The sequence below is a fragment of the Neptunomonas qingdaonensis genome (assembly GCF_900113275.1).
Classification (GTDB): Bacteria; Pseudomonadota; Gammaproteobacteria; order Pseudomonadales; family Balneatricaceae; genus Neptunomonas; species Neptunomonas qingdaonensis.
In genome coordinates this window covers 115,344-163,841 of sequence record NZ_FOOU01000010.1, presented here as the reverse complement: position 1 = coordinate 163,841, position 48,498 = coordinate 115,344, and the positions used below count along the sequence as shown (strand labels likewise).

The window sequence follows — 48,498 nt, the reverse complement described above, 5'->3', positions numbered from 1 at the left end:
GACTGCCAACGCAGAAGAACAATGTCATTGGTGAATTGCTACCGCACAACTGGACGTCGGCGGTTATTAGCAAGGTGTGATAACCGGCCGCTTACACTATATGTAGAGCTACTTACACGCGTAACAACTCAGCGGTTAGAGGTCAGGGATGGAGATGAATACGCCGCGTTAGATAGCGTGCATCAGATGTTTCCATTAACCAGAGACATATTAAAAGAGAACGGCCGCCATTGTCTTGAATTCACAAAGATAGCAGCTGTTGTGCTAAATCAAATCATACGTCCATTTACATCTAAATGGCACCCTGTTGCTAAGCGTAATGACTTCGATAATGATTCACTGTGCTGCCTTGAATTCCGAGAAGAACTTCACTCATTACAAGATAAGCTAACAATTTATACTCGTATGCTATCAGACATGGCAGGCGTAGAAGATTTAACGGAGCTAGAGTCAACAAATGAGCCATAAAGACGTTTTCATCTGCCACGCATCCGAAGACAAGGATAGCTATATAAAGCCGCTCACGGAGCTTCTAAAAGATAACGGAATAACATTTTGGATTGATTCACAAGATCTTAGACTGGGCGAACACCTTGATCAAAGTATTCCTCAAGCCCTGAATAACGCCCGATTCGGACTGGTTATCTTTTCGAAAGCCTTTCTCTCAAAAGAATGGACTAACCGAGAACTACAGCTTATTAGGGATAAAGAGGAAGCCGAAAACGAAATTATCCTTTTGCCTATACTGGAAGATATTTCTCAAGAGCTAATACTTACAAAATATGGTTTTTTACGTGATCGGAAATTTTTAAAATGGACAGAATTAAATAAGTTGATTGATGACCTTAAGCATTATCTGCAAGGAACTGCTGTCCCCAATAATAATCTACTCTTTAGTGACGCTCTCTCTCACATGAGCAGATTCAATGCGGTGATGCACTGGACCGCACGCCCAGTCCCACAAAAAGAAACAAAGCAGTTTTTTACTGCACTCCAGCGCTTTTTCATCGGATACAACATATTCTTAGAAGGTGTAAGTGACTCGCTCACTTCTGCAGTGGATAATCTCTGTAGAGTTCTTTGTACAGCCGATAATTTTGATGGTTATAGTGAAGGGAAACTAGCAATAAGTATTGGCCATTGCAGTACCTTTCTATCTGGTTCTCCAGACCAAGATATGGATCTTCCAGCGATTATTTACTATTGCGACAGGGCTATCGATTCAAGCTCCAACCTTTCAAAAAAAAACCGCTCAGTACTTACGATCTATCTGATATTATTAAGATATCTTCAATCTTATTCAGATAAACGTGGCTATCATCTCCTGCATCATGACGTAGGCAATCAACTGCATTCGCTATTCTCAAACACATTGCCTTTCGCTATGGCGGCTGCACTTCCAACTATACATGATGAATATGAATGGGATAGGATCTATGAGCATACAAAAAAAGATTGGTTAAAATTAAGCTCCGACGGTTAGACTTCAATTAATCCGACATGACATAAGAAAAATAAAAAGTATCCAAAACAATACAGCGTTTACCGTGTGATTATTAAATTCGTTAATATTTCACAGCAGGACTTAACAGACCGATGTGCCTGCTTACCTCCAGTCCTTATCTCAAGGTGTTTCTCGGTAAAATACACAACAAAGAATAAACAGTATTAGCGAGCTAGAAAAAGCGTAATACACAGAGATACTGATTATTGTTTCTTTATTGGGTCTTGATCATATTTTTTATGGGTATAGTGCACAGCAAGACCAATAGAGCAAATAATGATCGCAAATACAGCCAGGGCTGTAACTGGAAACCAAGGAAACGGCATACATCTAACCTCTTCACATTTTTAATAGCTAATGCTGACAAGGGAATTGACGTCTACTTAACGTTCTGCCAATCCCCTTACCAGACAGTATCAATACCATTCTGCCTTTCGGCAGGATTTTATAGACCGATGTGGTTGCTTTCTTCCAGTCCTATTTTCAACTGCCTACCCGGCAGGATACTCAGCGGTGGCTAAAGCCACGATTTACCCCCACTTTTCAGCTGCCTACACGGCAGGGCATTCTTTTTCTTTAAACCAACGCGCTCCGCAGTTCTTTTCAGCTGCCTATTCGGCAGGGAAAACATCAAAATCTAATCTATCCCTTGTTGATCAAAATTACAGTTTAATTCATAAATAAATCGACCTGCTAAATTCTTGATTTTGTTATATATTCACTTAACTCAGGAACCATTCCTCTAATACTAATATTCGTTGCAAATCCATAATTATTAAACTCCGTATCAACCTCATCTTCAAGCGGTCTATTAACGTTCTCTTTTTGGATATGGAGGATAAAATCTTCCCCATTGCTTTTGCTACCAGCCTTGAGGCGATGAAAGTGCCCAACTTCACGTTTATCATTTGATACTACCGGCTCAAAAACATCGCCGCGTTCTTCTGCTCGTCGCTTTGCTCTCGCCAATCGACGCCTTGTTTCTCCCGCAAATAACTTAGCTATGGATTGATTACGAACAAACCGTACTTCTTGCAAATTATCAGGCACCTGCATAACCTCTGTTATTGCAAAAAAACCTTCATCAGACATCATCTTAAAATACGATTGGGCTCGTAATGCGCGCAAGTGTTCTAAATCATCGCTAACAAAAGCAATAGACAACCCTAGTGATTCGTAGCTCCACTGAGGAAAACTAACACCAATACTACTGATTAAGTGCTTGATCATGTAGCCATGCAAAACAGAGATACACCGCCCAGCTAACAACTGCGGGTCTGATCCATCCAAAAGATACTTCACACAAAAAAAGTAGCGTTTCATCCAGATTTCCCTTTCTGAAACATGCCTGCTTTTACAAGAACTGACATCACATAATGGATATCATCAGGTATGGAACTCCCTTTCTTAAAGTCTGCCAATAACGTTATATATTCTTCACAATGTCTAATAAGAGAGTAAAAATCATTGCCTTTGTCTGGACGACGTTGAGCGATAATAAAGCGGCGATCAGCCCCATATTCGTGGACTCGTAGCTTTTTTTCAGCGCCTTCTACCCACCAATCATCAATACTCTGAATTGCAGCGCCTACCTTCTCCGCATTAAAGCTCGCGGCGTTTCTTCCATCAGGTAACTCAACCTTCGCATATTGGCGCGACGCTTCACCTCTGGCCAAATGGTCGGTAAAGCATTGGCTGGGGATGATCTCTTGGCAAAACGTGGTCTTTATCTTGGCGGTAATATCCGCGAACCAAAAAACGCTTGGGTCTGTTAAAGCAGACTCCATACCAGCAGCTAGCGCTTTAAGAACGCCGCTTTCTTTTTTTGGCCAATTGTCCCAGGTTAATTGAGTCGCATCTTCAATCACAAAAGACTGATCATCAGACGTTAGTATTTCTATCTGCATAGATTTTGCGTGTTGGTTTCGCCATAACCAGCCACCCAACAATATGTTCTTACAATAGCGCTCAGCAAGCTGCAGGTATCCTCCTGCAGCTTTGTACTTAAGCGCCAACTCACTCAGAAGAAGATGTACTGACTCATCGCTGCAAACTAACGGATGAAGCGAGTTGGCTTCGACCCTGAGAGAAAAGCGACAGTACAGCTCATTGACGGTGGGGGGTACATAACAGGTTTCTATTGCGACAGGATTGCTATAAGCCAAATCTTGGGGTTGTATATTTTTAGGCTGGTTTCCCGACTGGTAAGCTTCTGAGTGGGAACATTTCTGACCTTGGATATGATTAATTTCGACCTGCAGAGGTTCAAACTCACTCACATCAGTCTTATAAAAAAAGACTGCTTTACTAGGGCTCAGCGATCGCTGATAACTAAGATGTTTGCAGAGCTCCATAACGCCCACCTTATGCTTTTTTTATAAGAATACATCTTTTCTCTGTATAGATATTCCAAAATGAGTCGTTGAAAAACGCCTTCTCCCCTTTCAAACGTACCTCAATGGCTGATTTACAATTGACCATACCAATAAGCGGCTCAGCAAAAGCATGAGGTTGTTCGATGCTTCCATAACGCTCACCAGGCTCTTCCAGTAACGCGTATCCCACCATCGCTGGTTTTTCAAAACTATCCCGACTGCAGCTTTCAAATATATCGTCAAAGCCCTTTAGCTTCGTTTTTGACGGGCATACCCAGCATCCATTTCTTGGTAACCGCACTAATGTAGAAAATAATAACTGCCGATCTGAGTAAACTTTACACCAGTCCTTACTCTCATATAAAGATGGGGGTTGTAAGCACCCACCGGCGAAAGCAGAAGGCAGCGCCGCCTGTAAAAACTGCACATCGGCACTGGTGAGTAGTACCTCTTCGTCATTCCGTTCAAGCTCAAGAACAACATCCATGACTAAATCGCAGTATCTCGATGTAATCACACCAGGGCGTTTTATGGATTGATCATCTCTTTTCAGAACAGAAAACTCAGGTAACTTTGACGTTGGCTTTGCTGAATAACCACGTATAAACCAACCTACGCCTTTTACTCGAAGGTTACGGCTCATCAACTTATTCATTCGTCTTTGAAAATTATGCGCAAAGCCCCATAAGGCGGTCAGTGAAGGAACGCCGGTAAGATAGGGGTTTGCTAATGAGTTGGCATCAAACACCCGCGATCCTTGAAGATACAAATACTGTGACGAAGATGAGGGGACTTCAGGTGGTGTTGCTACCTTTCCAAAGCTTCTCAAAAGCCATAAGAGCTGACTTTTCAGGGGTGTTAGTAGCTGTGGATGATAAGCGTATTTTGACGTTGTGTTACCCCTTTGTAATTGCTGGTGTAAACGCTGGTTTAATAAAGAGATCAATGTTGGGTATTGGTCATAGTCGACTTCTAATAACTGACGTTCTAATACACCAATTCCGCAATCATCAATGCTGTAAGCATTTTCCAGGCATACCTCCCGCCACTCAATAAGTGGGGCAATCCACTCTGCCAGTTTCTTTCTAATAAATCGTAAGCTAACAACACGACTCTTCTTTCTTAGTTGTCGTGTTTGCTGCCTGTTACTTGACGCCAATGCGTCCAAGGCCTGTAGAAAAGCTTTATTACGGATAGCTCCGATTTCAAAAACTTCTTTTCCCGCCAAGACTCTGGCCAGCCTTGAATGATGCAGGTTGCTTGTATTTGAAGGCCAAACAGGTGGTGGGTAATTCAATACAGAAATATGCCCTCCAAGCGATGAACTCAAATCCCCCACGCTCGCAGGGTGAGCATGACTAACATCAGCAAAATGCCCTACGTGTTGAGATCTATGCTGCTGAAGTGATGCTTGTACCGCATGAGACACCACTGGCGTAATGGAAATATAATCACCTTCATAGGGGAAACGTAACTGAGGTGAAAAATCACTCACCTCTGACGGTATCTGATTTTCGTTTATCGCCTGCAGTACCTGCTCTCTTAGTTCATACACCTGACGCTTTGTCATTCCTAACGCTTGAAATGCTTTTTGCCACTCAAGTTCTTTTTCAACAAGTAAATTCGCTAGGTTACAAACCCGTTGCTTCCATAAAAAAGATGATCCAAACAACTTCGCTTTATTCACCGCACTCGCATTGTGAGACCAACCAAGCATCAGTGGAAATAGTGACGAAGAAATAACGCCTTCGGTCATTGGTTGAGCTTCTACGATCAAACGCTGCCCAGATACTCTGGTATCGGGATATTTTAGATTATGGCTATGCAACCAACGTACTTCTGATACACAAGTATCCAGGTGCTTCTGATTTTTCAATGTAGCTTTGGCAAGTTTTTCATCTAACAGGTATTTAACAGTATCCCGCTTTAACGTCAGATTCAGCAAAACCACCAGGGCTAAAATTTCATTTCCCGTTACATCTAACAACGGCGTGTAAGGCGCGAAGGCTTTGCGTATCTGTAGAGATTGCTCATCTTGATCGTTAAGGTTAAGTAACTGGAGAAAGTCCATATTCATTACCACCCTGAAAGATAGGCGTTCTGGGCTTGTGGTGATGGCTGACCATGCGCAGCACGAAACTCAAAGACCTGGCGTAGATAAAATGCAGGCGTATGGCTACCAAGTTTAGTCTTACTCGGCAGCCGCAACGAAAGCTCCAGAAAACCCTCCTGGTATAACCGATAAACTTGCTCATGAGATGTTGCAAGAACAACGGCAACCTCTGCCACAGATAGCAATACATCAGCTATATTAGCTCGCTTTGTTTTTGGGTTGTCTAAGACTAGAGCCTCAAGGAATGACAATACCTCATCCAGTATAAAGTTCTGACTCACATGCTCGCTCGGAAAATGACTGGCAGATAAGACCATGTTTCCAAAAACATGTTGAAATGACGTTTTGTTGAAGCCTGCTATTAAACGCTGCTCTGCTGTATCACCACAGCCTTGTAGCTCATTTTTTAGCGACTCAGGCCAACGACTGAAATACTCAAGCGCGCCCTTCAGGCCTGCAGGTTCAATCTTTTTATCCGTCTCCAATCCTTTGTTTCTTCTCAAGTAATACCACAACAACGCGCCGTACCTGATTGAGAGCGATGGTTCACTAGATAAAGCGCTTTCTGTGTTAGAGATGTGACCTACTACAATTTGGCTCAGTGTTAGTGCGTCGCAATCAGCACTTTCAACGCTGGCACTCTTCAACTCGAAACCGCAGGTACATGTTCCAATTTGCTCATGGTCTAAATAATTCAGCGTCGCTTTACAAGCAGGGCAGCGCTCCAGCAATACGCATTCGTGTTCAACGCAGGCGGAATAATGTAAAAAGTGCCAATGCTGGCGTATATAAGAGGACTCGGCTAAGCAATGAGGACAAACAGGTATACCGTCACTGCGCAAAAAACAGCGAGGTGTAAAAACGCCATTACGGACAACGGCACTCAAGCCATTGCCGTATTTATCAGAAGAGTTAAGAATCGCTAATTTAAGTAACGGCAACCGTTCTAAACCAGTCAGAGACTCAACTAAGCGGATCGCACGTATACGAAAACTACTACTTTGTTTGGCGTGGTAAATATTAATTTGGGATAAAGCGAGAGGAAATGCGCTGGCAGCATCGCGGTCATTTTCCCATAACCATTCCCGAATAGATCCGCTGAGTAACGGGTAGGATTCAAGAAAATTAGCCGATGAGAGCCGAAGCAAGTAGCTCTCTAACGATTCATCTTCATAAGGTTCTGGCCTGACAAGTAGCTGCATACGACCTCGTATTCACTATTCGTTATCCATCTACAGCCCATCTAGAAACTATTAACGCCCCAGCAGCCCCCCTTACCTCAGCTTTTCTAACAACTCTGCCTTCTCTGATTCTTTTAGCTTAGCGATGACGCAAATCAATTCTGCCAACATATCATCATCACAATAGAGGTATGCAACAGGTACACCTAACTCATCCGCCATACGCTTGGCAGTTTGATAATCAGGAGCATGCTTACCCTTCTCATATTGATTCATTCTAGCGCTTGCCGTGTTGGGATCCATACCAAGCCGAATACCGAGTTGTTGCTGTGTAAGATTGGCAGCCTGTCGAGCAGACCTCAATCTGTGTGCCAATGGACTATTCATTTATCTTAACTATCAGTGGAATGAAGCTAAGATTTTCTTAGTATTACAGGCAATTTGATACTAAGCAATACTTAGTATTCTTTCATGAGGAAATCAATGGGACTTTTAATATTTATCCTATAGAAAAAGAAGATGTCTGATCTAATCAAGTATGAAGATAAAAACCAGCCGAAAGATCATGGCATATGTTACTACAGAGCGGTCATGATGCATTTATACAGGGAAAGGCAAAACGCAAGACCTACCGCTCTACTCCCGATACAGCTTCAAATGAGCTATGATGTGTTTGTGCGAACATACATTTAAAAGAGCGGAGCAAACCATGGGTAATCATAACGTAAAAAATAATATTGCCGTGCTAGGAATCTATTTAGCTAAACAAAGTTTCCAGCTTCACATTGTGTGATAATAATGGCCTGACAGTACTTAAAAAGAAGTTAGCCCGAAAAAATCTATGTGGTTTCATCGCTCAACTTCCAGCGTGTATCATTGGTATCGAAGCTTGTGGTGGGTAACATCACTGGACGCGCATTTATGAGAAGCTTGGCCACACGGTACATATGATTGCCCCACAATTTGTAAAATCCAATAAAATGATGCCGCTGATGCCGAAGCGATCTGTGAAGCCTTACAGCGCCCCTCTATGCGTTTTGTTCCCTCAAAGAGTGTGGCACAACAAGATATTCAAAGCCTACACAGAATCCGCAGCCAGGCTGTTGCTATAGGAACGGCGCATGCTAATCAAATTCGTGGGTTGCTGATGGAAAATGGCCTGATTATTCCGCAAGGGATTTCATCTATTAGAAAGTCGATACCTTTGGTGTTGGAGGATGCCGGCAACAAATTGACCTCGATGTTTCGAGAGCTTTTAAACAACCTCTATGAAGAGATGGTACATCTAGATGCACGCATTAAAACGCAGGAAAATACACTTGAATCACTTTGTGCACAAAATGAAGACTGCCAACGTCTTCTTAGTATTCCCGGCTTAGGCATCTTAGCGCAACAGCACTGGTGGCCTCCATTGGTGATATCAGTGCATTTAAAAATGGCCGTAAATCGCCTCATTAGAGATCTCATCAAAAATAATTCGGTTAACGACTGATTCTATATTGTTATAGTTTCCTTGATAACCACCAATTACGCTAATACAAGCCAGCACTGGATCAATTTTTTCCAGTGTGCTTTTAATACTTCAGTTTCTTGAAAGTTAAACATTATTTTTCTTGTTACTAGTTAATTTAGAAAATTTTTAGAGCCGTATAACGCCTACTGTAAAGTATTTTTTTTGGATCAGTATTGAAGTGTAATCAACACTATTTTTCGAGATACTTCTGAAACTACTTTGGTTTTACATTTGCATCCCACATAGTAAAAGGGACTGCAAAGTATTAGCTCATATTTGCCCACTTTTGCACTAAACATATTTCAACACTCAAAGGATGAGGGCGTTCTGAGCCAGGATTGTTCACAGAAGAAGTAAAGCTGCAACAAGCAGTGAAAATAACCCATGGGAATCACCTGCATATTCTGGCTCAACATGAACACCCATTCTCGCCATTTTTCAAGGATGTTGTCGCATTTTGTTGCTAAGCAACGTCTTTGCTTTCAGGATTTAATGACACTTCATCTATAAAGTCCCAATTACGAATATTATTTCGCCATCTAGTCGGGTTTGCTTGCTGCGCTTTTAAATATGTTTCTTTTCTATTGAGCAACAATTGGCTATCCAAGCCATTATGTCGTTGCTCTGGCGTGACATATTTAATACCGCTGTGTTTATGTATTTTGTTGTACCAACTTACGAAGTTTGTGACCCAGCCTCTCGCTTCTGATAAATTTTTGAAACCATCTTTAGGCCACGAATGATGGTATTTTGTTGTTCTAAAGAGTGATTCAGAATAAGGATTATCGTTACTGACCCTGGGCCTTGAGTAAGAGCTAGCAACACCTAGATCACGCATTTTAGCCTGCATAGTAAAACTTCTCATTGGCGCGCCATTATCAGAATGTAAAACAGTGCCTTTATTCACACACTTTTCACTCCAAATGGTACGCTGAAGAAAATCAGCAGCGAGCTCTCCCAACTCTCGGTCATACACGTCTGCACCGACAATTTTGCGACTAAATATATCCACAATTAGATAGAGATAATAATGTTGCCCTCTTGTTTGAGTGGCTAAATATGAGATATCCCAACTCCATAACTCATTGGGCTTGGTTGCTATTTGCGCCTCTGGCTTAGTGTGTTTCTTATTCGATTTAGTCAACGAACGGTCAGCGAGCTGACCGGCCTTCTTAAGCACCCTATAAAATGTTGATTCAGAACCAATATAACGGTTGTCGTCAGCTAAGGTAGGCACGATATAGCCAGGTGGGTAGCTGGCAAATTCTTCTTCGTTGCAGGTCTTAAGGATAAGTGCTGTTTCTTTTAGTGATAGTTTGTTTGTGGGTGCTGGCCTAATGGCGTTAGGCCTCGCATCTTCAAATAATTGTCCACTTTTCTCATGATACCACCGCTGAATAGTGCGTATTGATAACCCAAGTGTTTTGCATGCTATCGCTTTTCTAGCGCCATTTAAGGTAGCTACATTAATCATTTTAATGATTTTGTGCCGCTCAGGGAGAGGGGTTAATCTTCCTCGCTGTTGTCCCAAAGGGCATTGTACTTTTCCCGCAACACCAACAATGCAGCCGTTTCTGCAAGTGCTTTATCTTTTCTAAGCAACTCTTTTTCAAGTGCCTTGATCTTCTTCTTATCCGCTCGTCGGACAGTATCTAACTTGTACTGGCTATCTTGAGACGGTTGGTGAGCCGCGATGGATAAAGCCTTCCAAGACTTAACGTGTTCAACAAACAAACCGTGCTCACGGCAATAACTCGCTAATTCATGCTCTGACATCGTGGCTGTTGCAATAACAGCTGCAAACTTCTGGTCGGCTGAATAATCACTACTATCTTGTTGATCACTTTCAAACCCATGCCCATTATCAACCAATTCCTGCCTCCACTTATGTATAGTGCCTACACTTACACCCAGCTCACCAGCTATCTGCCTATGTGAATATGAGTAAGGTGGTAACAACCACGTTTGAGCTTGTTGTTTGGTTTCTAAGTCTACTGCATGTGCCGGCATTATTGTCTCCTTGGATTAAAATATGAGGCGACAACAAGCCTGACACAGCGGGAGAATCACCGTTCAACTTCACCAGAATACGCATCACCTGAGCATCCAGCTTAAAACGACTTATACACTCAATTTATCTTAGGATCTTCGAACGACTGTACTTCAGGTACGGGAAGCAGTTCACGCCGGTAATAAACTTTCTGGTTAAATTTGCCATCTTGCCCCCCAGTCATGATCAACAGGGAAGACTTCACACAACTCGAACATCTTCGCTAACGCCTCTGAAGAATTGGAGATGCACAAAGAAAGCTAAAGAGCAATACATACCTCTCTTTGAGCGTTTGCTATGCAGTGATTGCGCTTACGATACCTGGCCGTTCAACTGAACAGGGAATCCGAAGCATGGTCATCCACGGATGAGACGGCGACCCTTTCCCACTTTGGGATAATAAGGCTTGATTATTGTCGCTAAACGCTACTAGGGAACTAACCTCTCCATGCGACCAATAAACTTTTCTTTACGCGCGAGGCTTATAACTGAATTCATTGTCGGCAAAGGTAAGCTGGTTATCCATCGATGTACCCCTGAAAAACTATGACTTGTATTGCACTAATAGCGGTGGGCTTAATCGCATGTTCCTTAACTGATTCTAGTTTTTGCAAACTGTGAGTAGTAAGTACGAGGGAAGGTACGAACAAGTTGCCCCAATCCATCTGTAAGCCCCATTATAGCTAATGTATTCACCTGAATTCGTAGCCTCCGTAGTACCGTCATGAGAATGAGTAATAATTTTAATAGGTTGATTATCATGCACATTAACGTAGCACTTATTAGATGAAATCCCGCTATTCTGTAGTTAAAAACTTTTTATATTATTGAGGCGTGGGTTAATAATAACCCGTATGCGGATATAACAACCCACTCGATGTTAAGTATTTGTATTGATTATAAAAACTTTATATAAATTTGTAATAGATAACAGATTGATAGTTTTTTTTGGGTTATTTTTGCCCCTGATTTTTATTTGTAGAGTAGTAACTTACTAATAATTAAGTACTTATTTATTGGCATTAATCTTGTATGTATTTCTATAAAACATTGTCATTGTGGTTTTATTGAGTGGGAAATACTCGATAGCTGCTAAGGAAGGTGCAGACAAGTTAAGTTCGGCGACCTTAAAGCAAAATGGTACATGATGTGTTCAATTTAACTTGTGACTTGTTAGCAGGTTTTTGAGCAATCAACCTACGTTTGGTAGGTGCTGTTAAGCTGACATTAATTAACACTACTTAAGGGATAATTATATAGTAGATTAAAAATTAATATATCTACCTAAATCGTTTAATTTTATAAGATTAAAACGATGGTTTTTTGTTTTAAAAATTAAACAATAATTGAAATATGGAGCACTTAAATGGTTACTAAAAAAAGTGATGGGAAACCTATCGAAGTAACAGAAGAAGATCTAGAGAATTTCAGCGGAGCTTTTGACTTAGAGACAGGACCTGACACACCTTGGAGCAGGATTGTGGAGAGTGTCGATGATGAAACTAAAGCTGAATGGAGGAAAAATCTCGGTGATAAATATATCCCTGATTTATGTGACGAAGAGCTTAATAATTTAAAGGATGCGCTTTTTGACGATAGTCTTTCAACTCCTTGGTCGGTCATAGTAGATGCGGCACCAGAAGAGTGGAAAGAAAAATGGAGGAATGAGCTGAAGAAAAAATATGATAAAAAATAGTTAATAATAAAGTTCTTAAAAATATTGAGACTATAACCACCCAGATATGGTGGTGTCATACATATATTAATATTATTGACTTGTGTACAAATACTGAGGATAAGCAGTACTCCCTAAGTGCAGCATTGGAGTATTTTACTCTAAAGAAATATTATCAAAGAGGCTAAAAACCGATACTCAGTAATTTTTCTACATTCATGTTAGAAATAACATTTATCGAAAAGTAGGAGGCTATGAAATATTATTCCAATACACTACTCTAACAGTAAGGCTAGCACGATGAGAAAATACAAGTTCTTACGATCACGCCACAAGATCGAGATAGATATAACGTGGCAGTGTAATTTAAAATGTTTTGATTGCAATCGGTGTTGCGGGACGTCTCCAACAGGTGAAAGAATGTCTGTCGATCAGATTGAACGATTCATTGCCGAAAGTAATCTAAACTCCTATAAATGGAAAATAATTCGACTAGTTGGTGGAGAACCAACACTCCATCCTGATTTTCCAACAATTGTACGACTCCTACTAACATATAGAGATTCTTTTTACGAAAAAGATAAACCAAAAATAATAGTCTGCACGAATGGATATAGTAATAAAACTAAAAAAATACTATCCGAATTGCCATGCGAAATTATAATAGATAACTCAAATAAAAGTTCAGAAAATGTTGCTCACATTGGTCATTTCAATATGGCGCCAATAGATATTAGAGACACATCAAAAGATGACTTTACTTTGGCATGCACAAATACTACATATTGTGGAATGGGATTAACACCAAATGGGTATTATCACTGTCCAGTTGCAGGCAGCATTGACAGAATATTTGGTAAAAATTTAGGCTATAAGAAGCTACCTGAACAAGTTGATGAAATGGACAATTTAAAACAAGAGTTTTGTAAGTTATGTGGTTTTTATGATATGGATGACACTAAAGTCGTCCCAAGCATCGATAACATTAAGCTCCTTGATTCGCAACCAACTATTTCTAGCTCCTGGAAACAAGCACTCAGAGATATAAAGATACAAGGTCGTCATAAACTAACGAGGTATTAGCAACATGACGATTCAAAAAGACCTAATGCAAGCGATTATAAGCTCCTTCAAATTAGATTTAGATGGACTTCATGGAATAAATCATTGGGCTAGAGTTTATATAAATGGAAAAATAATAACTGACCTACACGGAATTAATGGTGAAGTCGTTGAATTATTTTCAATATTTCATGATTCAATGAGGCTATCTGAAAGTATTGATAAATGCCATGGATATCGTGGAGCAGAGTTTGCAAAATCACTTCGCGGCAAATACTTTGAGCTATCTGATAGAGACTTTGACCTTCTTTATAAAGCGTGTAAATTCCATACTTATCCAATAAAAATAGACAATATTGTCATTCAATCTTGTTGGGATGCTGATCGACTAGATTTAGGGCGTTATGGATTGCCATTAAACAAAAATTTCATTGCCCCATCTACCGTTGAAAACCTAAAAATAATTAATGAAGCATACACAAATGGACTTAACCATTATGAACCACCAATCACCAAAATTTGGAGTAGAAGAAAAGCAACCCAAAAAACATCAGCTTTTTACTAACGACAGAATTCAAGCTGAAGGGATTGTCCTTGTTCATATGCCTAGAGCGTTACCAAAAGAAGATACGCTAATCCCAAACATATGCTATTTGAAAGAGCGCCACTCCCTCTTAAAAGTACCACGAGTTATCATTGAATTCTGCATCAATGGCACTATCACTGGCGATAAAAACTTCGACCACTTCTCCTGCTTAGTTCTAATTCCATATGCTAATATCAATGATTGTACAAAATCTAATATTGTTAACGTATGGCCTACAGGCTTTTCGTTTTTGGGCTCTGTCAAGATTCCAAAAAATTCCATAATTTATAAAGGAGCAGAGGGTAAAAAAAGCGATAAAAATAGAGTTTTGAATAAATTGATTTCAGATCTTGGCAAAGAGCATATGCAGATCGTATCCCACCACAATGGTTTACAACGCACTTCTTGGAGGTCATGCCATAATAATCGTGATCTCCTCGCTAAAGAAAATATAATAAACACAAATAAAATGATGAAAGAATTTGCTTCAGAACAAAATATCACAGGTTGTGGGTCAAATTATAACTACAAGGTAGGCAGATATATACACCGGTTGTGTGCATTTTATATGGGATTCAGAATGATGGGGGTTGATACTTTCTGGATGTCATATTCATTGAAGAATGCCAAGCGAGCGTGCCAACGCTACCAAATAGCCTTAGAAGAATCACGCGCTTCGCTTACCTTGTCTCAAATTTCAAGCTCTGCTTGGGAAATTGTAGAATGGTATTCAAAAGTTAGCAATTATATCATGGATATCCACATATTAATTATCGATTCTGGCAATTTTTATTTGGATTTTCTTCCAGCAGAGAAAATTACTGGGCTCAACAAAGAACTAGAAAAGAACTTCTTTTTTTCTCCCGATTCTAACGACAGTTTTATAGATAAGGAGACAGTAATAAAAAGAGCGCAATCTTATCATTATTATAGAGATAAATTCAAACGAACAGACCGAATAAAACCTAATCATAAATTAGTAAATTTTCTAAGTGATTTTGCACACTCAAACCTTGATATAGAAAAAACTGATATTGATACCATTGATGATTTTCTTGGTCTTTGGCTAAAAATAATAGATAAAAAGTACCCTACGTTTGACCAAGAAATAAGAAAACTTATAAAGCTAATATAAACAAATTAATTACTGGGAATCAAGATGTTTACTATTAAAGAATTTGAAGACTTTCCAATTATATTGGTTAATGATTTTTTGCCTGACAATATGATAGATAATCTATACGTTGTTTTAAAAGAATATGAGGAAAAATTCAATATTCCAAATTGGAACTCTAAAGACAAATCAAACAGTAAAAAGATGTCTCTTTGTATGGGAAAAGATATTTGGTTTCCTTTTATATGTAAAGAGGAAAATGAAAATATTACCCATAAAGTACCAAGTGCAATTTATGACTTTATCGAAAATTACTTATTCCACCAAGGTTTAATTGAATTTTTTAAATATTCAAGCCATGACATTTTTAGGGTCATCCCTAGCCAAGGACCAGATGGTAGGTTTCATATTGTTTCATATGGTAACGGTGATTATTATAATTGGCACAAGGATACATCGCTTGCAGAGGGAGCACTTTTGTATGGAAGCTCTCCTTCTAGAAACATCCTATTCACTTTCAACCTTACTTTATGCAAAAGTAATAACTTGTCTGGTGGAGATACACTATTTATGCACAACAACAAATCTCTAAAAATACCGTTTACAAATAACTCTCTCGTAATTTTTCCAACAATAATTAATCATGCTGCTACAAAAATAGTGTTCAAAAAAGAAGAATCCTGGGAGAATAACAGGTTTAGCTTGCAGTTTTGGATGGCAGGTACTCAAAATTTTTGTACAGAAAATATCAAAGAATTACGTTGGTGATGAAGTCTATGTAACGCTCGACAATTAAAAAAGCTGACAACTATATCCATATAACTAAAAAGGTTTTTGCCATGAAGTGGTCAGAAAAACTAAAGATATCAGAGCTTAAGGATAAATATTCAAAGCAACGAATTATAACTATTGCTGACGCTCTGGATCCAGTAGACTCAGAGCTGGTTTACTCATCCTTAAACGATGTGACAGAAGGGAATATTTGGTATCAAGCGCTCCGAGGAAACCCACACTACATCAATAAATCTGACGTATCAAATACTCACGACTTTCATTATAGATTCGATAAGTTTCCACTTTCAAATATCACAATAAAAAAACTGCTTGGTGTGACGGCAGACTCCAAACGAGCCGACTTTCGAGCAGTAATGAAATATGGAGACAGCCCTGAAAAAGAATTACCGTCTTTCCACCCCCTATCAAAGCTCGGAAGTTTTCTAAACTCAGATGAATGCTATTCATTATTTACAGAGATTACTGGCCATAAATTCACTAAGAACAGCACTGTAAGTTTTCTCAGTCGATATATGGCAGGTGATTATCTTAGTACTCATGACGATAGCGATCCTAAAAATGAGAGAGTTTTAACATTTATACTAAGTCTAAATAAAACGTGGGAGCATCACTGGGGTGGACAAACATTAATTTTTAATAAAAAAAATACGGACAGTGTAACCGACTGCATTATACCTTCATATAATACGTTAACTATTTTTGATGTCCCGTTACTACATTGCGTACTGCCAGTTTCTAATTTTTCTCAAGCCCCAAGATACGCAATATCCGGCTGGATTCATAAGTCCCCACGAATTTAATGTAATTCGCGATGAATTTTCCAACCCAAGAATTGCCCCCCCCCCCCCCCGAAAATTAACGGTTAAAAAAGGGTGGATTACCAATTAACCTCTAATTAGGTAACAATAAATAATGAATACAGTCGAGCAGATGCACCTAAATTACCCAAATTTATTTCGTTTAGTAGAATCTCCAGGACATAAAGCTCAATTTAAAAACTTCTTTGATCCTCCTGACGATAACTTGATTGGTAACGCATATATTATTCCTAAAGTAGAAGATAAATGGTTATACATAATAGACGAAGAAGGTAGGCTTCACATTCCAGGAGGAAAGAAAGAACCGGGAGAAAAACTTATGGATATTGTTGAACGCGAATTGATGGAAGAGGCTGGGGCATTAGTAAAGTCTTATACCATTATAGGTGGATGGGATACTTACATAAAAAATCCTCACTTAAAAAAAGAACAATTACCTTATCCGCATATGTATATGGTTGTCGGTTACGGTATTGTAGAGCCTATTTGCAGTCCAACGAACCCTATTGGTGCAGGAAAAACCGCCAAAGTTATAACTGACAGCTTAATTAAGGTAGTTTCTGCTTTCACTGCTCATGGCCGAGAAGATTTAGCTGAGCTGTACCTTTTCGCAAATAAAAGCGGTGAGTTAATTAACTGACTCACTCTTAAATTCAAGGGTATAACAATCAGTCATTACTCCCAAAAACATGTCCATTTCTTCAGTTAACTGGACAACACTAGTTTTCTACCAATTTTTGAGCGCAGCCAGATATAACTAGAAGCACTAAAAAAACACGTCTCCTTTCTTGGGGAAAAGGTATCCTGAGAAATCATACCCTATATGATCGACTGTGCCGTACTGTGAAAAATCCACATCCGAAAAATCAACTTCGGCTTCAAGGTATTGCACAGCATAGGCGTTCCATACCTCTTTCACTGCTAAAAAGTTTTCAAACGCATCCTCGCCGGTTAATACGATTTTGTCTTTTTGGTTATCCATTACTTATCCCTTTGCGTAAGCTAGTCATCATCCCTAGCCGCTAAAAATAAATTCCGCTCTTCGTCGCCGTAGCGAGAAGGAAGATTTCGGTGGTCTTGGTTGAACTGTGCCCCATCGCTTTGGCTAACAAGTTAATCGGGACCGGTTCGTCGCTGTCATCATGGCGACCCCGTAGGCATGATGCAAGCCTTAGCCGATTGCTTGTTCGCAGTGAATACCGGCCCGGACCTTTTTGACGCTGACGAATATTAAAGACGCGATCCAGCCAATCCAATAAGCGTCACGATACCGGTACCGCACGAAATTCGGGCAATTTTTCACGCCCTCGCCAGTCGTGTGTGCATTTATTGAGAGTCCGAAAGACGATCGCCCGTCTGCCCATAAGACCCGTTGGCGATGATTTCCCGTGCTTTCGAAGGATGACAGCCGGTATCGTGCAGCATCTGGCAAAACAAGACCCGCGCGGGCTACTCGTCTTGGGCCGCACATAAAAAGGCGTGACGCTCGGCTTTGGTTAAATACAAACGCCCGCCGGTGCGCGAGAACAGGCGCATTTCATGGACGATGTCGTGGCGGGAAGTGTCCCTTATTGGTGTGTCACTGTGCGGGTGGTGGTGTGGTATTGTGTGATGTGTCATCTCAAGTTCCTCGCGCCGCGTGGTGGTCGAGCGTATGACTCAGCGACATCTGCGGCGCGGATGGGTCACTTCGTCCTAGCCGCGCACAGCCGCGACCGGTCCCGTTTGACACACTCTATCTCCATCCAGTATCAGGAATTTTAGACACAAAAAGCTGCTTTGGAGTACGGGTTTTCTGCCTTCATTAAAATTGTGTTAGTGCTCTTCTGTCCACTGCCACGCCAGTTTTTGTGCTTCTTGGATCTTCGAGGTAGTCAACATTTCTTCTTTGCATTGGACTGAATAAACTACTTTTTTAACAACTGGGTCAATGACATTTGATCCGTAAATCTTGTAGCAATCAGGGCTTCATCAACAGAAATTGCATTCGGGTCGTAACGTGAATAACTAGCAACCTCTGCGAATTTTAGGTCATTGATCGTTTGCAGAAAGGGATTTAGCAGGCTTGGATAAAAAAGCTGATAGGCATTGGCTAGATGCTCTTTGGTCAAAGTTTTAGCACCGTCAAAAAGTGCCATTTTAACCGCCTCATTCAATAAGTGCTTTAGCTTACGAACCTCGCCTCTGCAGGCTGCAAATAGCGCTAGCGTTGTATGTTTTTCTTCTAACTTTGGAGGTAGATCAAAAGGCATTCGTATGGCTAAACCTTTTAAGAATCGCACGAAGTCCTCTGGCCCTTCCGATAATTTAAAATAAGGTATTTGGCGCCTGCAAATCAATCGAGAAGCCCACTGCGGCTCTTCTGCGATCAATTCAGCCCAGGGCATACCGACTAACACAATGGGAATTTTCGTTTCTTCAGTGATATATTTCAGACGATTAGCGATTAACTGCCGGTATTGGGCTGTCTTGAATTCAATCAATTCTTGGAATTCGTTAATAATAATCAGCTCTGTCTCACACAGCTGCAAACATCGCACGAGCGATTCCGTGAGCCCTAACTCATGACTACGTCCTGTACGATATTCTGTCCCAAACTGCCCTAAGTCCATCAATAGTTGAATGATTGTATGCTCAAGCGTTAACTTGCTTGGGATACGACTCACCAGAATAGGCTTTGTTAACACGTTACGCCGTTGCTGACTAAAGAAACGCTTACTGTAGTGATTGATAAGCTGAGTTTTGCCTGAGCCCGTATCACCTGTAATGAGCATACTCTGCTGCTCTCCCCCCAGAGTTCGGTTGAAACGTAAGCGCTCAAAATCTTCGATGATGGTTGTTAGGGCCGGATGTTCAACAAAGCAGTCGTTGAACGCGAGTAAGCGGCTTGTCTGCTCTTCGCTGAGAGTGATCATTAATAAGGATCCAGATCCGAGACCATATCGTCCCAGTTGTCGAGTAAATCGTCAGATTCAGGCTTTTGGTTTTCTACTTTTTCATTCATTGGCACTTTGCTGGGAACAACCGAGGATACTGAATCGCTACCAACATTTTGATGCTTGGCTAAGCTTTTCATACCGCCAATGCTTTTGCTTGGTCTCTTTGGCCGTCTTTGAATATTATCGACCTCTTCCTGTACCCGCTGCTCTATATACTGTCTGGCTTCAGCTAAGCTTTCCATATCGACGTGCCGACGGGTTTGATAGCGAATCAACCTCTTGTTGGTCTGATGTTGAAGTAATGTTAATCCTTGTGTGTAGTTATCCGGATCTACGCTAGGGACTTTAATATAGCGATCTTGATCTTTCAGATACACATAGATGCAACTCATATCCATAGGGTTTAGCTTCACTAGGAGCTTTAGGCTCTTCTTTCCCGACGGTAGTGATGTACTGCGCCTGTATTCCACCAGTTCATCATTTTCATAATGAATCCCTTTAAGATGTAAGCCTCCTTTTCGTAGAACAAGCTCAAAAGTTTGGCCTAATTCAATAATGAGTCGCTCTGCTGTTTCTCCCGTATATTGAGCGGGAGGGAATTCAGAAACGCCGATTTGCCACGACAAATAAGGAATGTGCGTCTCGCGGGCATTAGCAGAGCGATGATAAACATCAATAATCCACTTATAAAACACATCTATGAAGGCTGAAAAGCGCATGACGGCGTCTTTTTTAGGGTTGTAGTCCTTTAAATCATCTATTTTAGAGAATGTTTTTCCCGGTATTGAGACCAGAAGCTTTTTGTTAACAGTTCCAAAAAACCGCTCTACCAACGGTTTGAGCCAAGGGTGAGCTACAGGGTTGTACTGGATATCACTCACAACTACTCGGCATAGCTGATCTAAATTTTTACTCCAAAATTCTGCACCATTATCGACAACCAGCGTTTCAATTTTTCCTGAGCATTCCCAGTCATGCTGGATATGAGGATACTGTTTTTTTACATAGCTTTTGTCCAAACAAGCATTTAATAGCGCCTTACAAACTGAATCATAACTAGGTTCGCGATACCCCAGATAGAAGCCCACAACACAATGGCTGTAGCTATCGATGAGCAGGGTTAAATACGGTCTACCCAGTGGAATATTCAATTCATCATCTAATAAGATAAGATCCAAGGGCGTGTGGTCTATTTCAACTCTCTCCATCACTCGCGTGAGGGTAATATGAGCGCCTACAGGACGATATTTTCGATCTGCATATTGTTTACCATAACGTTTAAGTGCGACATCATAGGGTGGTAGCTTATTGATTCGATTGTAAAATCCGCTGCGACTAACGTGCATTACTTTCCCTTGAACTACGCCCTTATTCGCCAGCGTGATAAGGTCTCTATAGTATTCATACACTGACGCGATTGAGGGACGTTCTGGACGTAAATACTTTTGATTAACCGCCTGCCAGTAATAAAGGTCATCACCTGTATTTTGCTCAAGACGGTTACCTTTCTTGTGGTGTTTAGGAATTAGCGCTTCAACAGAACGACCTGAAGATACATATAGTTTTCGCCAACCGGCAAGTGTGCGCCATGAAGGCAACGGCGCTAGTAATTTATCTCCAACCACATGTAACAATGGCGTTAGATTTTTCTCAGTCCAGCCACCTTCAAGCCTTTTTCCAACCCACTGAATATAAGCTAAGCGCCTAAGGGCTTCATCGCGCAGCTCAGCTGGATAAGTTTTTAAATCACGCGGAAATATTTCTGCAGAGGGTTCTTCAAAAAAAGGGATTTCAGGTTCATTCGGAGAGAATTCATCTTCAAATAAACCAGAACTCTTTGATAACAGATCTGGCGTGGCCATATCTAGCACCAAACCACAGAATCTAACCCTAAATCAGATGAGGATAAATCTGTTTTCAACCGCCCTAAAGAGAGCCAGGTTACCGTGGAAGCAAGCACATCACCTTCTATAGCCTGAGTGCTAGATATCAAGTTGCGAACACTAACGATACCTGACTTTTTAACTAGCTCTAAAATAGCAAAGTGCAGCTCCGTAAATGATTGGAGGCCTGCATAGCGATGTAATAATTTAAGGTTATTCAAAATAGGATTTAGGCGGATCTGGCGCTCAGTCACTAATATCACCGGAATACCCAGTGCCGCCGCCCGTTCCTGACGGCATATAAACTTTGCTCTAAAATCAGTATTAGCTGCTTTAGCAACAGGTTTAACTTCAATAAAGCGTGCTCCGTTTACTTTATCAACGACAACGAAGTCAGGGGTATAAGGCAGCTCTTTACCCAAAAAACTATAGTAGAAACCTTCCGGTTGACTGTCGAAAGAAATAACATCGGGTGAATACTCAAAGTGAAAGCAGGCGTCGAACTCTAAGCCGGATTCAACGGTAATGACGTCATCAATTTTAAGACTGGCAAACTTAAAAAGGTTTTTTACGCGGGAATGTTTAAGATTACGTCGATACATAGCATTGCCACCATCTTCGTAGTATTACTACAAAAATATACCTTATGCAGGCTTTTTGTGCAAATTATGCAAACTTATATGGACTTTATGCAGACTTATGTGGATCTTATGCAAACTTATGCTGAAAACGACACATTTAAGGTGTATGGTGATAGCTCCACCAGCCACATCCCGGCACACGAATCGACCGCTGTGGCTGCTCCCTTCCAGGCCTGACCAGATTCACGGTTTATCATTGCGAGAGGACCGGCAGAGCTACCATAGCAGGCCGTTCTTCCTGTTCTTTGCAGAACAGGCGCGCAGTATACCAGCCTGTTTTTGTATTGCAAAATAAAGTCGTGTTTTTCCAATATTTCTGATTTCTATCTCACACTTTATATACAGAGTGCTGCCCGGCATGCTGCAATATTGCGTTTTTTATCCAGCGATGCATGCCGTCGTGGTGATCTCTGGCGTGCCAATACAGGTAAAAAGGTAAGGGATCTGCTTTTAATTCTGGCGGCAATGCGCAGGTCACGACAGCCCTGCCTAATGAAATTTTCTGGATGAGATTGATCGGCAGCATAAAGATCAGGTCTGTTTTTTCACAAAAGTCGGCTACCGACATAAAGCTACTTAAGCGCAATACCGTATTACGCTTTTTTCCCATCTCCCGCAGGCGGCTATCCATCATAGCCGGCCCCTTTCCGGTAATCGAAACGAAGCCATGCCGAGCGGCCAGGTATGCATCCAGAGTTATCGGGTTGTCTGCCAACGGGTGATGCGCCCCCATCATCAGCGCTGTATCAGTCACATCCAGTATTGCTCTATGAAATTGATCTTCCGCTGTCTGCGGAGCAACACCGGAAATGGCAAAGTGGATATCACCTCGTGAGAGCATCTCAAAATAGTCGGCCGGCCTTGAATCAAGCTCTACCCTCATTTCGGGCGCTTCTTGTCTCATGATCGCGAGCAGATCGGGCACATACAGCGCTGTTTCCAGATCGGGCCCGGCAATTTTAACGGTCTGTTTGGAAGTTTGCGGGCTGAATTCGGTTTCAGAGATGATCTGGCTAACGCTATGTAACAGGCTTTTAAGATCACCGATAATCTGCCCTGCCCGCACGGATAAGTCATAGCCTTCGGCACTTCTTACCAACAATGGATCAGCAAACATACTGCGTAGCCTTTGTAGCGCTCTGCTGACAGCAGGCTGGCTCATATGCAATCGCTCTGCGGCCTTTGTTACCTGCTTTTCTTCGAGCAATGCTTCCAACACCACCAAAAGATTAAGGTCAACCGACCTTAAATTCACTTTACGCATAGCAAACATCACCATAATGCATTAGATGAATTCATTATGTGCCATTACACTGTGCCCATCAAAAGCTTTTAATAAAGATCGACAAAAAAGCACGGTATACAGAACTTAAGTCACCTATGAGAGTCCGAGTATTGCTAACGGACAGTACAATTTTCATCAGTAAGGATTAGGAAAAAGATGGCGCTAGTCAAAGGGTTACGCAACCAATCAAACCATTATGGCTGGGGTGCTATTGGACTTCATTGGTTAATTGCACTGGCTATTATCGGCATGTATCCGCTAGGTTTATATATCGATTCGCTGACATACTACGATCCGGAATATCAAATAGTACCCAACTGGCATAAGAGTATCGGTATTCTGATTGCTATTACTTTGGCGATTCGACTTATTTGGCGAGCAATCAACCCCCAACCTGTGCCTATAAGCTCCCACTCAGCTCTCATCAAACGGCTGTCAAAGCTGGGGCATATCGGTTTATATCTCTTGCTGATAGCTGTTTTAGCCTCGGGTTATCTTATTTCTACCGCTGATGGCCGCGCTATTAGCGTCTTCAACTGGTTCAGCGTACCGGCTTTACCTGAACTTGTTGAAAATCAAGAAGATGTTGCCGGTGAGATCCACTTCATTGTGGCGACATCACTTATTTCCTTAGCGGCTTTACATGCTATCGCTGCTCTTAAACATCACTTTATCGACAAAGACTCAACACTCAAAAGAATGTTGGGCACCAAGGAGAATTCATGAACACATTTCTAAAAACTTCAGTCGCGCTGGGTAGCTTAGTACTCGCTTCTTCACCTTTGTATGCAGCTGATTACGTGATTGACACCAAAAACGCTCATGCATCTATTGAGTTTCGCATTAGTCACTTAGGTATTGGCTTGGTAACCGGTCGGTTCAATACATTTGAAGGCCAATTCAGCTACGATCCAGAGCAGCCAAACGACTCCAGTGTCACTGTTGATATTGATACATCGAGTATCGATTCAAACCATGCAGAACGTGATAAGCACATTCGCAGTGGTGACTTCCTGGATGTTAAAACATTTCCGACGGCTAAATTTGTTAGTACTCAATACAGTGACAACGGTGACGGTTCGGCTTCTCTGACTGGCGACCTGACACTGCATGGCGTGACTAAGCCTGTGGTTCTTGATGTCAGCAAATTAGGTGAAGGCAACGATCCCTGGGGTGGTTTCCGTACAGGCTTTGAAGGCTCTACCGAGATCAAACTGAAAGATTTCGGCATCGATTACAACCTAGGGCCGGCGTCTGAAACACTCTACCTGAATCTGTCTATTGAGGGTGTTAAACAGTAATCATTCTTTCATTGTAATACTGCTTCAATGTAAGAATAGCTTCAATATGAAAAAGGCACCTGCGGTATAACCGTCAGGTGCCTTTTTTACATCCGGTGAATCCCGGCAAAGCCGCCTTACGTCAGGCAGGCGTTTTGCTTACTACAGACCAGTTACAGCGCGGCTAAAATCGATTCCGCCTTGCTCACTTCAAACTGCTTTGGTGCTTCTACATTTAGCTGCTTAACAACACCGTCATTGATAATCATGGCATATCGCTGCGAGCGCATTCCGCCGAAATCACCTGTTTCCATCTCAAGGCCGAGTGCTTTGGTAAACGCACCACCACCATCCGCCAGCATCGTGATCTCTTCTGCGTTTTGCTGCTCGCCCCAGGCGCGCATAACAAATCCATCATTCACAGAGATGCAGGCGATCATATCCACACCCTTCGCTTTGATCTCATCAGCAAGTACAACAAACCCTGGTAGGTGATGTGCAGAACAAGTAGGCGTAAAAGCCCCTGGCACAGCAAACAAAACAACTTTTTTCCCGGCGAAAAGTGTATCCGCCATGACTGTTTCCTGACCTTCCTTTGTCACCAGCGTCAAAGCGACTGCTGGAATTGAGCTTCCTAATTGAATCACTTGAATCATGATAACCTCCACAAAGTGTGACGCTCAGTTTAATCAGATTTCACTGAAACGAACAGCATTAAAAACTAGGGCTTTCACCTATTCATAGCGTTTACCGTCCAGCTCAACCCATCCACCCGCATGGCGCTTAGCCGGATCATGATGTGTCCAGTGCACCACACCACCTTTCTCATTCCACTCATATTCCCCCTTAAAACGGATAAAATCACCCGATTTTAAGCGGCTAACCCGGGGAGCCAAATCAATATTATGCGCTATCAGCACGGTTAAGCCTGAGTTTAACTTCACTAAAAAGCGCTGATGTTGCGAGCCCTTGGTATCGTCCGGGAGAACCTTAATAACGCGCCCCTCTTCAACAACAATGAGATCACTTTGCTGATTACGGAAAGCTTCATCTATTTTACTGACCGATAAGCCAGTAGTCGATTTTTGTAATGTTGATTCCTGTGTAGCCACACTACTTTGCGGAGTTAGGCCACCCGATTGATATTCATTGGCAACCCATACCAGCCCCAACACAACAATCAGCAGAATCCGCATCTTAGGACTCATCCGTATTTTCACACCGTTTTCCTTCTTTAACGCAGATACACCCTTTTAACAGTCGTATCCACTTGTAAATTGATAGTATTAGTTTAATTAATGCCCTGATTTTAATAACCTATAAACGTAAGTAACAGCGTTATCCCAAAAAACACTGGTAGTGTTGTAAAGGAGACATTCAATGCACAACCCTATCACAGCCATTATTCTGGCTTCGCTGAAAAAGCACCCGGCCGGTTTTAGTGAATTCACCTTGATTCAGGCCATTGAGGCGGCGGGGCTTTTTGATGCACTGGACTCTCAAGCAGATGTCGCTCTGTTTCAAAAGCACTTCCTGACCATGAATGCACTTTATCAGTTACAAATTACCTTATGGGAAGAAGAAGTACTTTACCTGTCGATCTCAGCACTGGACATTCATCTTGTCCCTTCTAGCAAAGAGCCTTATAGCAAAGAGCTTCATTGCGAAAAAAAAGCGCCAACGCTGCCCGAACAAAGCCGCAATGAAGCGCTAAAATCATATTACCTTGACTGGTCGCACTATAACGAAGCAGATGAAGCATCGGTGATTCGCTTGCTGAATAGCTTTTGGCAGCGCTTTTTAAACCCAGAGCAGCGCCAACAAGCCCTCGATATTTTAGAAATAGCGGAGCAAGCCCCGGATCAAGCTACGATTAGACGGCAATTCCGCCAACTGGCGGCTAAACACCACCCAGACAAGGGCGGAGATTCAGCCAGTTTTATTGCAATCCGAGAAGCCTATGAGGTGCTACAAGAGACTGACATTAGCTGATCGGCATTAATCATCGAGGCGGATTCGCTCAAAACGCGCGAACCGGGGTATGCCGTTACGTGTTTTACCGTTAAACCGGTAAGTAATCATTGCCCCCATCTGTGGCGGTGCTTTTCGCTCGGCATCCGTAAAGCCACTGCCGACTTTAAACTGCACTCCTTCGCTATTTTCAACCAGTAGCGCCCCCAGCATGCCCTGATACTTTCCTTTTCCGGGTAAGATACCGACCACCCGGGCCTCTGCATCTTCATAACCTTTTAACTTGAGCAGATCATGACTACGCCTGGCCTGATAGAGCCCCTCACCACGATATAGCATCACACCCTCGGCTCCTTGTGCAGTCCAATCAGTTAGTTGCTGCAAAAGCGCCTGATGCGAAACAAACCGAAAAAGCGAAACCGCCTGAATATGCGGCTGTCCGATTGACGTAACCCATTTTTCCAGCACTGTTCTGCGCTGCTCGAATGTACCGGGGTAGTGTGGCAGGTCAAACAGATGAAAACGGACTTGTCGCCAGCGACTCTCATTCGGCTGTTGTTGTCGTACCAGAGCCGAGAGATGATCAAATGTTTGCCGCCCGATCCATAACTCGCCTTCAATGGCAAAGTCAGGCAACGCTCGGGTAAACCATTCTGGCGCATGAATAGGATTACCCTGACGCGTTAACAGTTGCCGGCCATCCCAGTACCCTCTGACGCCATCCAGCTTTTCAGCATACCAATAACCATTTAAGTCGATATTAAGGTCGGCGTGGTCGAGACTCCCGGCTAGCTGTAACGCCGGAAGCTTGTCGGTGTGATCAGCAGCCAGACCGGTGCTGCTTACCAAACACCCCGCCAATCCCCCCAGAAAAGCCCAGGCGGTCAGTGAAGAAGCGCTGTAATAGAAAGTATTAAAACGCGGCCGTAGAGCGTACTTGTAGCGCAGATAAGTCATAAAACCATCCTTGGTTATCTATCTTTAGTGTTTATTTACTATAGAGCAAAACTGATTTTGTAGTGCCCTCTCCTGGATAATCGTTGAATTACTATTAAATACCCCTACTAGAAAAGGCTATATAAGTACCTACTTTAGAACAGATTTTTGGATAAATAGTTGCAGCGCTCGCTTTACCATGCAAGCCTCGAATCTCAACTTTCTCGGGGAAAAATAATGCGTGCTTATCAAGTAACAACAGCCGATGGTATTGATGCAATCCAACAAGTAGAAATCGATATTCCTACACCCGCTGCTGATGAAATCCTAGTAAAGATGAAAGCTTGTTCACTCAATTATCGTGACATTCTAATCACCATGGGAGGATATGTTAGAAATGACATACGTCCCATCATCCCGTTATCTGATGGAGCCGGTGAAGTGGTCAGCGTAGGTTCGTCAGTTGTTGGCTTTACACCCGGTGATCGGGTCATTGGTAACTTTTTCCAAGGCTGGAAAGAAGGCAAGATTAATGATGCCGGACTTAACTCAGCGATGGGAGGAAGCATAAATGGCGTGCTTGCTGATTACTTTATTCTTAAAGCAGATTGCAGTGTAAAAATACCTGATTACCTGTCATATGCCGAAGCAGCAACGTTACCGTGTGCAGCAACCACGGCTTGGCACGCGCTTGTCTGCGTTGGTGAATTAAAACCAGATGACACTATTCTGTTACTTGGAACAGGCGGCGTCTCCATCTTCGGTTTGCAGATTGCTAAAGCGCTCGGCGCCAAAACAATTATCACCTCATCCAGCGATGAAAAATTAGAACGTGCGCGCACATTAGGTGCAGACCATACTATTAACTATAAAACCCATCCTAACTGGGAAGAAGAAGTCCTTAAAATTACTAACGGAGAAGGTGTAAATAATGTTCTGGAGGTGGGCGGCGCTGGCACATTTGAGAAATCCTCAAGTTGCGTAAAACCAAACGGAACAGTATCGCTTATAGGCATTCTTACCGGGCTAGAGAGCCCCTCTATGAGCTTAATGACTATTTTCAACCTATTACGGATTCAGGGTATTTATGTCGGTAGTACAGAGATGCTTGAACAGCTAACTTCCACAATGGAAGCTCATCAAATTCATCCTCAAATAGATATAACATTCCCTTTTTCACAGGCAGTTGACGCTTATCAATGGATGGCTCAAGCTAAACATTTCGGCAAAGTTGTCATCGAAAGCGAAGACTAATTAAAACCCTTAGGGAAGCTGACTACCCCGAGCTTCCCTGCCATAACTGTTTTTAGCTGACCAGATAAATCATAAAACCATCCTTGGTTAACTTTCTTTAGTGTTTATTTCCTAGAGAACAGATAGCTTATTATCCCTCTCTTTACTGCCTTTCTTATGGCTACTTACGCCATAAAACAGAGCAAACAGCACAGGCACAACAAACAGGGTCAATATAGTAGCAAAGCCCAGACCGAACATAATAGTCACGGCCATGGGTTCAAAAAACACGTCACTCAATAAAGGAATCATGCCTAAAATCGTTGTCAGCGCGGCCATGGCTACCGGTCTGACACGACTCACCGCGGCATCTTGTATGGCTAATAACCAAGGGGCAGATTCTTCCTCTTCAAGGCGTTTAATCTCTTCTACTAAGACAATACCGTTTTTAATCTGCATTCCCACCAGACTAAGAATCGCCAACAAGGCCGTAAAGCTAAACGGCGCGCCCATGATGATTAATCCCCAGGTGACGCCAATAATCGCCAAAGGCACTGTCAGCCACACGGCTAAAGTTTGCCTCATGGAATTAAACATGAAAACCGTGATAATAAACATCACCAATATCCCTAAAGGAAACGGTGTGAACACGGCTTTATTGGCTTTTTGCTGGGCTTCAAATTCGCCTCCCCATTCAAGTTCATATCCCGCCGGCAATGGTATAGCTTCAACTTTATCTTTTAACTTACTCAATAAATCCGCGGCAGTGATACCACTTTCAAGATCCGGATCGGCCATCACCGAAAGTGTGCGCTTGCGGTCACGGCGTTTTATCAGAGGGTCTTCCCACGCAATGTCAAAGCGGTTTACAACTTGGCCGATACTCACATAAGCCCCTTTAACCGGACTATAGAGTTGCAGGTTTTTCAGTGCATCAACCCCCTGCTGCTCAGACTCCGGCGATTGCAACCTAATCGGTAATAACTGCGAACCATTACGATAGATGCCAACCTGCAGTCCATTGACATGCATTTTGATCGCCTGATTAAGATCAGTCTCACTGATGCCCAGGCGACGACCTTCTGCATCATCATAGACAGGCCGCAAAACCTTAGTCCGCGAACGCCAGTCCTGATCGACATTAACCGCCTCAGGCTCAGCTTTAAAAACGGCTGTCACCTGAGACGCCAATGCACGTAGCTGATCCGGGTCTGATCCTATCAAACGCGCCTCAATTTTTGCTTTAGTCGAAGGCCCTATCGATACGCGGGTAAATTTAGTAAATGCTTGTGGGTACTCTTCCAGCAAGATCGTCTTTATTTGCGATATGGCAGGCTCAAGATCCTCAAAGCTGTCAGTCTGTAAAATAATTTGCCCATAACTGGCAAAGCTCCACTCCTGACTGTAGGTCAACATAAACCGATCAGCACCACGACCAATAGTGCTGACGACTTTATCAATATTGGGAAGCCTCATAATTTGCTGCTCAAGCTGCTTTATATCGGCTTCGGTTGCACGTATATCACTGCCTTGAGGCAACCAATAATCCACTTGCACCATCGGCAGCGAGGTCGACGGAAAAAAGCCCTGTTTTACATATTTAAAGCCGTATACCGACCCCATCAGGATCACTAACATGAGTAACAGGGTTGTCCAACGAAAGCGCAGCGATACGTTCAGCAGGGCACGATAAACCTGATAAACCACGCCCTTGTAAGGATCGAATGAAGCTGGCTCATCCGTATCTGACTTATCCGTATGTAAAATGGGTTTATCTTTAAAGATCAGATAACAAAAGAAGGGGGTGATGGTAATCGCCAGAATCCAACTCAGCAGTAACGAGATAAACAGCACCCAAAACAAACTATTGGTGAACTCGCCGCTGGCATCGGGCGACAAACCGATAGGCGCAAAAGCAGTAATCGCAATCACCGTGGCTCCTAACAAGGGCCAACTGGTGTTACTGACTATTTTATTGGCGGCCTGTAAACGGGTGAGCCCACGCTGCATACCGATAATCACACCTTCGGTAATAACGATGGCATTATCCACCAGCATTCCCAGAGCAATAATCAAGGCACCTAATGAGATTCGATGTAACTCAATACCGGTGATGCGCATGACGATAAACGTACCTAGAATCGTCAGCAATAACACAACACTCATCAACACACCCGGGCCGATCCCCATAGACACCAGCAACACCACTACGACAATCGCCACTGCTTGTGCCAGGCTGATCAGAAAATCATTAACGGAGGTTTCAACCTGTGCAGGCTGGTTGTAAATGTAATCAATCTGCATTCCTACAGGGCGTGCATATTCAAGCTCTGCAAGTCTTTGCTTTAACAGATGGCCAACATCGACGACATTCACGCCCGATGCAAATGAGACATTAACGGTAAGCGCGGCATCACCATTAAAACGATACAAATGTGTAGGCGGATCGACATACTCTTTTTTGATGTTGGCTACATCAATTAAATAAATCAGTTCACCATTGGCCTCACCGAGTAAAATACCGCCTAAACCGGCCGCCAGCTCGCTGTTTTGGCTTACCGGGCTGATTCGGATATATTCACTGCCGACCTTAATGTTACCCGCATCGGCGACTGCATTATGAGTACTGAGCACTTGCTGCAACGCAGCCACAGAAAAACCCGACGCCACCAATCGAGCACGATCAATTTCGATGCTGATCTGCTCACTCCGCTCACCGCCCACGTTTACCTTGCTGACACCTGGCACCAGCACCAGTTCACGCTTGAGAAAGTCGGCATAGTCGGCTAACTGCTCATAATCGTATCCCTGTCCTGTAACCGACATGAAAACACCGTACACATCACTGAAATCATCAATAATCTGCGGCGGGTATGCACCGGGAGGTAACGAAGCCGTTATATCATTTACTTTTCGCCGCATCTCATCCCAGATCTGAGCCAAATCATCTTTGCGGTAGATGCTTTTCATCTCCACTTTAATCTGTGATAACCCTGCACTGGAGGTAGAGATAACCTCCTCTACATAAGGAAGTTGCTGGATCGCATTTTCCAGCACTAGGGTAACTTCTTCCTCTACTTCCAAAGGGGAAGCACCGGGATAGGCGGTATTAACTAACGCCTCTTTAATCGTGAACGCCGGGTCTTCAAGGCGCCCCAACCCCATAAATGAGAATATTCCACCGATGATCAGCAGAACGACCACCATCCAGGTAATTGTTGTATTACGAATACCATATTCAGCCAGATTCATCGCTCTATGTTCCTTATAGCCCACGCTCTTTTTTAATTGCCCTGACTTTCTGGCCTGATTGAATATAGGCAACACCCGCTGCAATCACCTGATCACCGGGAGAAAGGCCGCTGACCAACATTTGCTCATCAATTATGCGCACTGTCTTCACAGCGACTTGCTCGGCCTGCATTTGTGCATTCACGCGCCATACGTAAGTTTGAGAGGCTTGCTCAAAAACAGCAGCCAACGGCACACTCACCGCATGATCACTTGGCTGTCCTTGCAGTACATCGGTCAGGTCCAACTCAATATTCACGGACATACCCGGCAATACTGTGAACGCCAACGGCCTGTCCATGCTGAATACCACACGGTAAGTGCGCGTTACCGAATCAGGAACAGAGTCATGTTTTTTGTAACAGGCAGTAAACGAGGCATCAGATTGGCTTTCAAAAGTTACGTTAGCGCAGACGCTTTTCGCATCCAGATCCGGCTTTAACTGTGTTAACAAGCCTTCTGGCACACTGAATTTGATATCAATCTCATGGGTATCCTGAAGTTCTATAATCGGCGTCTGAGCCTGAACTGACTGAAAATTTTCAATATCAACGCGACCAATCACACCATCAAAGGGCGCTATTAACTGCGTATAGCTAACATTATCTTTTGCTACCGCCAATGCTGCAGCGGCGGCTTTCAGGTTTGCCCGTGCTTCATCCAGTTTTGTCTGGCTGGCATACTTTTTCTTTATCAAAGATTCTATCTGTGCAAACTGAATTTTTGCCAGATCATAACGCGCCTGACGATCTGCCAGTGTGTTTTTGAAGTCAGCCTGATCCAGCTGCGCCAGTACATCCCCCTCTTTCACCTCCGCTCCCGCCTTAACCGGTAGCTCTCTTAGCTGGCCAGAAACCCGAAACGCCAGTGCCGAATGTTTTGAGGCTTCAATAGTTGCGGGAAAAACACGCTTCATTTCAGCCGCATTCGATTCAGCTATCGCTAATTTCACGGGACGCACCAATTCAACCTGCTCTTCCGTCATCGCTGAAGGGTTATCACAAGCTGTTAATAACGCACTCATCAGTGCGAGAGAGACAATACGAGTTACAATTTTCATTACGGGAACCATAAACATTCATGAATGTATGTATATTATTCGATATACTATGCAGAATAAAGAATTTATCAAAAAGACAGCGACATCTCATGGCCAGAAAAACCAAAGAAGAAGCACTGAAAACCTATCATTTATTGTTGGATGCTGCGGCTGAGCTATTCAGCCACCAAGGTATCAGCCATACGACACTATTGGAAATAGCTAAATTCACAGGGATGACTCGCGGCGCTGTTTACTGGCACTTTGAAAACAAAGAAGATGTTATTAAGGCGCTGTGGGAACGGGATGCAGCCCCCTTTTTTAAAATTTTCATCGCTAAGCTCACGGATGAAGGCTGCCGTCAAACTGATATGCCAGCGGATCTCTACTTCAAAAACACGATCAAAGAGATGCTACGCCAGGTAACGCAAGACCCGAAAAATAGCCAGGCCATACGCATCACTTTTAATTATTTCGAAGCAACGCATGATCAAACCGAGTTGCAGACTTACCTCGAAAGCAAGTCGGACGCTGTCTACCAGGCACTGGTCACTGCGTTAACCCATTTGCATCAGCAGCAACTATTACATAGCCAGCACGGTCCTGAATTTCTTGCCGGAGCTTTGTACAGCTATCTGCATGGCTTAATTGAGGTAAACCTGCACCTTCGGTTAAAAAAAACAGATCTGGCTAACGATGCAGATCTCTTAATAGATCTGTTCCTTAATAGCTTTTTCGTGGACAATTCTTCTAAATAAAGAGTTCGTTAGCAAAGAGTTCGTCATAATACAGGCTACCCATTCAAAGACTACTTCAGAGTAAAAACTATGTTATCAATATTACCCGACACGGCCGGCGACCTGATCGTTGTACAGGCTTCAGAAACACTCAACGCCGAGGATTATCAAAACGTATTGGCGCCGCTTATTGAAGAAAAACTGCCAACCTACGGTCCACTGCGAGTTGTCATCTACCTGGATCCTTCATTCACAGGGATGACAGCCGGTGCTATTTGGGAAGACGCCAAACTGGGGCTATCACATACTGAAGACTTCATACGTCTGGCAGTCGTTGGCGGCCCAGAATGGATGGAATGGGCAACCAAGCTGGGCACCTATCTTATAAAAGGTGAAACTCAACACTTTGAAGAACGCCAGTTCCTACAGGCGCTGCATTGGGTCGATGATGCCAACGCCTGATTGAGACGATTCCTGGCTTCAGTTTCGAATAACGCTGTTTGCAACTACGTGATATGTTTGTTTTGGATACTTGCCAGGAACGTTTTTGCATACAGCTGACTATGGTCGCTTTCCGAGTGAAAAAGAGCCATTTTGCTGAAACTGGACCACTTCTTTACGTTTTTTACCCAGAAGTAGCGAGCCATCATCAAGAAAAAGAAAGTTTTTCCAATGCCGTTTAAAAACATCCCATGTGGTTTCCACCACATGCTCACCGGCATAACAGAAATAAACAATCGTATTGCCTTCCCATTGGATAAAATCAGCGAGCTGCTCAGGCAATGCTGTATCGTCGCTGTCCCAGGCACTTTGCCAAAAACCTTTTTCTATCCAGGTATCCGCCTGACTGGCCCAGTCGTCCTTCTCTAATTCACTGGCGTCCAGACTATCTTTACTGACATTGAGCGTCCATATTTCTAAAGAGCGCGACTCTGTTAGTGGTTTAATAAATTCCAGGTCAACCGCAGGCACAGGCATATCCTGATGTTGATAAAACCACAAGTAGCGGTACTTATTTAAGGGGATATAATTCATCTATCGACTCAATTCAGACATTTTTGCAGAGTATACCGGCTAGCGCTGACAGACACACCTGTGTAGGCTGGCAAGGTTATCTTTTCAATACATTTCATCGCACCGAGCGATCAGGCATAATACGCTCCATGAATAAACGTCCCACCAAAGCACAAACACGTGAAGAGCTTGAACGTAAAACTCAAGAATTTCTCAATAAAGGCGGCACAGTCAAAGAAGTCGACAGTGGTGCCACTGGACTTGAAGACGGTGCCTATCATCGTAATAGCTTTGTTTTTGGACATCCGAAGCAAGAACGCACACCGGTGCCTGAAGCACTGAATGCTATTGATGCCAGACGCCGTTCTAAAACCGAAAAACCCACATTGCCACACTCAAAGCGCCCTCGCAAGAAAATCATCTATGATGATTTTGGTGAACCGGTGCGCGAAATATGGGTTGAGGAATAAAGGGGAAAAATCTCTTTCCTTTTTTGTAAATTCAGCGCTATAGTGATTTTGCACGATGTAAAAAATCAAAACAACGATAGAGATAGGAGCCACGGTTCATTAAGTTTTCAATGTTGTTTTATACGCAACCTTGGCGTTGCATTTTACGTAGTAAGGAAATTATATGATCATCAACATCACTAACCGTCACGATAAAGTTTCTCCAGCCCTTCGCGAAAAAATTGAGTCTTGGCTCGAACACAGCCAGGAACGTTACGATGTAATATCAAGCGCTCAGGTCACTCTTGATAAAACCGACAGACTAGAAGAAGTAGAGGCCACCCTACATGCGGCCGGACGAGAAATTAACGCTAAAGCATCTGATGAAAACCTATTTGCCGCACTGGATGCCATGGCACAAAAAATTGATCGCCAGCTAGCCAAACTTCATGACAAACAGGTACAAAAAAAAGGGACGCCTAAACATACTACCCTGATTGGTGAAGATTCCGTCAACGATGATGATATCGAAGATGAAGAGGTCTATCAGGTCCAATAGAGCATAGCGTTAATTAAAAGTTAACAGCAGTAATCATGCTTTGTACAAAAAAGGCCCTTCGGGGTCTTTTTTAATGCCCTAATGAATACATGGGATAATATCAGAGCAAAACATGAGTTATTATCAGGCTAACATGATAGAAATGCTTAACACTATGCCGTGGTTATACAAAGCCGTGAGGGCTACAGCACTGAGAACCAGACGATTTATTCCGATTATCAGGCGGTTAACGATAAAACCGCTGATAACAGGCCTGTTAATCCTGTTGTTACCTGCTTATGCCAACGCGTCTCACCACTGGCTTGCACCGCTATTACAAAACCACCCGCTTGTTGGCAAGATATACAGTCTTGAACAGCAAAGTTTTGTCAGTGAAGCTGAGTTATTCTCCCGGCTTCAAAAAACACCTTATGTTCTCATTGGAGAAAAGCACGATAACGCCGACCATCATCGCCTTGAAGAAAAGATCCTCATCGCTCTAGGTAGTGAAGCTCCGGCACACATCGTCTTTGAAATGCTGACAGACGAACAGCAGCTACTAGTAGACACACTTCATCCCAACGACACGCTGCAGCAGATGTATCAAAAACTGCAATGGAATGGCGAAGGCTGGCCGTGGAAGGATTATGGCCCGCTGATCAATACAGCGGTGCAGCAGGGCGCCAGCATCACCGCTGGAAATATCAGTTCAGCGTTGCTCAAAAAGATCTATCGGCAAGGGAGTTCTGCCACGGAATTAGCAACCCCTCGCTTTAATAGCATGCTGTCGATTCCTCAGCTTGTGAGAGAAAAGATACTGGATCAGGTTTATCAGAGCCATTGCGAGACGATGCCAAAAGAGCAACTGACACCGATGCTGAACATTCAGCTTGCACGCGATGCCAGCATGGCACACGCAATGATCTCTGATGCGCAGACAGTTGAAACTCAGCGCCCTACCATCCTGATTGCCGGTAGTTTTCATACGCAGAAAAACATCGGTGTACCGCTGCATATCAGCCAGCTAACCCGCCAGCCGATTAAAACGCTACTGCTGGCGGAAGTCAGCGAGACTCATGAGAACCCCAGCGAGTATGCAACCACCCTTGAGACTGACTATATATGGTTTACACCGAAACAACTGGATATTGACTACTGCGCCGGCTTACGCAGTAACCACAAAACTTAACGACCGATTTTAAGCGAGAAGGAATCAGCGTCTTGCCACGCAGGAAACACTTCACGAAACTGCTGAACCTCGTCCAGATGAAGGCACACCGTTGTTACAAAGCTTTCACCTTGAGGTTTATCCAACAGCAGCTCACCTTTGAAATTCACTGCTAACGAATCGCCACTGTACTGCAGACCCACACCATCTTCGCCAATGCGATTAACACCCAGCATGTAGCATTGATTTTCGATCGCTCGCGCTTGCAACAGGGTCCGCCAGGGCGCGCGACGCGGCGCAGGCCAGTTAGCAACACATATCGCCAGATCATAGTCATTCTGACACCGCATAAATACCGGGAAGCGCAAGTCATAACAGATAGTCGGCAATATACGCCACCCGGCATATTCAAATATCACACGCTCAGTACCAGCCCGATAATGCTGATGTTCATTTCCCATTCTGAACAAGTGGCTCTTATCATAAAATTGCACTTCACCTGCAGGGCTAACCAATAACATTCGATTGATGTAGGCATCACCATCCTGCATAGCGACAGAACCGCATACAGCGGCATTTAACGCCGCTGCCTGTGCGCGCATCCACGCCAGCGTTTCGGATTCCATCGGCTCGGCGTGATCTTCAGGATTCATCATGAAACAGGTGGTAAACATTTCCGGCAGAATAATCAGGTCGGTATGCCCTGCCAACGGGCGAAGTTTCTCAGCCAACAGCGTACGGTTTGCTTCAGGCAACTGCCAAAGTAGCTCAGTCTGAACCAGTGTTACCCGTAATTCATCTTTTTGCTCCATAGCCTTTCTCCTAAATAGCCACAATTCTGGCAGCAGCATTTTTCAAGGTTTCATCACCTTTAGCAAAACAGAAACGAATCAAGCGCATTTCCGGTGGCGTGTTACAGAAAACAGACACAGGGATAGCCGCTACACCTACCTCTTTAATTAACCATTGGCAGAAGTCGATGTCATTCATATCACTGATGTTGCTGTAGTCCACCAACTGAAAATAAGTACCTGGTGCCGCGGTAAAAGTAAATTTACCGGGTGCAATCAGTGTGTTGAACAGGTCACGTTTGTGTTGATAAAATGCCGGCAGCGCCTGATAGTGAGATGGCTGTTCACGCATAATATCGGCGAGCGCCAACTGCATCGGCGTTGATGTAGAAAAAGTCAGGTATTGATGCACTTTACGTAATTCAACCGACAACGCTGCTGGCGCTACACAATAGCCAACTTTCCAACCGGTCGTGTGGTACGTTTTACCAAACGAGGACACCACAAAACTACGCTGATATAACTCAGGATGGCTGAGTAAACTATGGTGTTGATGGCCATCAAAGACAATATGTTCGTACACCTCATCACCCAACAGCAAAATATCAGTATCCCGCACCAATTCTGCCAACTGCTCTAAATCCTCAGCGGATAAAACAGAACCGGTTGGATTATGCGGTGTATTGATGATTATCATCCGCGTTTTCGGCGTAATCGCATCTTTTAACTGCTGCCAATTGATATGAAAAGCGGGTGGTTGCAACTGTAAATGAACCGCTACGCCTCCATTGAGTTCAATCGCCGGCTCATAACTATCATAAGCGGGATCAAAAACTATCACCTCATCATCGCGCCTGACCACAGCAGCAATCGCAGCAAACAGCGCTTCTGTGGCACCGGAGGTTACCGTCACTTCTGTTTCTGGTGAGACTGTATTGCCATACAGCATGGCCACTTTTTTAGCGATTTCTTCACGCAATGCCGGAACACCTGTCATAGGTGCATATTGATTAGCCCCTTGAGCAATATATTGCCCAACGGCATCTAACAAGTTTTTAGGGCCATCAAAATCAGGAAAACCCTGAGACAGATTAATTGCCTTATACTCGGCGGCCATCTGAGACATAACTGTAAAAATAGTTGTGCCGACTTTCGGCAATTTTGTTGTCGGATAATTCATGTCAGAAAACCAGCCATATGGAGAACAGAAACACTATGAGAGAGGATTTTATTACAAACAGTATAAAAATTCTGCTTTTAGGCAGATCCTGTTGCTCTTCTCACAGAGAAGAACAACAGGCATCGGGAGGATTGACTATTGAGCGGTCTATTAAAGGGGATTAACAGCTAACTATTAATAACTATCCCCGACCTCGTGTTGTCGTGCTCTGCGGTTTAGCACTCTTTTCGATATGCTCAATGATCATACTCGCAACATCCTTACCCGTTGCGGCTTCAATACCTTCAAGACCCGGTGATGAGTTAACTTCCATCACGAGTGGCCCACGGCTGGAACGAAGAAGGTCAACACCCGCCACACTCAAGCCCATCGCTTTTGCCGCAGTGACGGCTGTTTTGCGCTCTTCAGGTGTAATTCTGATCAGCGATGCATTACCACCACGGTGCAGATTAGAACGAAACTCACCTTCAGCACCCTGGCGTTTCATCGCGGCAATAACCTTATCACCGATAACAAAACAACGGATATCCGCTCCGCCTGCTTCCTTAATAAACTCCTGAACCATGATATTCGCTTTGAGTCCCATGAAAGCTTCGAGCACACTTTCTGCTGCTTTACGTGTTTCAGCAAGTACAACACCAATACCCTGCGTACCTTCGAGCAATTTGATAACGACGGGAGCGCCGCCCACCATGTCCAGCAGATCTTTTATATCATCCGGTTTACTGGCAAAGCCCGTTACGGGCATACCGATGCTCTTTCGTGACAACAATTGCATAGAGCGCAATTTATCACGCGATCTGGTAATGGCTACCGACTCATTCACCGGGTAAACACCCATCATTTCAAACTGACGTAGGACGGCACATCCGTAAAAAGTAACCGAAGCACCGATACGCGGAATAATCGCATCGAAGCCGACTAAATCTTCACCCTTAAAATGGATCGAAGGCTGTTCTGAATTGATATTCATATAACAGCGTAATGCGTCAATCACCTTCGTTTCATGCCCTCTTGCTTCACAGGCCTCGATCAGACGCCGAGTGGAGTAAAGCTTTGAGTTTCTGGATAAAATACCAATTTTCATTTTTTAACTCCCGTCAACCCAAACTGGAATGATAGTGCTGGATTGATAACGATACGATCTGACATGGCAGTACGCCCTATCAACATACGAAACTTCATATTGTCTCTATTAGTTAGAGTAACCTCTGCAGGCCATTGATGATCACCAAAATGTACATTGGTTCGAATAACATAACGTAACTCACTGTGGCCACCGGAGTCTGTCACTTTGCGGTAATCTAGTACCCTTGCCTCACACTGAATAACCGTATCAGTCTCGTTTTGATTGGGGTGAATAGAAAACCTGACCCATGACTTGCCTTTTTTCTCAAACGCCTCTACTTCAAAAGCATGCAAACATGACGTTCGGGCACCGGTATCCATCTTTGCCTTAATAGAGCCTATACCTAAACCGGGCAACGAAACCCATTCCCGCCAACCGGCAACTAATAGCTCATCTTGAGGCTGAAGTTCATCGTTCAATACTGTGTCCCCGATAAAGTCATTGTCACTATCCCACAATCAGTTTGATTGCACATTGAAAACGTAAGGCAGGGTTGAAATTTGCGGCGATTATAAGCCCGTTATTCCCTACAGCATAGCGGTTTTAGATAATAGAATAACGGTTTCAGGTAACACAAATAAGAATATCAACACTCAATGCCAGAAGTGCGTTGCGCTACTCTTCATAAGGCTCAATACGAAAGACTTCCAGAGTGTAACCGGATGAAGCCAGCTCATGACTGAAGGTCTCAGTTTTGAGTTTTCCGCTAATCCAAACAGCATCATACAGGCTCTCTACCTTAACCCCCGGCTCGTAATGCGCATAGATGATCTGATTTGATGGCGGCGGCGGAACATGAATACAGGCACCGAAGTACGGTACCAAAAAAAACCTATACACCTTTTGATCTTCGCTCTCGACAGGAACGACAAAACCCGGGATTCGTACCATTTTACCGTTCATTTGAGGCACAACAGGAGCCGACTGTAATGCTTGCTGCAGTTGATCCATCAGCAAAGCCGCTTTAGGATCGAGATCATCGAGAGCCCCGAGATCGCGATCATCAAATAAGCCATCCAGCGAATAATCAGCAGGCATCAGTTGCTCCCACTCAATTTGTTCTAGTTTCTCACCATTGAGCTCTTCGTAAGCTGCGTGAATATTGGTAGCAAGCAATGCAACACACGAGGCAAACACAATAAAAACTAAGCGGAATATCTGCATTGATCCATCCTGATTGAGAGTACCCAGGCATACTCTCTATTAAAAAAACCTATTGACTAAAAGCGACGCACTGAATAACTCTATACTGAAAGAATCTTTAGCATCGTAGCGTTAACCCATCAGCGGCCGTCATTTGATAAGCCCGATAACCCGGCCATAATCCCGTCGCTGCGCCCGCCAATACAACACCTGCCAGCAACGGCGCGTCATCCAGCGACAATCCTGTCGACTGAATAAACAATCCAAATTGCGTTTCTAATACGGGCTGAGCCAACATCAGCAAACCAACAGACAGCAGCACCCCAAGCAAGGTTCCAATGGCGCTGACCAATGTAGATTCGAATACCAGCAAAGTGATAATGTGCCATGGCCTGGCACCAATGGCACGCATAATAGCCATCTCTTTTCGGCGGGCCCCCAAACTGGTAAGCAACACGGCCAACATACCGATCAATCCTGCCAGCACCACACAGCCGGAGACTATGCGCAGTGCATTTTCAGCCACCCGTATCAGTTGCCACAATTGCTGTAACGCCACGCCCGGTAATACTGCCTGTAAAGGCTCGGCTTTATAGTTATTAATCTGGCGCTGTAAATGAAAAGTGCTTAATTTTGACTTCATACCCAATAAAATCGCTGTCAGCTCTTTAGGTTGCAGTACTTTTTTCCTCACCTCCTCGACAGAGATTTGCTGTCCGGGTATACGGCTACCCGACTGCCAGCCGTCATGAATGGCGACAATGGCTTCGGAACTAATAAACACCGATTGATCAACAGGAGTACCTGTCGAACGCAACACTCCAGCCACGCTAAATGGGCGATCATCATGCTGAGAAAAACTGGCACTACCTACCCCATGAGAAAGCGTAAGACGACTGCCCACCTGATAGCCAAGTTGTCGCGCCACATCCGCCCCGATAACCGCATCAAACAGATCATTAAATGCCTTACCTTTTTGAAACAGCAGTGATTGCTGCTGCCCCGTTTGATAATGCGTAAAAAAGCCTGATGAAGTTCCCACGACACGAAAACCTTTATGTGAATCCCCCAAGGAAATAGGCACAGCCCAGGCAACGTTTTTATTACTATTAATCAGTTCGAAACTTTCCCAGCTAATATTATTGGAAGCCTGACCAATATGAAAAATAGAATACAAGATCAATTGCAGCTCTCCACCCCGGGCACCAACAATCAAATCGGTGCCGGAAACAGAGCGGTTAAAACTATCGCGCACTTCTGTCCGAATTTTTTCTACAGCGATCAATAACGCAACACTGAGGGCGATCGTCAGCACAATAAAAAACAAAGTGTGACGGCGGCTCCAGCTACTCGCCAACGCAACGTTAAATAGCATCCGTTACTCCAGCACAATTAATCTGCTGCAACGAAAGCGTTCTATCAAAAAAGGGGCTCAAGGTGTCATCGTGACTTACCAACAATAAGGTACTGTTGCGTTGAGATACCTCTTTAAGCAGTAACTGGATAAAGGTGTCACGCGTCGTACGATCTAAAGCCGAGGTAGGCTCATCAGCAATCAACACATCAGGAGAGCCTATTAAAGCACGCGCCACCGCCACACGTTGCTGCTGCCCCACTGATAATTCTGCAACAGTCAGCCTCTGGTGTAACTGTTTCCCCAATCCCAACTCGAGCAATAACTGATCAGCCGCCTGCGAAACACTCCCCGCTTGCGCGATTGCACGCTGCTTACGTACATTAGAAAAGCGACACGCCAGCATGACATTATCTCGTAAAGAGAGGTACGGCAGCAGATTAAACATCTGAAAGATAAACCCTATATGGTCAGCTCTAAAGCAGTCTCGCTCCGATGATGAAAGCGAGGAGATACAACAACCTGCAATTCGTATTTCACCAGAGTCCGGCAGCAACAGTCCTGTTAGCAAATTAAGTAGTGTGCTTTTACCACTGCCTGATGGACCTTGTATAAAAATGTGCTCACCACTTTTGATCTCACATTTTGCTATATCAATAATAGGAGTTCCTGACTTCCAGGAAAACGTAACCTGTTCCAACGTTACCGCTGCCATGTTTATTCCTATATATGCTATTGGCGAATTAAAATTTCATCGCGTGAAGAGAACAAGGTTCCACCCTTCTGTCCCGCTGGACTCACCACCTGATAACGAACAGATTCAACCATCGAAAACTGATCAAACAGTCCGACCGCGATTTCCGTTAATTGTTCGGGTTTAGCGCAGACGAACTGATAATGAACCCTAATATCCGCATGCCCGTGCTCTTCTTCATGCTCATGCTCATGCTGCGATTCAAGTAATGATTGGATAACATCTGCTTCTTTCAACAGGCACAGAGCAGCACGGGGTAACTGAATAATTTGATAACCTTGCTTTAACGAATTTATCGCCTGAATAACCTCTGCTTTCTGCGCTTCAGTTTCGGCGGCGTGTTCGAAGCCAACAACATTAACCGCTGGTGTAATCAACATCACATCCAGCAATTTTTCTTCGACTACCGCATCAAGCGTTACCACTCCATGCTCATGCGCCTGACCGGCATGCACTAAAGAGGTCAGCATGAAGGATGAAAGCACGGCAACCAATACCGATGTCGCACACTGGGAACGGGCTTTCACACGGATTTTCCTAAATATTCTCATAGCAACACCTTGATTACAAACAATACGTTATAATATAACATAACACTTATTATCATCAAAGAGACATAGCACGAAGTGGTAATCGCTGTCTGACCTAATTCACTTAGGCGTACTCAGCATACATTTTATTAATAGATCTGTTTTGATACATCGCTTGCAAAGACACATTAAGCGCTCAATCAAAGCCGATAGCAGATTATAGTCCGCCAAAAAGTGCCAACTTTTTAGCTCTGGATAGTTGCTTGATGGCATATTCACGCTTACTGGCCAAAGAGCGGCTCCCAGCATCTTCACGCCACACCATCGTAACCGGCCGCCGGGTTCGTGTGTATTTCGCACCTAAAGTGCGGCTCTCATTATGCTCCTTCAGTCGCCTATCGCAATCCGTTGTAATACCCGTGTACAAACTACCATCCGCACAAAGAAGGATATAAATGTACCATGTCGGAGAATTATTCAATGCAGGTAAAGCCTGTAGATCGCACTATCAAAGCCACATTATGTAAATAAATTGAAAAAATATAACGTTTATATCGAATTAATCAATGCGAATATTATGCACGCCCCTTAAAATATTGCTCTCTTAAACTTTGTGGAGTCGTGCAGATGCACACTGTTCTGATCATCATTGCTGTCATCGCGTTCTTTATGATTGTGCTTGAAGACGTGTTACATCTCAACAAAGCAAAAACCACTCTATTTCTTGGAACACTCGCGTGGATATTACTGTTTGTTTTTCCTGAAGATGGTGTAACACCGAAACAGATTCAAGGCATGCTAAACGAGAATCTACTGGAAATTGCCAGCTTATGGTTATTCCTGATGGCGGCCATGACCTTTGTCGCCTTTCTCAACCATCAAGGCTTGATAGAAAGTGTCATCTATAAATTTTTGCCGTCCAAAGTTGGCGAAAAGAAATTACTGTTTATGGTCGCGATTTTCTCCTTTGTCTTCTCCTCGTTATCAGACAACATCACAGCTACCCTGGTATCTGTGGCATTAGTACTATCCCTCAAGCTTCCGCCCAAGAAAACCTTAAAGTTCGCCGTGATGGTCGTTTTTGCAGTGAACTCCGGAGGCGTTTCTCTGATCACCGGGGATGTCACCACACTGATGATATTCCTGGCTGACAAAGTGGCGATACAAAACTTACTCTGGCTTTCCCTTCCCTCTTTTGTCAGTGTATTGTTTCTTGCTGGCCTCCTCTCGTTTGGACTAAAAGAAGAATTAGTCATCAAGGGTGTCGAACGCCGTTATGACCGGGTAGGCATGAGTATTGCCGTGTTATTCCTCTTTACTATTCTGGCAACCATTATCCTTAACGTACTGGCAGGCGTGCCGCCGGTGCTAACCTTCCTCTTTGGCTTGTCCATGATGTTTTTAATCGGTCGCTTGTTTTATCGTGAAGATGATCGCGAAAACATGCTCGATTACATTCGCGTAATCGAGTTTGATACGCTGCTATTCTTCCTGGGTATTTTACTCCTGGTAGGCATGTTAAAAGAGATCGGAGTACTTGATAATCTGGTGACAATCTACGACACCCTGCCACCGTTACAAGCAAACTATGTGATGGGTTTACTTTCTTCTCTGGTAGACAACGTGCCACTCACAGCCGCTTTGTTGAAAGCTAATATAGAGATGTCTCCAGCCAGCTGGTTATCATTAACCTATGGCGTTGGTGTAGGCGGCTCGTTACTAATCATCGGTTCAGCCGCCGGTATCGTTGCCATGAGCAAAATTGCGGAAGTCACTTTTATTAGCTATATGCGCTTCAGCTTTTACCTCTTCCTGGCTTATACACTGGGATTTGCTGGCAGTTATGCGGTGGGAACCGTTCTATTTAGTTAGGATGACTTACGTATAGCGACAGGAACACGCTGTCGCTATACGTTGAGTACTCTGTTACTGCTGATCAGTACCTGAGCTTTCAATGCCAGAGCTGTCAATGCCAGGCCAATCATATTGCTCACACAGACGATCGACCTCGTCGACAAACGGCCCAAGGCTGAAGACCTGTATTCGTTCAAGATATTGTCGGCCATCAAAATACAATCTAATCACCGGGAGTGAAAATACACTGTTCTGAGCACAGCATTGCGGATCATTCTCACAATCTATATATCGAAACTGCAGCTCAGGCCAGCGAGATTTCAGTGCAGCCAGCAACTGCGGCCAAATCACTTTGCACACGCCACAAGTCTTACTGCCAAACATCACTAACACGGCACCTTGTGCTAAATCCAATTCAGCAGCACACACCGGCTTTTGCCTCTTTTTTTGATTCATATTAGGTCTATACCGCTGATTGCCAAACTGAATATTATCATAAGCAATTTTCATCAAAAACACGTCGGAAAAACTCTATAACCCAATTTAAAACTAAAATAACAGTGATATAACATTTTGATTTTATTTGGTTATTAATGAAAATCCAGAAAGAACATTAACCATTATAAATACAATTCTCAGCTAATATGAAAACAAGATCCGAACAAACGTTTGCTATAAAAATCAAAAAAGAGTATAGATTTGTCTTATGAAATAGCGCCAGTCAAAAAAACACAAGCTACCTAAAGCAATAATAAAGCGGTAGGTGATGCAATGAAAAAATGGATTTCACACGCAAAGTTTTGTTTGCCTTCAAATTTATATTCTTCATTATTTATAAATAATGCCCTCACTGTGTTGCAAACACGATGCGATCTGAAAAAATGCGCACCAACAACAAACGCCAGTAGAGACAGTCTAAATTTCAATAACTTAGACAACAGCACTCCCTTTAAGCTTAAATAATAACAAGGTAAATTCTAAGCATTTGTTATTTGGATATATTAAAAAGATGTTTTCATCAACACACAATAAAGGTAGCAAGACACCAATTATCGAAAAATTATAATAATCAGCTTAGTGATAATACGGCAATATCATCGCTGCCATCCTTAGGTCGTCGCTAAGCAGATTATTAATCTATTATCAGGAGAAATAGAAGCGAACAGGTAAATAACAACCTGAAATTCCGAACTACCGACTCCGAACTACTTACTACAAACAAGCTATAAGGAGAACGTCATGAGTTATGGACTATTTGGAGATGATGTACTTTTCTTTCAACGCCTCTTAAAAACAGAAGGTTTGTATAACAAAGCACTGGATGGCATTTGGGGTAAATTCACAGAAAAAGGAGCCACTGAATTCTACCAGCGATCTGATGCACTAAAGGAACAGATCGGTGCATTTGACCATCGAACTGAAAAACACATCTGCACTCTCGCTCTTAAAGCCCAACGAGAAGCCAGACATTTTATGAACCGGCTCCTAAGTAATAATATCAACGCTAAGATGATTTCAGGCACACGCACCTACGACGAGCAAAACAAACTTTATCGCCAAGGCAGATACAACAATCCCGGCCCTATTGTTACAAAAGCACGTGGTGGCAGAAGTAATCATAACTTCGGCATCGCTTGGGATATCGGCATTTTCACTGCCAATGGAGGTTACTCAAGTAACCATCAGGATTACATAAAAGCCGCAGAATTCGGTATTTCTGATCACCTTGAATGGGGAGGTAACTGGCGATCCTTTCCGGACACACCCCACTATCAATTGAAAACAGTATTTCCAATTGCCATCGTGCGTACAAAGTTTGAAAGCGGTGAAACCTATATTGCATGACCGGGTATTGCCAGAGCTGGGTAATTCCTGGCCGGCTATTGCCTGTGTGAGGTAACTAAAACGGGAGGCCTTGGCAAGGTCATAAATAATGACGGATGCGCTTCAGTATTAACATCCCTACAGGAGTCTATTGATGCAAGCCCAGTACAAATTATCACAACCAACCTTACAAGCTTTAATGCTTGTGTGGATAATTATATTTTTATCAGCCTGCTCGCAGGAAGCTAACGAATCAGCTGAAGAAAATAAATCCAATGGAACAGTAACACCCAATAATTCTGATATATCTCCTGTCGAAGATGTAGACAAAAAACCTGAAACGGCAGGGCTTGCCCTCCCCGACGAAGCAACACCACCACAAGTCCCCGAGCCAGTTGCAATAGAAGCCGCGCCATTACCTATACCCTCACCTTCACCCTCGCCTCCATTTGAACCATCAGTAATGGAAGCACCTGTCATTGTTGGGCCAGCCTCTCCACTGGAAGACTACAAGGTTGAAGTTGCCGCCAGCACTGAATTAACGCTACCTGGACCGGTAGGCGAATTAAGAGTCTGGATTGGCAGCAGTCTCTTCGATCCTCAATTCCCAGCCAACATGACGAGCGATAGTACTTCGCTGCCGGCGGTTGGTGAAACAGCGAAAGTAGAGGCGTTTGCACCTGAGTTTGTTATCACCCCCAAAGAGGCTCAATGTATAAAAATACATCCTCAGGGATCAGAAGTCAGGT

General features: G+C 43.4%; 50 protein-coding genes and 1 other RNA gene (1 of these 51 cut by a window edge). 23 read left to right on the top strand and 28 right to left on the bottom strand.

The window, feature by feature from the left end; translation table 11 throughout:
• The 3 genes from BM099_RS20580 to BM099_RS20475 all read left to right on the top strand — a co-directional run.
• Positions 1–468 (top strand): hypothetical protein (locus BM099_RS20580; protein WP_218150147.1); only part of this gene is annotated, 468 nt, incomplete at its 5' end.
• Complete coding sequence (locus BM099_RS14565; RefSeq protein ID WP_090728857.1) at positions 458–1,483, top strand: toll/interleukin-1 receptor domain-containing protein; 1,026 nt, start codon at positions 458–460, stop codon at positions 1,481–1,483. The genes BM099_RS20580 and BM099_RS14565, both read left to right, overlap by 11 nt.
• A gap of 534 nt (positions 1,484–2,017) precedes the next feature.
• Entirely contained in the window at positions 2,018–2,188 is a 171-nt protein-coding gene (locus BM099_RS20475) for a hypothetical protein (RefSeq protein ID WP_177201194.1), read from the top strand.
• 9 nt (positions 2,189–2,197) lie between these two features.
• On the opposite strand, the gene cas6f is transcribed toward BM099_RS20475, so the two are convergent.
• The 5 genes from cas6f to BM099_RS14540 form a co-directional block, all read right to left on the bottom strand.
• Positions 2,198–2,827 carry a type I-F CRISPR-associated endoribonuclease Cas6/Csy4 gene (gene cas6f / locus BM099_RS14560; protein ID WP_090728856.1) on the bottom strand — a complete coding sequence of 210 codons (630 nt, stop codon included), beginning with the start codon at positions 2,825–2,827 and terminating at the stop codon, positions 2,198–2,200.
• A complete protein-coding gene (gene csy3, locus BM099_RS14555; RefSeq protein ID WP_090728855.1) occupies positions 2,824–3,858 on the bottom strand; it encodes a type I-F CRISPR-associated protein Csy3 in 1,035 nt (344 codons plus the stop codon). The genes cas6f and csy3 overlap by 4 nt, the downstream gene beginning before the upstream one ends.
• A gap of 10 nt (positions 3,859–3,868) precedes the next feature.
• The gene (locus BM099_RS14550; RefSeq protein WP_177201193.1) at positions 3,869–5,950 is read right to left on the bottom strand and encodes a type I-F CRISPR-associated protein Csy2; all 2,082 of its coding nucleotides are present in this window, start codon (positions 5,948–5,950) and stop codon (positions 3,869–3,871) included.
• A gap of 5 nt (positions 5,951–5,955) precedes the next feature.
• A complete protein-coding gene (locus BM099_RS14545; RefSeq protein WP_090728853.1) occupies positions 5,956–7,194 on the bottom strand; it encodes a TniQ family protein in 1,239 nt (412 codons plus the stop codon).
• Positions 7,195–7,266: 72 nt separating this feature from the next.
• Positions 7,267–7,560 (bottom strand): helix-turn-helix transcriptional regulator, encoded by a 294-nt coding sequence (locus tag BM099_RS14540; protein ID WP_090728852.1) that lies wholly within the window; start codon positions 7,558–7,560, stop codon positions 7,267–7,269.
• Between the two features lie 643 nt (positions 7,561–8,203).
• Between BM099_RS14540 and BM099_RS14535 the strand changes: the two genes are divergently transcribed.
• Entirely contained in the window at positions 8,204–8,665 is a 462-nt protein-coding gene (locus BM099_RS14535) for a hypothetical protein (RefSeq protein WP_090728851.1), read from the top strand.
• Positions 8,666–9,149: 484 nt separating this feature from the next.
• Here the strand turns inward: BM099_RS14535 and BM099_RS14530 are convergent.
• Positions 9,150–10,645 (bottom strand): IS3 family transposase gene (locus tag BM099_RS14530; RefSeq protein WP_415860143.1). Its coding sequence is split into 2 segments (ribosomal slippage): positions 9,150–10,225 and positions 10,225–10,645, totalling 1,497 coding nucleotides; the frame shifts between segments, so codons are not numbered across the junction.
• Between the two features lie 1,457 nt (positions 10,646–12,102).
• Between BM099_RS14530 and BM099_RS14525 the strand changes: the two genes are divergently transcribed.
• The 7 genes from BM099_RS14525 (at position 12,103) to BM099_RS14495 (ending at position 17,426) form a co-directional block, all read left to right on the top strand.
• Positions 12,103–12,432: a hypothetical protein gene (locus tag BM099_RS14525; protein WP_090728850.1), complete on the top strand. Its 330-nt coding sequence runs from the start codon at positions 12,103–12,105 to the stop codon at positions 12,430–12,432.
• Between the two features lie 279 nt (positions 12,433–12,711).
• Complete coding sequence (locus BM099_RS14520) at positions 12,712–13,494, top strand: radical SAM protein (RefSeq protein ID WP_090728849.1); 783 nt, start codon at positions 12,712–12,714, stop codon at positions 13,492–13,494.
• Between the two features lie 4 nt (positions 13,495–13,498).
• Entirely contained in the window at positions 13,499–14,038 is a 540-nt protein-coding gene (locus BM099_RS14515; protein ID WP_090728848.1) for a hypothetical protein, read from the top strand.
• A complete protein-coding gene (locus BM099_RS14510; protein WP_143083785.1) occupies positions 13,971–15,194 on the top strand; it encodes a hypothetical protein in 1,224 nt (407 codons plus the stop codon). The genes BM099_RS14515 and BM099_RS14510 overlap by 68 nt, the downstream gene beginning before the upstream one ends.
• A gap of 24 nt (positions 15,195–15,218) precedes the next feature.
• Positions 15,219–15,941 (top strand): 2OG-Fe(II) oxygenase, encoded by a 723-nt coding sequence (locus BM099_RS14505; RefSeq protein ID WP_090728846.1) that lies wholly within the window; start codon positions 15,219–15,221, stop codon positions 15,939–15,941.
• A gap of 71 nt (positions 15,942–16,012) precedes the next feature.
• A complete protein-coding gene (locus BM099_RS14500; RefSeq protein WP_090728845.1) occupies positions 16,013–16,768 on the top strand; it encodes a 2OG-Fe(II) oxygenase in 756 nt (251 codons plus the stop codon).
• Positions 16,769–16,880: 112 nt separating this feature from the next.
• The gene (locus BM099_RS14495) at positions 16,881–17,426 is read left to right on the top strand and encodes an NUDIX hydrolase (RefSeq protein ID WP_090728844.1); all 546 of its coding nucleotides are present in this window, start codon (positions 16,881–16,883) and stop codon (positions 17,424–17,426) included.
• Positions 17,427–17,552: 126 nt separating this feature from the next.
• Here BM099_RS14495 and BM099_RS14490 read toward each other — a convergent pair whose 3' ends face one another.
• The 6 genes from BM099_RS14490 to BM099_RS14465 form a co-directional block, all read right to left on the bottom strand.
• Entirely contained in the window at positions 17,553–17,768 is a 216-nt protein-coding gene (locus tag BM099_RS14490; RefSeq protein ID WP_090728843.1) for a hypothetical protein, read from the bottom strand.
• A 925-nt stretch (positions 17,769–18,693) separates the two neighbouring features.
• Positions 18,694–19,701: a TniB family NTP-binding protein gene (locus BM099_RS14485; protein WP_090728842.1), complete on the bottom strand. Its 1,008-nt coding sequence runs from the start codon at positions 19,699–19,701 to the stop codon at positions 18,694–18,696.
• Positions 19,701–21,587 carry an integrase catalytic domain-containing protein gene (locus BM099_RS14480; RefSeq protein ID WP_090728841.1) on the bottom strand — a complete coding sequence of 629 codons (1,887 nt, stop codon included), beginning with the start codon at positions 21,585–21,587 and terminating at the stop codon, positions 19,701–19,703. Before BM099_RS14480 ends, BM099_RS14485 begins: the two co-directional genes overlap by 1 nt.
• A 2-nt stretch (positions 21,588–21,589) precedes the next feature.
• Positions 21,590–22,210, bottom strand: a complete 621-nt coding sequence (locus BM099_RS14475) for a TnsA endonuclease N-terminal domain-containing protein (protein WP_090728840.1) — start codon at positions 22,208–22,210, stop codon at positions 21,590–21,592.
• A gap of 155 nt (positions 22,211–22,365) precedes the next feature.
• Positions 22,366–22,462: signal recognition particle sRNA small type (gene ffs / locus BM099_RS14470), an RNA gene on the bottom strand.
• Between the two features lie 115 nt (positions 22,463–22,577).
• Positions 22,578–23,513, bottom strand: coding sequence for a LysR family transcriptional regulator (locus BM099_RS14465; RefSeq protein WP_090728866.1), 936 nt, complete (start codon positions 23,511–23,513; stop codon positions 22,578–22,580).
• A gap of 177 nt (positions 23,514–23,690) precedes the next feature.
• Here BM099_RS14465 and BM099_RS14460 point away from each other — a divergent pair, with 177 nt between their 5' ends.
• Entirely contained in the window at positions 23,691–24,260 is a 570-nt protein-coding gene (locus BM099_RS14460) for a cytochrome b (RefSeq protein WP_090728839.1), read from the top strand.
• Positions 24,257–24,835 (top strand): YceI family protein, encoded by a 579-nt coding sequence (locus tag BM099_RS14455; protein ID WP_090728838.1) that lies wholly within the window; start codon positions 24,257–24,259, stop codon positions 24,833–24,835. The genes BM099_RS14460 and BM099_RS14455 overlap by 4 nt, the downstream gene beginning before the upstream one ends.
• A gap of 152 nt (positions 24,836–24,987) precedes the next feature.
• Here BM099_RS14455 and BM099_RS14450 read toward each other — a convergent pair whose 3' ends face one another.
• Positions 24,988–25,470, bottom strand: coding sequence for a peroxiredoxin (locus BM099_RS14450; protein WP_090728837.1), 483 nt, complete (start codon positions 25,468–25,470; stop codon positions 24,988–24,990).
• A gap of 78 nt (positions 25,471–25,548) precedes the next feature.
• Positions 25,549–26,034, bottom strand: a complete 486-nt coding sequence (locus BM099_RS14445; protein WP_244889947.1) for a DUF3465 domain-containing protein — start codon at positions 26,032–26,034, stop codon at positions 25,549–25,551.
• Between the two features lie 160 nt (positions 26,035–26,194).
• Between BM099_RS14445 and BM099_RS14440 the strand changes: the two genes are divergently transcribed.
• Complete coding sequence (locus BM099_RS14440) at positions 26,195–26,806, top strand: DNA-J related domain-containing protein (RefSeq protein ID WP_090728835.1); 612 nt, start codon at positions 26,195–26,197, stop codon at positions 26,804–26,806.
• A gap of 6 nt (positions 26,807–26,812) precedes the next feature.
• On the opposite strand, the gene BM099_RS14435 is transcribed toward BM099_RS14440, so the two are convergent.
• On the bottom strand, positions 26,813–27,742 hold the full coding sequence (locus BM099_RS14435) for a DNA ligase (protein ID WP_090728834.1): 930 nt from the start codon (positions 27,740–27,742) through the stop codon (positions 26,813–26,815).
• A 216-nt stretch (positions 27,743–27,958) separates the two neighbouring features.
• Between BM099_RS14435 and BM099_RS14430 the strand changes: the two genes are divergently transcribed.
• A complete protein-coding gene (locus BM099_RS14430) occupies positions 27,959–28,975 on the top strand; it encodes a zinc-dependent alcohol dehydrogenase family protein (RefSeq protein ID WP_090728833.1) in 1,017 nt (338 codons plus the stop codon).
• A gap of 111 nt (positions 28,976–29,086) precedes the next feature.
• On the opposite strand, the gene BM099_RS14425 is transcribed toward BM099_RS14430, so the two are convergent.
• Together BM099_RS14425 and BM099_RS14420 are read right to left on the bottom strand one after the other, a co-directional pair.
• Positions 29,087–32,206 (bottom strand): efflux RND transporter permease subunit, encoded by a 3,120-nt coding sequence (locus BM099_RS14425; RefSeq protein ID WP_090728832.1) that lies wholly within the window; start codon positions 32,204–32,206, stop codon positions 29,087–29,089.
• Between the two features lie 13 nt (positions 32,207–32,219).
• Positions 32,220–33,305 carry an efflux RND transporter periplasmic adaptor subunit gene (locus BM099_RS14420; RefSeq protein ID WP_177201192.1) on the bottom strand — a complete coding sequence of 362 codons (1,086 nt, stop codon included), beginning with the start codon at positions 33,303–33,305 and terminating at the stop codon, positions 32,220–32,222.
• An 89-nt stretch (positions 33,306–33,394) separates the two neighbouring features.
• Here BM099_RS14420 and BM099_RS14415 point away from each other — a divergent pair, with 89 nt between their 5' ends.
• Together BM099_RS14415 and BM099_RS14410 are read left to right on the top strand one after the other, a co-directional pair.
• A complete protein-coding gene (locus tag BM099_RS14415) occupies positions 33,395–34,042 on the top strand; it encodes a TetR family transcriptional regulator (protein WP_177201191.1) in 648 nt (215 codons plus the stop codon).
• 69 nt (positions 34,043–34,111) lie between these two features.
• A complete protein-coding gene (locus tag BM099_RS14410) occupies positions 34,112–34,483 on the top strand; it encodes a SpoIIAA family protein (RefSeq protein WP_090728829.1) in 372 nt (123 codons plus the stop codon).
• Positions 34,484–34,582: 99 nt separating this feature from the next.
• Here BM099_RS14410 and BM099_RS14405 read toward each other — a convergent pair whose 3' ends face one another.
• Positions 34,583–35,056, bottom strand: coding sequence for a DUF2947 domain-containing protein (locus BM099_RS14405; protein WP_090728828.1), 474 nt, complete (start codon positions 35,054–35,056; stop codon positions 34,583–34,585).
• 128 nt (positions 35,057–35,184) lie between these two features.
• Between BM099_RS14405 and BM099_RS14400 the strand changes: the two genes are divergently transcribed.
• The 3 genes from BM099_RS14400 (at position 35,185) to BM099_RS14390 (ending at position 37,211) form a co-directional block, all read left to right on the top strand.
• Positions 35,185–35,505 (top strand): hypothetical protein, encoded by a 321-nt coding sequence (locus BM099_RS14400; RefSeq protein ID WP_090728827.1) that lies wholly within the window; start codon positions 35,185–35,187, stop codon positions 35,503–35,505.
• Positions 35,506–35,668: 163 nt separating this feature from the next.
• Positions 35,669–36,043: a ribosome hibernation-promoting factor, HPF/YfiA family gene (gene hpf / locus BM099_RS14395; RefSeq protein WP_090728826.1), complete on the top strand. Its 375-nt coding sequence runs from the start codon at positions 35,669–35,671 to the stop codon at positions 36,041–36,043.
• Between the two features lie 112 nt (positions 36,044–36,155).
• On the top strand, positions 36,156–37,211 hold the full coding sequence (locus BM099_RS14390; protein WP_090728825.1) for a ChaN family lipoprotein: 1,056 nt from the start codon (positions 36,156–36,158) through the stop codon (positions 37,209–37,211).
• Here the strand turns inward: BM099_RS14390 and BM099_RS14385 are convergent.
• The 9 genes from BM099_RS14385 to BM099_RS14345 form a co-directional block, all read right to left on the bottom strand.
• Complete coding sequence (locus BM099_RS14385; protein ID WP_090728824.1) at positions 37,208–38,002, bottom strand: amidohydrolase; 795 nt, start codon at positions 38,000–38,002, stop codon at positions 37,208–37,210. The two genes, BM099_RS14390 and BM099_RS14385, sit on opposite strands and share 4 nt — an antisense overlap.
• 10 nt (positions 38,003–38,012) lie before the next feature.
• A complete protein-coding gene (locus BM099_RS14380) occupies positions 38,013–39,161 on the bottom strand; it encodes a pyridoxal phosphate-dependent aminotransferase (RefSeq protein WP_090728823.1) in 1,149 nt (382 codons plus the stop codon).
• A gap of 181 nt (positions 39,162–39,342) precedes the next feature.
• Positions 39,343–40,248, bottom strand: coding sequence for a 30S ribosomal protein S6--L-glutamate ligase (gene rimK / locus BM099_RS14375; RefSeq protein ID WP_090728822.1), 906 nt, complete (start codon positions 40,246–40,248; stop codon positions 39,343–39,345).
• Positions 40,245–40,709, bottom strand: coding sequence for an ATP-dependent zinc protease family protein (locus BM099_RS14370; protein ID WP_090728821.1), 465 nt, complete (start codon positions 40,707–40,709; stop codon positions 40,245–40,247). Before BM099_RS14370 ends, rimK begins: the two co-directional genes overlap by 4 nt.
• 196 nt (positions 40,710–40,905) lie before the next feature.
• Positions 40,906–41,454 carry a DUF3299 domain-containing protein gene (locus tag BM099_RS14365; protein WP_090728820.1) on the bottom strand — a complete coding sequence of 183 codons (549 nt, stop codon included), beginning with the start codon at positions 41,452–41,454 and terminating at the stop codon, positions 40,906–40,908.
• A 97-nt stretch (positions 41,455–41,551) separates the two neighbouring features.
• Positions 41,552–42,808 carry an ABC transporter permease gene (locus tag BM099_RS14360; RefSeq protein ID WP_090728819.1) on the bottom strand — a complete coding sequence of 419 codons (1,257 nt, stop codon included), beginning with the start codon at positions 42,806–42,808 and terminating at the stop codon, positions 41,552–41,554.
• Positions 42,798–43,502, bottom strand: a complete 705-nt coding sequence (locus tag BM099_RS14355; protein ID WP_090728818.1) for an ABC transporter ATP-binding protein — start codon at positions 43,500–43,502, stop codon at positions 42,798–42,800. The genes BM099_RS14360 and BM099_RS14355 overlap by 11 nt, the downstream gene beginning before the upstream one ends.
• A 17-nt stretch (positions 43,503–43,519) precedes the next feature.
• Positions 43,520–44,068: a ZrgA family zinc uptake protein gene (locus BM099_RS14350; RefSeq protein ID WP_177201190.1), complete on the bottom strand. Its 549-nt coding sequence runs from the start codon at positions 44,066–44,068 to the stop codon at positions 43,520–43,522.
• Between the two features lie 220 nt (positions 44,069–44,288).
• On the bottom strand, positions 44,289–44,552 hold the full coding sequence (locus BM099_RS14345; RefSeq protein WP_090728816.1) for a GIY-YIG nuclease family protein: 264 nt from the start codon (positions 44,550–44,552) through the stop codon (positions 44,289–44,291).
• Between the two features lie 146 nt (positions 44,553–44,698).
• On the opposite strand from BM099_RS14345, the gene nhaD reads away from it, so the two are divergent.
• Positions 44,699–45,943, top strand: a complete 1,245-nt coding sequence (nhaD, locus tag BM099_RS14340; RefSeq protein ID WP_198064162.1) for a sodium:proton antiporter NhaD — start codon at positions 44,699–44,701, stop codon at positions 45,941–45,943.
• Between the two features lie 54 nt (positions 45,944–45,997).
• On the opposite strand, the gene BM099_RS14335 is transcribed toward nhaD, so the two are convergent.
• On the bottom strand, positions 45,998–46,381 hold the full coding sequence (locus BM099_RS14335; protein WP_177201189.1) for a thioredoxin family protein: 384 nt from the start codon (positions 46,379–46,381) through the stop codon (positions 45,998–46,000).
• Positions 46,382–47,164: 783 nt separating this feature from the next.
• Here BM099_RS14335 and BM099_RS14325 point away from each other — a divergent pair.
• Together BM099_RS14325 and BM099_RS14320 are read left to right on the top strand one after the other, a co-directional pair.
• Entirely contained in the window at positions 47,165–47,770 is a 606-nt protein-coding gene (locus BM099_RS14325) for a M15 family metallopeptidase (protein ID WP_090728813.1), read from the top strand.
• 133 nt (positions 47,771–47,903) lie between these two features.
• Positions 47,904–48,498: the 5' portion of a hypothetical protein gene (locus BM099_RS14320; protein WP_090728812.1), read on the top strand. 293 nt of this gene lie beyond the right edge of the window; only the first 595 of its 888 coding nucleotides appear in the window; it begins with the start codon at positions 47,904–47,906; the stop codon falls past the right edge of the window.

Excerpts from the sequence above, each read along its gene's own strand:
- BM099_RS14520 (WP_090728849.1), top strand. The coding sequence starts at position 12,712 with ATGAGAAAATACAAGTTCTTACGATCACGCCACAAGATCGAGATAGAT.
- BM099_RS14515 (WP_090728848.1), top strand. The coding sequence starts at position 13,499 with ATGACGATTCAAAAAGACCTAATGCAAGCGATTATAAGCTCCTTCAAA.
- BM099_RS14545 (WP_090728853.1), bottom strand. The coding sequence starts at position 7,194 with ATGCAGCTACTTGTCAGGCCAGAACCTTATGAAGATGAATCGTTAGAG.
- BM099_RS14510 (WP_143083785.1), top strand. The coding sequence starts at position 13,971 with ATGAACCACCAATCACCAAAATTTGGAGTAGAAGAAAAGCAACCCAAA.
- BM099_RS14495 (WP_090728844.1), top strand. The coding sequence starts at position 16,881 with ATGAATACAGTCGAGCAGATGCACCTAAATTACCCAAATTTATTTCGT.
- BM099_RS14385 (WP_090728824.1), bottom strand. The coding sequence starts at position 38,002 with ATGGAGCAAAAAGATGAATTACGGGTAACACTGGTTCAGACTGAGCTA.
- BM099_RS14420 (WP_177201192.1), bottom strand. The coding sequence starts at position 33,305 with ATGAAAATTGTAACTCGTATTGTCTCTCTCGCACTGATGAGTGCGTTA.
- BM099_RS14485 (WP_090728842.1), bottom strand. The coding sequence starts at position 19,701 with ATGATCACTCTCAGCGAAGAGCAGACAAGCCGCTTACTCGCGTTCAAC.
- BM099_RS14455 (WP_090728838.1), top strand. The coding sequence starts at position 24,257 with ATGAACACATTTCTAAAAACTTCAGTCGCGCTGGGTAGCTTAGTACTC.
- BM099_RS14480 (WP_090728841.1), bottom strand. The coding sequence starts at position 21,587 with ATGGCCACGCCAGATCTGTTATCAAAGAGTTCTGGTTTATTTGAAGAT.
- BM099_RS14505 (WP_090728846.1), top strand. The coding sequence starts at position 15,219 with ATGTTTACTATTAAAGAATTTGAAGACTTTCCAATTATATTGGTTAAT.
- csy3 (WP_090728855.1), bottom strand. The coding sequence starts at position 3,858 with ATGGAGCTCTGCAAACATCTTAGTTATCAGCGATCGCTGAGCCCTAGT.
- BM099_RS14405 (WP_090728828.1), bottom strand. The coding sequence starts at position 35,056 with ATGAATTATATCCCCTTAAATAAGTACCGCTACTTGTGGTTTTATCAA.
- BM099_RS14415 (WP_177201191.1), top strand. The coding sequence starts at position 33,395 with ATGGCCAGAAAAACCAAAGAAGAAGCACTGAAAACCTATCATTTATTG.
- BM099_RS14550 (WP_177201193.1), bottom strand. The coding sequence starts at position 5,950 with ATGGACTTTCTCCAGTTACTTAACCTTAACGATCAAGATGAGCAATCT.
- cas6f (WP_090728856.1), bottom strand. The coding sequence starts at position 2,827 with ATGAAACGCTACTTTTTTTGTGTGAAGTATCTTTTGGATGGATCAGAC.
- BM099_RS14355 (WP_090728818.1), bottom strand. The coding sequence starts at position 43,502 with ATGGCAGCGGTAACGTTGGAACAGGTTACGTTTTCCTGGAAGTCAGGA.
- BM099_RS14500 (WP_090728845.1), top strand. The coding sequence starts at position 16,013 with ATGAAGTGGTCAGAAAAACTAAAGATATCAGAGCTTAAGGATAAATAT.
- BM099_RS14440 (WP_090728835.1), top strand. The coding sequence starts at position 26,195 with ATGCACAACCCTATCACAGCCATTATTCTGGCTTCGCTGAAAAAGCAC.
- BM099_RS14410 (WP_090728829.1), top strand. The coding sequence starts at position 34,112 with ATGTTATCAATATTACCCGACACGGCCGGCGACCTGATCGTTGTACAG.
- BM099_RS14450 (WP_090728837.1), bottom strand. The coding sequence starts at position 25,470 with ATGATTCAAGTGATTCAATTAGGAAGCTCAATTCCAGCAGTCGCTTTG.
- BM099_RS14435 (WP_090728834.1), bottom strand. The coding sequence starts at position 27,742 with ATGACTTATCTGCGCTACAAGTACGCTCTACGGCCGCGTTTTAATACT.
- hpf (WP_090728826.1), top strand. The coding sequence starts at position 35,669 with ATGATCATCAACATCACTAACCGTCACGATAAAGTTTCTCCAGCCCTT.
- BM099_RS14335 (WP_177201189.1), bottom strand. The coding sequence starts at position 46,381 with ATGAATCAAAAAAAGAGGCAAAAGCCGGTGTGTGCTGCTGAATTGGAT.
- BM099_RS14425 (WP_090728832.1), bottom strand. The coding sequence starts at position 32,206 with ATGAATCTGGCTGAATATGGTATTCGTAATACAACAATTACCTGGATG.
- BM099_RS14475 (WP_090728840.1), bottom strand. The coding sequence starts at position 22,210 with ATGTATCGACGTAATCTTAAACATTCCCGCGTAAAAAACCTTTTTAAG.
- BM099_RS14465 (WP_090728866.1), bottom strand. The coding sequence starts at position 23,513 with ATGCGTAAAGTGAATTTAAGGTCGGTTGACCTTAATCTTTTGGTGGTG.
- BM099_RS14535 (WP_090728851.1), top strand. The coding sequence starts at position 8,204 with ATGCGTTTTGTTCCCTCAAAGAGTGTGGCACAACAAGATATTCAAAGC.
- BM099_RS14365 (WP_090728820.1), bottom strand. The coding sequence starts at position 41,454 with ATGCAGATATTCCGCTTAGTTTTTATTGTGTTTGCCTCGTGTGTTGCA.
- BM099_RS14400 (WP_090728827.1), top strand. The coding sequence starts at position 35,185 with ATGAATAAACGTCCCACCAAAGCACAAACACGTGAAGAGCTTGAACGT.
- BM099_RS14540 (WP_090728852.1), bottom strand. The coding sequence starts at position 7,560 with ATGAATAGTCCATTGGCACACAGATTGAGGTCTGCTCGACAGGCTGCC.
- BM099_RS14360 (WP_090728819.1), bottom strand. The coding sequence starts at position 42,808 with ATGCTATTTAACGTTGCGTTGGCGAGTAGCTGGAGCCGCCGTCACACT.
- rimK (WP_090728822.1), bottom strand. The coding sequence starts at position 40,248 with ATGAAAATTGGTATTTTATCCAGAAACTCAAAGCTTTACTCCACTCGG.
- BM099_RS14565 (WP_090728857.1), top strand. The coding sequence starts at position 458 with ATGAGCCATAAAGACGTTTTCATCTGCCACGCATCCGAAGACAAGGAT.
- nhaD (WP_198064162.1), top strand. The coding sequence starts at position 44,699 with ATGCACACTGTTCTGATCATCATTGCTGTCATCGCGTTCTTTATGATT.
- BM099_RS14460 (WP_090728839.1), top strand. The coding sequence starts at position 23,691 with ATGGCGCTAGTCAAAGGGTTACGCAACCAATCAAACCATTATGGCTGG.
- BM099_RS14325 (WP_090728813.1), top strand. The coding sequence starts at position 47,165 with ATGAGTTATGGACTATTTGGAGATGATGTACTTTTCTTTCAACGCCTC.
- BM099_RS14390 (WP_090728825.1), top strand. The coding sequence starts at position 36,156 with ATGAGTTATTATCAGGCTAACATGATAGAAATGCTTAACACTATGCCG.
- BM099_RS14490 (WP_090728843.1), bottom strand. The coding sequence starts at position 17,768 with ATGGATAACCAAAAAGACAAAATCGTATTAACCGGCGAGGATGCGTTT.
- BM099_RS14380 (WP_090728823.1), bottom strand. The coding sequence starts at position 39,161 with ATGAATTATCCGACAACAAAATTGCCGAAAGTCGGCACAACTATTTTT.
- BM099_RS14525 (WP_090728850.1), top strand. The coding sequence starts at position 12,103 with ATGGTTACTAAAAAAAGTGATGGGAAACCTATCGAAGTAACAGAAGAA.
- BM099_RS14430 (WP_090728833.1), top strand. The coding sequence starts at position 27,959 with ATGCGTGCTTATCAAGTAACAACAGCCGATGGTATTGATGCAATCCAA.